This is a genomic window from Pseudoalteromonas sp. T1lg21, from assembly GCF_002964625.1.
In the GTDB taxonomy this organism is placed as follows: domain Bacteria; phylum Pseudomonadota; class Gammaproteobacteria; order Enterobacterales; family Alteromonadaceae; genus Pseudoalteromonas; species Pseudoalteromonas gelatinilytica.
Genome location: NZ_PQBX01000060.1, coordinates 346,547 through 404,217, shown reverse-complemented (window position 1 = coordinate 404,217; position 57,671 = coordinate 346,547). Strand labels below are relative to the sequence as shown.

Genomic DNA, 57,671 nt, shown 5'->3' with positions numbered 1-57,671 from the left:
CTTTATAAAAAGATTTTATAAAAGAATTAAATAGGCCATAGCAACAGGACTTTTTATAACGATTAAATATTTGAAACTTTAGAGCTTTATCTCTAATCTGTAGAAAAGATGAACAGGATTAATTCATCTTTATTTCGTATTTTCCTATTGACTAAAATGAATACAAGTTTAATATTCACAAAGTTTCAATAATTACTGAAACTTCATAACCAATAATTTGTCGTGTCTACCGCACCCGCTAACAAGGAGCTAAACGATGATAGATGAAACATTTGTGGATCTATCGCGATTGCAATTTGCAATCACTGCCCTATTTCACTTCCTATTTGTTCCCCTTACCTTAGGTATGACGTGGATTTTGGTGATCATGGAATCCGTTTACGTGATGACAGGTCGCGAAATTTATCGTGATATGACTAAGTTCTGGGGTAAGTTGTTTGGTATTAACTTTGCGATTGGTGTGGCCACGGGTCTAACCATGGAGTTTGAGTTTGGTACCAACTGGTCTTATTACTCTCACTATGTGGGCGATATTTTTGGCGCACCACTGGCGATTGAAGGCTTAATGGCTTTCTTCTTAGAATCAACTTTTGTGGGTATGTTCTTTTTAGGCTGGGAACGACTGACACGACGCCAACACCTAGCTGCAACCTTCTTAATGGCATTAGGTACTAACTTATCTGCGTTATGGATTTTAGTTGCCAATGGTTGGATGCAAAATCCGGTAGGTGCTGAATTTAATTACCAAACCATGCGTATGGAAATGACTAGCTTTGCTGAACTGGTATTTAACCCGGTTGCACAAGTTAAGTTTATTCACACCGTATCAGCAGGTTATGTTGCAGCATCTATGTTTGTACTTGGTATTAGTAGCTGGTACATCTTAAAAGGCCGCGACCTTGCTTTTGCTAAGCGCTCATTCTCGGTCGCTTCAGGCTTTGGTTTAGCGTCTATTCTGTGTGTGATTTTACTTGGTGATGAATCTGGCTACGAAGTTGGCGAGGTACAAAAAGTAAAACTCGCAACCATTGAAGCTGAGTGGCACACCGAAGAGGCCCCAGCTGCATTTACGCTAGTCGGTATTCCTGACTCTGAAGAGCAAGTTACTCACGCCGCTGTAAAAATCCCCTATGCACTGGGTATCATTGCGACTCGCTCTATTGACGAGCAAGTAACGGGCATTAAAGATCTTGAAGAACAACACGAAGTGCGTATTCGTAATGGCATAATTGCATACGAATATTTAGAAAAACTTCGTGGTGGTGAAGACACCCCAGAAAACATTGCAAAATTTGATACTTTAAAAGCAGACCTTGGCTACGGTTTGCTGCTTAAGCGCTATACCCCTAACGTGGTAGATGCAACAGAAGAAGACATTCAAAAAGCAGTGAAAGACTCATTTCCTCAAGTCGGCCCTATGTTCTGGTCATTTAGAATCATGGTTGGCTGTGGTGTGATTATGCTTGGCGTATTTGTTCTCGCGTTTTATTACAACGCACACCGCATTATTGAGCAAAAGCGCTGGTTATTATGGGCTGCGGTATGGAGTATTCCTCTGCCTTGGATTGCCATTGAATTTGGTTGGATTGTTGCGGAGTACGGCCGCCAACCGTGGGCAATTTCGGAAATTCTACCGACCTTCTTGGCAACCTCGTCACTCACGGTGAATGACTTATTGATTAGTATTACTGGTTTCTTAGTTTTCTATACAGGTCTTGCTGCTGTAGAAGGCTGGCTGATGCTGCGCTTTATTAAACAAGGCCCAAGCTCACTTCATACCGGTAAATATCACCATGAACTTGCTAAAGCGGATTCACTTGCAAGCCAAGGAGCTCAGTCATGATTTTTGATTACGAAACACTCAAACTAATTTGGTGGCTGTTAATTGGTGTCTTACTGATTGGCTTTGCAGTGACCGATGGTATGGACATGGGTGTGGCAATTTTGCTTCGCCTAGTTGGTAAAACCGATGTTGAACGCCGTACAGTTATTAACACCATTGGCGCTCACTGGGATGGTAACCAAGTTTGGTTCATTACCGCTGGGGGCGCACTGTTTGCAGCTTGGCCTATGGTATACGCAGCTGCCTTCTCTGGCTTCTACTTTGCTATGATGCTGGTGTTATTTGCGTTATTTTTCAGACCGCTAGGTTTTGATTATCGCTCAAAAATAGAATCACCACGCTGGCGTAATAACTGGGATTGGGGCCTATTTGCAGGCAGCTTTATTCCGGCTCTGGTATTTGGCGTGGCATTCGGTAACCTATTATTAGGTGTGCCTTATCATATCGACGACCTATTGCGTGTTAGTTATCAAGGTTCATTCTTTGCGTTATTAAACCCGTTTGCCATTGTTGTTGGCCTAGTAAGCGTACTGATGCTGGTTGGTCACGCAGGTATGTGGTTACAACTTCGTACTGATGCAGAAGTCGCTAAACGCTCAGCACAATATGGTCAATATGCACTGATGGCGTTTATTGTGTTGTTTGCCTTAGCCGGTGTGTGGGTATCGCAAATTGACGGTTATAAAATCGTTAGCATGGGTGATACTCAAGGCTTTGCAAACCCGCTTGGTAAAACAGTCACGCAGGCACCAGGCGCATGGCTTGATAACTATACAAAAATGCCATTAACCATACTGTTTCCTGCCCTAGCATTCGTGATGGCGGCACTGGCAATTGTGTTATCTAAATTACAAAAACCAGCAATGGCCCTGATCGCATCAAGCTTAATGCTTGCAGGCGTAATTTTAACTGCTGGTATGTCAATGTTCCCGTTTGTAATGCCTTCGAGCAACAACCCTAATATTAGTTTAACTATGTGGGATGCAGTTTCGAGCCATATGACACTTAACGTGATGTTTATCGCTGCGGTTATTTTTGTACCACTTATTCTTATCTACACAACATGGTGTTATGTGAAGATGTGGCGCAAAGTAACCATCAGTGAAATTGAAAACAACACGCACGGTAGCTATTAAGGAGATTTAAATATGTGGTATTTTGCCTGGATTTTAGGTGTTCTATTAGCCTGTACACTTGGGGTGATCAACGTAATGTGGTACGAATTTCACCAACATAAAGATTCGATTGCTGATGATGAGCTAGAGCTGTACGCGAGACTCAAAAACACTGATGACAACTAAACCCCGACCAAATCGCGCGCAGCAGCAAACGCTGCGCGCTTTTTTAAAGCAGTATAGCCAGTCCGCTTCAGGACTTCTTAAATTAAGCATTAGTCTGGGCACACTCAACGCCCTTTTAATGATTGCCTCTTGTTACCTTCTTGCAAACGCGGCTCATCAAGTCATGTTTGAACAAGCAAACTTGCAAGCCGTAAGCCCATTATTATGGCCGTTGGCAGGGCTAATTATAGTTCGCGCGTTGTTGGTTGCGCTAAGTGAACGGGTGAGTAACCTCGCCGCGTTAAAAATAAAGAACGTGATGCGTAATACACTGCTAGAAAAGCTCAGCAAACTTGGGCCAGCCTACAGTGAACAAAAAGGTCATGGCGCAACACTTAACACCTTACATAATGGGGTTGAAGCACTGCATCAATATTACGCCAACTACATTCCAAGTGTGGCTTACAGTGCGCTCATTCCATTAGCGATATTAGTGGTGATTTTTCCAACCGATTACAAAGCAGGCCTCATATTCCTTTTAACTGCCCCACTGATCCCCTTTTTTATGATTTTAGTGGGCCATAAAGCGGAGCAGTTAAACCAAGACCGCTGGCAACAGCTAGCGGTACTTGGCAATTACTTTTTTGACCGATTACAAGGACTGACTCAACTCAAGCTCTTTAATGCAACCAAGCGTGAGCTAAATAGCATCAGTCAGATTTCTGATGATTACCGTGGTGCAACTATGGGAGTATTGAAAGTCGCCTTTTTATCGTCTTTCGCCCTTGAGTTTTTAGCCACCATTAGTGTGGCACTTGTTGCCGTTATCATTGGCTTTAGATTATTTTTTGGTACGCTCGATTTTGCCACTGGATTTGTGGTGTTACTACTGGCCCCTGAGTTTTACTTACCACTTCGACAAATGGGCACTCATTATCATGCAAAACTCGAAGGGATCAGCGCCGCAGCTGATATGGTCGACATAATCAATCAAAGCGATGTTGATGAACATGTCGGGTCATCTAAACTTAAGTTACCGCTAAAAGACATACAGCTGAATGCACTTACCTTTCACTACCCAGAAACAAACGAGGGGGTAACTGATATCAACTTAAGCCTGCCAAGCACAGGCTTAATTGCCTTTGTGGGTGAAAGTGGCTCGGGTAAAAGTACCTTGTTTGATTGCCTATTGGGCTTTCATCATCAAGCCAACAATGCCATTAGCATTAACGGGCAACCACTGAGTGATACTGCATTAGCTGATTGGCAAGCAAAGCTGGCGTGGATCCCACAACACGCCACGTTATTTTATCGGACCGTTGCAGAGAACCTGCGTTTAGCTAAACCTGATGCAAGCCAAGCTGAACTCGATGAAGCAGCGAGTAAAGCAGGTGCACTTGAATTTATTACAGCCTTACCTGATGGCTTTGATACCTTGCTCGGTGAACAAGGAGAAGGCCTCTCTGGTGGGCAAAAGCAGCGCATAGCCCTTGCCCGTGCATTTTTGAAGAATGCCCCTGTGCTAATGCTAGATGAGCCTACCGCTCACTTAGACAGCCAAACCGAGCATTTAATCAACCAAGCGATCCGCGATTATGCAAAAGACCATTTAGTGCTGGTTATTGCTCACCGACTGAATACGGTTAAACACGCCGACAATATTTACGTTATGCAACAAGGTCACATTGTTGAAGCTGGTCAGTACCAGCAACTCACTAAGCAAGCTGGCCTATTTGCTAAACTGGTGAGCCAAGGTGACGCCAATGAATAACTTTATACGTCTATTAAAACTGTGCAAACCTCATACTGGCATGCTGCTTTTAGGGGCTTTTTTAGCAAGCTTAACGGTACTTGCTAATGTCGGATTGCTTGCAATTTCGGGCTGGTTTCTAGCAGCCATGGCAGCGGCGGGAATCGCTAGTGTGCAAATGAATTACTTTACCCCTGCTGGGGTGATCCGCTTTTTAGCTATCGTGCGCACAGCATCTCGTTACGGTGAGCGGATGATAACTCATAACGCCACCTTCTTATTACTAAGCGAAATTCGCGTAAACATGTTCAGGACTCTAAGCCAGCTAAACAACGTTGACTTAGCAATGACGCGTAGTAGCGATTTATTTAACCGCCTACAGAACGATGTCGATGCGCTGGATAAATTTTACCTCAATGTACTGCTGCCGATTATTGTCGCTCTGATCAGCATTCCTATCGTGATGGCCTTCATGGCTATGTATAATGCTGAGGTTGCATTAGTGTGCTTTACTTCGCTGATGATTATTGGCGTGCTGCTTCCCGCATTGTTAAGCCATAAGCTTCACCAACAAGCGGATACCGAAACCCAGCTCTCCGCAGAGCTAAGAGCTGAACTAGCTGATACACTATCAGGTGCCAGAGAGCTTGCTGTCTATCAAGCACACGCGGCGCAATTAGCGCATTGTGATTCACTCAGTAAACAATACAACAACCAGCTCTATAATCGCCACAAAGCCGTGGCAAATAGTAATGGTTTAAGCACTTTAGTGATCCAACTCACCATGCTGGTCAGTGTATTTATGATAATCCCGCTGGTTGCAATGGGGACCATGAAAAACGTTGAACTGGCGATGCTCGCGTTATTTGTACTAGCAAGTTTTGAAACCGTGCTTACCCTGCCTACTGCATTTATTGAATTGCCGCTTACTTTAAGTGCCGCAAAGCGACTGTTCGATCTTGAAGATAAACACAACAGCTTAGACGAAAAACCAAACAACTTAGACAATCAGTTAGCAAACCAATTAGCGGATCAATCTGGACTTGGCCTTGAGATAAGCGAGGTCAATTACCAATACGCGGGTGCAAAAAGCAAAGCCCTTAGCAATATCAATTTTGCTATTGCGCCCGGCAGTAAAGTTGCTCTAGTCGGTGCCAGTGGTAGTGGCAAAACCACCCTTGTGAATTTACTCACAGGCCTTTGGCCGCTGCAATCAGGCTCATTAAAGCTCGCCACCAAGCAAGAAGGCACCTTTGAACTTGAAAGCTTAAGCACTGCAACACGCTTTAAGCAGCTAACGATAGTTGCCCAGCAGCATCATATTTTTGATGGCACGCTACGTGAAAATCTTCGCTATGCAGCTTTTGATGCGACAGATGAGATGCTTATTGAAGCCTGTGAACACGCTGAACTTGGCTCTTGGCTTAGTAACTTAAAAGATGGGCTAAACACTCGTTTAGGCACCGCAGGCAGAAAGCTTTCTCATGGTCAGTCACGCCGTATTGCCATTGCCCAAGCTCTATTAAGGCAAGGTAATTTAATCATTCTGGATGAACCAACAGAGAGCTTAGATAATCACACTAAGCAAAACTTGCTGACTACAGTTGAGAGAATATGGGCAGATAAAACCATGCTGACCATTACCCACGACCCAGCAATGCTAAGTCGTGTTGATAAGGTTATTTGGTTAGAGCAAGGACAAGTAAGAGCCTTTGCGAGTCATGCTGAATTAGTGGCGAATGAAGCCGACTACGTAGAGCTTATTACCCGCTTTTAATCGAGCCGCTCAACGGTGACGTCAATCACACCTTGCTTTACTGAGGCAATTTGTGAAAACGCCTTTTTTGATAAATCAATAATTCGACCGCGGATAAATGGGCCGCGGTCATTAATAGTCACAATCACACTTTTATTGTTAGCAATATTAGTAACTTTTACTCTGCTACCAAAGCCAAGCGTTTGATGAGCCGCGCTCAATGCCTGTTGATTAAACACTTCACCACTTGCTGTCGTTCGGCCATGATATTTATCAGCGTAATAACTGGCTTTGCCTTTTTCTATCGCTCTTTTAGATACCGAAGGCGCACTACTACAACCACTTAAAATTAAGCTTAACAATGCAAAGACGATGAGTTTATTCATATTACTAGTTCCTTTTTGCCATGAAGATAGCAAGCACTGACTTAGCAAAACCTGAACTATAACAACAAAAAAGCCACCTTAAGGTGGCTTTTAGTATATCGCTTATGATTAGCGAATAATTCCGCGCTCAGAGCTTTTTACAAAGTCTATCATCATCTGAACAGCTGGGTACTTCGCAGCATCTTCACGTAGCTCAGCGATTGCTTCTTCAACACCTAAGCTCTTACGGTATAGCGTTTTATATGCACGGCGTGTTGCCATGATTTCATCGCTTTCAAAGCCACGGCGTTTCATGCCTTCAGTATTGATTGCTACAGGGCCAGCCGGCGTACCAATGGTAGTTACAAATGGCGGTACATCTTTATTAACGCCTGAGTACATACCTACAAAGGCATGTGAACCAATTTTACAGAACTGATGAACACCTGAGTTACCTGCAAGGATCACCCAGTCACCTACGTGTACGTGGCCAGCAACAGAGGCATTGTTAGCAAAAATAACGTTATCGCCCACAACTGCATCATGTGCAACGTGTGTGTAAGCCATAAATAAGTTGTTGCTACCAATTTTTGTTACACCTTGGTCTTGAATCGTACCACGGTGAATTGTCGCACACTCACGGATCACGTTGTTGTCACCAATGATCAGAGTCGTTGGCTCATTCGCGTACTTTTTGTCTTGGCAAGCTTCACCGACCGAAGCAAATTGGAAAATATGGTTACCAGAACCAATCGTCGATGGGCCTTTTACAACCACATGAGATTCGATGATACAGTTATCACCAATAGTTACATCGTTACCGATATAGCTGTAAGGGCCAACTGATACGTTATTTCCAAGTTTTGCACCTGGTTCGATTATCGCCGTAGGATGGATCACTATTAAAACTCTCTTCTCGCACACATGATTTCGGCAGTACACACTACTTTGCCGTCAACTTTTGCTTCTGCTGCAAATTTCCATATATTGCGGCGCTCTTTTACAAACTCTACATGCAAATGCATGGTATCGCCAGGTAATACCGGCTGTTTGAATCGCGCATTGTCGATCGCTGCGAATAAATATAGTTCGTTATCGCTACGATTTTCAACTGTCTTAAAGCCAAGTAAGCCAGTTGCTTGAGCCATTGCTTCTAAAATCAACACACCTGGAAAGATAGGTTGATTAGGAAAATGACCCGTAAAAATAGGTTCGTTCACTGTTACATTTTTAATCGCATGTAACGACTCGCCTGGCGTGTAATCAAGTACACGGTCAACAAGTAGCATCGGGTAACGATGCGGAAGTAAACTCAAGATATCCTGGATATCAAGACTATTTAATTCATTTGCCAAAATAGCATCCTTATTTGTCTTCAATATTGAGTGACTTAGTCAGTGACTCAAGTGCTTTAATGCGGTCTTTCATATCGCCAAGGTTACGGATATGGGCAATACTACGTCGCCATTCTTTGTTGGTTAGATGTGGCAAGCCTGAAGAATAAATTCCAGGTTCTGTGATTGCCTTAGTCACCATACTCATGCCGGTGATTATAGCACCATCGCATACGCTAATGTGACCATTAATTGCTACCATGCCGCCAATCTGACAATTCCTACCGATCACAGTGCTACCTGCAAACACAGAACAGCCAGCAACCGCTGTACCCGAACCGATCTCGACATTATGCGCTATTTGACATTGATTATCGATAATTACATTGCTGTGGATGATAGTATCGTCTAGTGCACCACGGTCAATCGTAGTAGACGCCCCTACCTCAACCTTATCACCGATGATTACTCGGCCAAGTTGTGGTATTTTCACCCATTCGCCACGCTCGTTGGCATAGCCAAAACCATCACTGCCCACAACCGTGTTCGCTTGGAATAAACAATCGCTACCAATTTCTACTTCATGGTAAACGCTTACATTTGCCCAAAGCTTAGTGCCTTGACCAATTTTTGCGTGCTCACCAATAAAACAGCCTGGGCCAATCTGCACATCGTTTGCAATAACAGCGCCTGCTTCAATCACCACATTGGCAGCGATCGCGACATTATCGCCAATAGAGGCTGAATCGTGAATGACTGCACTTGGGTGAATCCCTGTCACAGCTGCACGCGGTGTGGTATCCATAAGCTGGGCAAGCTTGGCGTAACAAACATAAGGGTTAGCAACAATGAGTTTATTACCCGAAAAAAACTCAGCATCTGCCGGTGATAAAATCACCGCACTTGCTTGAGTATCTTCTAATTGCGAGCGATATTTCTTGTTCGCCAAAAATGCAATATGCCCATGTTGGGCATTTGCAAGTGTAGATATTTTTTTAATCTCTGTGGCGCCGTCACCTTGAAGGTCAGCGCCCAGAAGATCCGCTATCTGCGAAAGCGTGTAGTTTTGCATATATGATTTCTATTGCTTACTTACTTTTTCAACAACTTTGCTTGATAAGTCATCGACAGTTTTAGGGTTAACATAAATCGTTGTTTCTTTAACTTTAACTTCATCGAACTTGCCAGCTTTCGCTACTTCTTCGATTGCATCTAAGATTAGCTTTTGAACTTTAGCTAGTTCTTGGTTTTGACGCATTTTGATTTCTTGCTCTAAAGGACGACCTTTTTCTGCAAGTTGCTGCTGCATACCTTGAATCTTAGTACGTAATTCTTCTTTTTGCTTGTCGCTCATTGTTGTCGCTTCACGCTTGAACTTTTCAGCTTCAAAACGAATATCACCTTGAAGTTTTTCTAGCTCTTGACGACGCTCTGAGAATTCAGCTTCTAAAGTTTGCTCTACTTTCGCCATTTGTGGGATTTGCTTGTAGATTTCTTGCATATCAACGATACCTACTTTGTGCGCGAATGCGTTAGTAGATAGACCCATAGATAAAGTAGCAAGTAGTGCAAAAGCTGTTGATTTAATTGATTTATTCACAAAAAACTCCTTTAGAATGTATTACTAATGTTAAAGCTGATGGTCTTCGTATCGTCATCTTCTTCTTTTTGCAATGGATAAGCAAAACTGATCAGCATTGGACCCATCGGAGAGATCCATTGTAGAGAAAGACCGGTTGAAACCCTAAAACGCATCGGATCTGAATAATCATCTAACTTATCACGTTGCGCTGCAGGAAGATCTTGATAACGGTCAATATTAAACTCTGTATCCCATACGTTTGCTGCATCTACGAAGAAGCTAGTACGTACAGAGCTGGTGTTTTCTTCATCTAAGAAAGGTGTTGGAACAATAAGCTCCATCCCTGCTACCGCTTTGGCGTTACCACCAATTCGGCCATATGCTTCTAGTTGATCAAACTCTGATGCGCCACCAATATTCCCTGTACTATTCCCATCATCAGACGGTGTACCAGGAATAGTCTGAGGGGTTCTAGCAACAGCTCGTGGTAGAATCGTATTTCGATCGAAGCCACGTAATTCCATCTCAGTAATTCTAAAGAACTCTTGGAACGGCAGTGTTTGATCAAAGCCATTGGTTGTACCATAGCCATTACCATACGCAAGTGCGGCACGCGTTGAGAATACCCAGCGGTGGTCATTACTGATTGGCCAGTAAAAACGCGAATCATAATTTAGCTTAAAGTACTGTAAATCTGAGTTCGGCGTTGTTGCTGTCAAGTTAAGTGACTGACGTGAACCTGCTGTTGGGAATAAACCTCGGTTTACAGTGATACGAGACCAACCAGCACTTAACTCATATTTAGTGAAGTCGAAGCCCGCATCTGGATTATCTGGATCTAAGAAAGTTTCGCGAAGTACGCGTGTTTGCTCGTACTCAGCTATATCAGATAACTCTTCCTGCACCCAACGAATTCCAAAATTAAGTCGATTCACAGCATCTATTGGAAAACCAAGATTTGTACCAATACCATAACTCTTCGATTTATAGTCGATTAGGCTGAATTTACTCGCATCATAGTTACTGTAGAAAATACTACTACCTTGCGATACACCGTCTGGCGTAAAGTAAGGGTCTGTATAAGATACGCTAACACGCTCTGAACCACGCGAGGTATTAATGTTGAAACCGATTTGGTTACCCGTTCCTAAGAAATTCGATTCACTGACACCGATGTTAAATTGCAGACCTAAGTAAGACCGTAGGCAAGACCTGCGTTAAAGCTACCTGCCGACTGTTCTTTAACTGTAAAATCGACATCTACTTGGTCATCAACACCTGGTACAGGCACCACGTTAAAGTCAACACTTTCCATATAAGGTAAACGCTGAATTTGTAGTTTAGAGCGTTCAAGGCTTTGATTTGATAACCATGCACCTTCAAGCTGCGTCATTTCACGGCGAACTACTTCATCTGAAGTATTTTGGTTACCACCCACAATTATACGACGAACATAAACACGTTTTCCTGGATTAACAGAAAGCGTTAACTGCACTTCTTTAGTTTCGTCATTAATATCAGGGATGGTACGCACTTCAGCATTAGCATAACCAAAACGTGCTAAGTAGCTTTTGATAAACTCTTCAGACGAAGTCACCACTGAGCCATTATAAAGTTCACCAGCTTTTAGCGGTACAACACTTCTGATTAACTCTTCACGTCCTAGCAAGTCACCAATAAAGTCAAAGCCTTTCACTTTGTATTTAACGCCTTCAGTGATATTTGCTGTTACATAAACAGAATCACGCTCTGGGCTTACTGATACTTGTGTCGAATCGATATTAAAACGTAGGTAACCACGGTCTAAGTAGTAGCTACGAATTTTTTCTAAATCGCCTTCGATGGTTTGCTTTTGGTAGCGGTCACTCGACATGAATTTCCACCACGGTAAATCTTGCTGTGATTCAGCTAATTTAAGTAGCTCTTCATCTGAGAAAAGTTCGTTACCAACCAAGTTGATTTGACGAATCGACGCTGCGTCACCTTCATCAAATTCAAATAATAATTTTACACGGTTACGCGGTAACTTAGTAATGCTTACATCCACTTTTGCATTGTACTTACCAATACTGTGGAAAAACTCTGTTAAACCTTTTTCAATATTATCAAGAACAGTTTTATCAAGCGGCTCACCAGTACGGATATCTTGCTGGTCAAGCGACTCGTTAAGCTGCTCGTCTTTGATGTCTTTATTGCCATCAAATTCGATCATGCTGATCGTTGGGCGCTCAGTCACACGGAAGATAACTGTGTTGCCATCACGTAATGCTTTAATATTGTCAAAGTGACCTGAACGATAGAGAGCCTTTATGGTTCTAGAAATTGTATACTCATCAATATTATCGCCCACGTTGATCGGAATATGCGTTAACGCTGCACCTAGTGCAACTCGCTGTAAACCTTCAACTTTTAAATCATTCACAATAAAGGAGTTTTGGCCTAGGGCTGCAAAGCTAGCACCTAATAAACTTGAAACTGCCAAATGTTTTTTTATAGCCATTTTGTTATCTTTATCCTTTACAACTGTATTACCGCTCAACACCTTATAAATTTAACTTTTGCGGTGTTTTACAATCGTGTTCAAATTGGAATTTTTCGCTTATTTGTTATAAACGCGATACATCATTGAACAAAGCGAAACATGTTAAAAACAGAAGCAACAAGGCCCCCACTTTAAAACCAAATTCTTGCGTCTTTTCAGAGACCGGCTTTTTGCGAAAAAGTTCAATTATGTAATACATTAAGTGCCCACCATCTAGCACTGGCAGCGGTAATAAGTTAAATACGCCAAGGTTTACACTAATTAATGCTAAAAAGCTTAAAAATGCAACCAAGCCATAGCTTACGCTAGTTCCCGCGCCAACTGCAATGCCCACCGGGCCACTTAAATTTTTAACCGACACCTGACCGGTAATTAAATTACCAATCATGTCAAAACTAAGGGTAATTAAACGCCATGTTTCTTGTATGCCCAGCACAATACTATCGACTGGGCCATAATGTCTAGTTTCAATATAGTTTTCTGGCCATGGCTCAACCACCGGAGACACACCTAAAAAGCCCTGAGCAAAGCCCGCATCATTGGTTCTGCTTTGTGGCGTCACTGACAGCTCTTTTATACTATCTTGCCTTTGTACACTAAATTGTAAGGATTTGTTAGGTGATTGCTGAATTAGTGAAACTAACTCGCTCCAACTGCTGATATTTTCGCCATTTACGGCAATAATTTTATCTGTAACTTGCAAGCCCGCAGCCTCTGCCGCAGAGCCTTTACTGATCATAGCCACTTCTAGAAGTGCTTTCGGGCGAAATGGCACAATACCAATAGAGGTTAATGGTGGAACATCTTGTTGATCCAACTTCCAACCATCTAAATTAAGAGTACGCACATGCTTTTGATAATTCTGATCACGAAGCGTTATGACAACACTTTGCTCACCTAAGCGACTCATTAACGAGAATGTGGCATCTTGCCAAGTGTTAATGTCGTCTTCACCAATTTTAATAATTTGCTGGTTTGGCTCAATATTGGCCGCAGCAGCACGGCTGCCTTGAGTCACTTCACCCACCACAGGTTTTAATGACTGAACGCCCACCATATACATTACAGCAAGGGCAAAAATAGCAAATAAGAAGTTTGCCATCGGGCCTGCAGCCACAATCGCAATACGTGCTTTTACTGATTTAGCATTAAATGATAAATGACGCTGCTCTGGCGGCACTTCATCTACACGCTCATCAAGCATTTTCACATAACCACCAAGTGGTATAGCTGCAATCACATATTCGGTTTGTTGTTTGTCGTACCATTTGACTAATGGCTTACCAAAGCCAATTGAAAAACGCAGCACTTTCACACCCGCTTTGCGCGCAACCCAGAAATGACCATATTCATGCACAGTCACTAAAATACCCAGGGCAAGAATGAATGAACCAAGATTCCAGAAAAAATCAAACATGCTAGTTGATGCCTCTTTTGACAAACTCAGTTGCTTTTAAACGTGCTGCTTGGTCGCAAGCTAAAATCTCATCAAGCGTTTGCACATTAATGTTTTGTGTTGCATTGAGCGTTTCAGCGTTAACGCGATAAATATCTGTGAAGCCGATTTGCCCACCTAAAAAGGCGGCAACGGCTATTTCATTCGCCGCATTGACCGTCGTTGTTGCACCTTGCCCCATTTCACACGCATCAATGGCAAGTTTTAAATTAGGGTAACGAGCGTAATCTGGCTTAGTGAAGGTAAAGTCAGCCATTTGTGAAAAATCGAGCGGTTTGACACCGGCATCAACACGTTCCGGAAAGGCTAATGCGTGAGCTATTGGTGTGCGCATGTCAGGGTTGCCCATTTGCGCAAGCACTGAGCCATCTTTATATTGCACCATTGAATGGATAATACTTTGTGGATGGATCACTACTTCAATGTCGCTGGCATGACAGTTAAAGAGCCACTTGGCTTCAATAAACTCAAGGCCTTTATTCATCATAGTGGCTGAGTCGACAGATATTTTTTGTCCCATCGACCAATTAGGGTGTGCCACCGCTTCTGCTACAGTCACGGATGGTAATGTCGCTAAATCACGCGTTAAGAAAGGACCACCAGAACCAGTAAGCAAAATTTTGCTCACACCATGATCGGCAAGTAAACCCGATGCAGTTTGTAGCGATGCAGGCATACACTGGAAAATAGCATTATGTTCGCTATCAATTGGCAATAAGGTGGCGCCATGTTGTTTAACTTTATCAATAAACAACTGACCCGACATAACGAGTGATTCTTTATTTGCAAGCAGTACTTTTTTGCCGGCTTCAACCGCACTTAACGTCGGCAGTAGACCCGCAGCACCCACTATCGCCGACATCACAGCATCAACTTCAACGTGAGCAGCAAGTTCGCTCATCGCTTCAATACCCGCTAGCACCTCAGTTTTACACGCACTGTTCGCGAGTAAGTGTTGAAGGGCTTTGGCAGCGTGTTGGTCAGCCATAACAGCAAATTTAGGCTGATGTGCGATACACAGTTCAGCCATTTTTTCTGCATTTTTACCCGCTGCTAATGCAAAAATCGCAAAGCGCTCTGGGTTTCTAGAAACAACATCTAAGGTGCTTAAACCGATTGAACCAGTTGCGCCTAATACGACAAGTTGCTCTACTTTGCTCATAAACTTAATGTCCATGCATAGCAAAGTACAAAGATTGGCGCAGCTGCGGTTAAGCTATCAATACGGTCTAAAATACCGCCGTGCCCAGGTAAACATGAACCGCTGTCTTTCAAGCCGACTTCACGTTTAAACATACTTTCTAGTAAATCGCCCACTGCTGAGAATAACGCGATAAATGCAGTCATAACGGCATAAATTGGCCACACAGTCATATCAACATTGGTGAAGTGACAAAATACGAGTACAAAAATAATTGAGGCAACCACACCACCTAATAAACCTTCGATGGTTTTATTCGGGCTCACTTTAGGCATTAACTTGTGTTTACCTAGGTTTTTACCGGTAAAGTATGCACCAATATCTGCACTCCAAACGATACCAAGTACAACCAAGATAAGCATTGAGCCAAAGTGAGTTGATTCGCCATAACCTGCGCTGCGTAGCGTATTTAATGCAAGCCACAGTGGCACTAAGGTTAAAAAGCCTGCAATAGCACGCATGACAATGCCTTCATTCCATGCTTTAGCCATTGCTGGGTAGCGCCAAACTAAGTAAGTCGCCACAATCCACCATGCAAATGACAGCGTAAATAAATAGTTTGCATCACCCACTAATTGGCCATTTTGCCAAAGTGATTCAATCGGCCAATGCCAGTTGAGTAGTGCCAAAAACGCAGCCGTTGCTGCAACAAATCCAAAACGCTTAACTTTATCGCACAGGCCCATAAACGCAGACCATTCCCATGCACCAAGTAAAACAATACCGGCGGCGATATAACTAAATAGTGTTAATGGGGTAAAAAAAACCAAAATAAGTGCAAGTGGTGCCAACACGAGCGAGGTTAAAATTCGTTGTTTTAGCAATGTGTGTACCTTCAACTAGTAATTAGGTCTCGGCGAGTAATTGTTTTATTTGTTCGCCTGTACAACCAAATCGTCGCTCTCTGGCAACGTAACATGCGATAGCGTCAGCAAATGCAGCTTCATTGAAGTCTGGCCAAAGCGTATCGGTAAAGTAAAGCTCAGCATAAGCCGCTTGCCATAAAAGGAAATTACTGATGCGTAAATCTCCGCCAGTGCGGATCATTAAGTCAAGTTCACCTTGATCGGCCATACTCATTTGTTCGGCCATTAGCTCTTCAGTAATGTCTTCTGCAGCCATTTCACCGGCTGCGACTTTTTTCGCAAGCGTTGTTGCGGCGTTAGTGATATCCCAACGACCACCATAATTAGCTGCTACGTTTAACTGTAGACCCGTATTATTACGGGTTAATTCATGGGCTGCATCAACTTTATTGCGCAAACCTTCTGAAAAGCGTGATAAATCACCAATTATGTTCAGCTTTACATTATTTTTATGAAGTTTTTTAACTTCTTTGCCCAAAACGAATAAAAATAGCTCCATAAGCGTATTTACTTCGTCCTCTGGACGTCGCCAATTTTCGCTACTAAATGCGAACAGTGTTAACGACTGTATACCTAAGCGAGTACAAAATTGCACTGATTGACGAACCGCATCAACGCCCTTTTTGTGCCCATAAACACGTGGGCGATTTTTCGCTTGCGCCCAACGTCCGTTGCCATCCATGATTATAGCGACATGCTTAGGCAAACTTTGCTGGGAAATTTTATCAGCGTTAAGAACCATAAATATCGAGTATTCCATAAAAAAACGCCGTCTAGTATACCCTAGACGGCGTTTCAAAACTAATAAATTTAGTTGCTGCTGTTCGCTTTCAGTATCAATGTCTGAAAGATAAACAGCGACAATTAGATTTCCATTAGCTCAGCTTCTTTCGCTGTTAACTGTGCATCCATCTCTTTGATGAATTTGTCAGTAAGCTTTTGGATCTCGTCTTCAGCTTGACGTGCTTCATCTTCAGAAATGTCTTTTTCTTTCAATAAGCTCTTGATATCGCCATTCGCGTCACGACGGATGTTACGTACCGCAACACGGCCACCTTCAACTTCACCACGTACGATTTTGATAAGGTCTTTACGACGCTCTTCTGTAAGTGGAGGAAGTGGAACACGAATAACAGTACCTGCAGACATCGGGTTTAAACCTAAGTCTGAAGCCATGATCGCTTTTTCTACTGCTTGCGCTAGTGACTTATCGAACACGCTGATTGCAAGTGTACGAGAGTCTTCAATTGTTACGTTAGCAACTTGGTTTAATGGTGTATCAGCGCCATAGTAAGACACTTGAATACCGTCAAGTAATGCTGGATGTGCACGGCCTGTGCGAATTTTAGATAATTGACTGCCTAGTGCCGCAACACTTTTTTGCATACGTTCTGACGCATCTTTTTTGATATCGTTAATCACGGTTCAATCCTAATCTATTTGCTAGTTTCATCTGAGGCTTGTGAAGAGATAAGCGTTCCTTCATCTTCGCCCATAATAACACGCTTAAGCGCGCCTGATTTATTCATGTTAAATACGCTTAGTGGCATGTTGTGGTCACGCGCCAGCGTAAATGCAGCTAAATCCATAACCTTAAGCTCTTTTTCAATGATTTCATTGTAGCTTAAGTGGCGATATAGTGTAGCTTCTGGGTTTTTCACTGGGTCATCAGAGTAAACGCCGTCAACTTTAGTCGCTTTGATTACAGTATCTGCTTCAATTTCAATACCACGTAAACACGCTGCAGAATCAGTCGTGAAGAATGGGTTACCTGTACCTGCTGAGAAAATAACAACACGGCCAGATTTTAATAGGCTGATAGCTTCTGCCCAGTTGTAAGCATCACACACACCGTTAAGCGGGATAGCTGACATTAAACGGCAATTTACAAATGCACGGTGTAGTGCATCACGCATTGCCAAACCATTCATTACAGTGGCAAGCATACCCATGTGGTCACCCACAACGCGGTTCATACCCGCTTCTGCCAATGAACCACCACGCAAGAAGTTACCGCCACCGATAACTAAACCTACTTCTACGTCGAGCTCTACAAGTTCTTTAATTTCTTGAGCCATACGGTCAAGTACTTTCGGGTCGATGCCGAAGCCTTCGTCTCCCATTAATGCTTCACCGCTAAGTTTAAGAAGAACACGTCTAAAAATAGGTTTACGATTGATAGTCATAATATTTGGGCCAGCCTTAGTAATGAGATAAAAAATAACCGCGCTATGGTTACACATAAAACGCGGTTATTTTAAAGAATTTTCATCAGTGACGCAAAAGCTAATAGCAGATTAATTTCATCTAATTGCCCTACGTCACTAACTTAGAAAATTACTCGCCTTTTGCAGCAGCGATTTGAGCAGCTACTTCAGCAGCGAAGTCTTCTTCTTTACGCTCGATACCTTCACCAACTTCTAAACGTACGAAGTTAGTAACAGTTGCGCCTTTCTCTTTAAGAATTTCGCCAACAGTTTTCTTAGGTTCCATGATGAAAGCTTGACCAGTAAGAGAGATCTCACCAGTGAATTTCTTCATACGACCAACAACCATTTTCTCAGCGATTTCAGCAGGTTTGCCTTCGTTCATCGCGATGTCGATTTGAACTGCTTTTTCTTTTTCAACAACGTCAGCTGGTACGTCTTCTGGGTTTACGAACTCAGGCTTAGACGCAGCTACGTGCATAGCAACTTGCTTAAGAGTTTCTTCGTCAGCGTCACCAACTACAACAACACCGATACGGTCGCCGTGGCGGTAAGAAGAAAGTTTGTCACCGTCGATGTACTCAACGCGACGAACGTTGATGTTTTCACCGATTTTAGCAACTAGAGCAACACGAGTTTCTTCGAACTGTGCTTTAAGTGCTTCGATGTCAGCTTTAGATTCTGCAGCAGCGTCAAGAACTTGGTTAGCGAAACCAAGGAAGTTAGCGTCTTTAGCAACGAAGTCAGTTTGACAGTTAACTTCAAGAAGTGCAGCGAAACCGTTACCTTCTTTGATTAAGATTGTACCTTCAGCAGCGATGTTACCAGCTTTTTTAGCAGCCTTTGCAGCACCGCTCTTACGCATGTTTTCGATCGCTAACTCGATGTCACCGTTAGTTTCAGTTAACGCTTTTTTACAATCCATCATGCCAGCGCCTGTGCGCTCGCGTAATTCTTTAACTAGGGCAGCAGTTACAGCCATTAGAATATCCTCAATTGAATTCTGTTATAGGGAAGCGGTATAGGCCGCTTAACAAGAATAACAAGTCTTCACCTCAAATAGATGAAGACTTGATGACAGCTAATTACTCAGCTTCTACGAAGTCGTCTTTCTCAGCTTGAGCAACGATGTTGTTCTCACGACCTTCAGTGATCGCAGCTGATACAGCGCCAGTGTAAAGTTGGATAGCACGGATCGCATCGTCGTTACCAGGAACGATGTAATCAACACCGTCTGGGTTAGAGTTTGTATCAACGATAGCAACAACAGGAATACCTAGGTTGTTAGCTTCACGGATAGCGATGTGCTCGTGGTCTGCATCGATAACGAAAAGCGCGTCTGGAAGACCGCCCATGTCTTTGATACCACCAAGGCTCTTTTCAAGCTTTTCCATTTCACGAGTAAGCATTAACGCTTCTTTCTTAGTTAATTTCTCGAAAGTACCGTCTTGGCTTTGCGCTTCAAGGTCTTTAAGACGCTTGATTGATTGACGAACTGTTTTCCAGTTAGTCAACATACCACCTAACCAACGGTGGTTTACGTAGAACTGCTCGCTTTGAAGAGCTGCTTCTTTAACTGCTTCGCTTGCTGCGCGCTTAGTACCAACGAAAAGTACTTTACCTTTGTTTGAAGCTGCGTTCGATAAGAACTTAAGTGCTTCGTTGAACATTGGTACAGTTTGCTCTAGGTTGATGATATGAACACGGTTACGAGCGCCGAAGATGAAAGGCTTCATCTTAGGGTTCCAGTAACGTGCCTGGTGACCAAAGTGAACACCAGCTTGAAGCATATCGCGCATTGAAACGTTTGCCATTTGTATAATCCTCTATAATTTAGGGTTAGGCCTCCACATATCCCATAGCACCAACACCGTAGTTAATTTGTAACTTAAGTGCACCCAAGTGTATGTGACGATACGTGTGTGTGTTAAAATAAAATTGTGTTTGCCTTAAATACAAAAAATCAGTTAAGAATTTATTTGTAAAAAGACGGCGCGCTTTATACCATATTAAAATTGAAAACTCAACGTCTAGTGCAAAATTTGTGCACTGAAAACTGACCTGAAAAACAACTTTGGAGCCTCAATGAGTGCTGTGATCAAGACCCCTGAAGAAATCGAAAAAATGCGTGTTGCCGGGCGCTTAGCCGCCGAGGTACTTGAAATGATAGAACCGCATGTGGTGCCAGGTGTAACCACAGATGAACTAAATACAATTTGTCACGATTATATCGTTAATGTTCAAGATGCTATTCCAGCACCGCTTAATTATCACGGTTTCCCAAAATCAATCTGCACCTCAGTGAACCATGTTATCTGTCACGGTATTCCTAACGACAAACCACTTAAAGAAGGTGACAGCGTAAATATTGATATTACGGTGATCAAAGATGGCTATCACGGCGACACATCTAAAATGTTCCATGTGGGCACACCTAATATCCAAGGCAAACGCCTTGCTGATATCACACAAGAAAGCCTTTACCTTGCAATTAAAATGGTAAAACCAGGCGTTCGCCTAGGTGATATTGGCGCTGCAATTCAAAAATACGCAGAAAGCTTTAACTATTCAATCGTACGCGAATACTGTGGTCACGGTATTGGTGCTGAGTTCCACGAAGAACCACAAGTCATGCACTATGGTAAAGCTGGAACTGGCGAAGTGCTAAAAGCGGGTATGTGCTTAACAATCGAGCCAATGGTTAATGCTGGTAAGCGCCAATGTAAGTTACTTAAAGATAACTGGACAGTTGTAACAAAAGACCGTTCATTGTCTGCACAGTGGGAACACACCCTGTTAGTGACTGAAAATGGTGTTGAAATTTTAACGCTCCGATCAGATGATACTATCGACAGGATCATCGAACACTAGGAGCCAGCCCCTGTGGCATTACCCAATAAAGTAAAAAAGTTGCTCAGCCAAGCTGAGCAACTTAGCGATTATCGCGACTGTTCTAGTTATTTTTATAAATGGCTACAGAACGAATTCTCAAAACAACCCGTTAGCAACTTAATTAATGCCCGCGCTGAGTTTATCGACCGCCTATTAATTAAATTGTTTCACGATTACGACCTTGCTCACGAAAGTGACTTAGCCCTAATTGCTGTGGGCGGCTATGGTCGTGGCGAACTGCATCCCTACTCCGATATCGACTTTATGCTACTGGTGAGTGAACAGCCAAGCGAAGCCGTGTGTGAGAAAATTGGCCAGTTCGTCACCATGCTTTGGGATCTTAATTTAGAAATTGGTCACAGCGTTCGCACCATAGAACAAGCATTAGAACAAAAACGCGAAGATGTGACATTTGCTACCAGTTTACTTGAGAGCCGATTAATTTTCGGTAATCACATCGAATTCGAAAAATTAAAAAATCATTTAATTGATTCGCCAATTTGGCGCTCAGACGAATTCTTTTTGGCGAAAGTACAAGAACAAAATCTACGCCATAGAAAATGCCATGGTACGGCTTATAACCTTGAGCCAAATATCAAAGAGAACCCAGGTGGCCTGCGCGACTTACAAACTATTATTTGGGTTGCTAAAAAGCACTTTAGAGCCGAAACATTACAAGAGCTGATCAATCACGGCTACCTCACCCATGAAGAATATCAAGAACTACTAGAGTGTTTAGAAAACCTCTGGAATATTCGTTTTGCACTGCACCTAGCTGCGGGGCGCTCTGAAAACCGTTTGCTGTTCGATCACCAACCTCACGCGGCAGAAATTCTCGGCTTTGGTAGTGATGGTAAAGCTTCGGTTGAGCGCATGATGAAACGCTTATTCAGGATCATGAGTCGCGTACGTGAGCTTAACCAAATGCTGCTGTCATATTTCGAGCAAAGCATTTTACCGGGTGCCGGTGAGCTACCTGTGATTGAACTTGATCGTAACTTTGAGCGCATTGGCCATCAAATTCGTGTAAAAAATCCGTCGGTGTTCTTTCGCCGGGATCAGCTATTTGTGTTGTTCGAGCATATTGCTGATAACCCTGAGATCACCCATATTTACCCAAGTACCATACGTACAATGCGCCAAGTGCGTCGTCGTTTACTGGGTGATTTACAAGACTACGCCGCCTGTCGCGAAGCATTTTTACGCTTAATAAAACACCCTAACGGTATGGGCCGTGCATTTACGCTAATGCACAAGCACGGCATTATTGCCGCCTACTTACCACAATGGCGAAACATCTTCGGGCAAATGCAGTTTGATTTATTTCATGCCTATACCGTGGATGAGCACACCCATAAGCTTATTAACAATATTTATAAGTATTTTGATAAGTCAAAAGTGAGCGAGTTTCCACTTTGTAGTGAAATCGTCACCCGCATGGATAAACCTGAGTTACTTTATTTAGCCGGTATATTTCATGATATCGCCAAAGGGCGCGGCGGCGATCACTCAGAGCTAGGCTCAGTTGATGCGATTGCGTTTGCTAAATTGCACCGCTTCCCATCATCAGACGGTAAGCTCATCTCTTGGTTAGTAGCTAATCACTTACTTATGTCGGTCACAGCGCAACGTAAAGATATTAATGACCCTGATGTGATTAAAGACTTTGCAAGCAAAGTAAAAAATGAGCGTCAGCTCGATTACTTATACTGCTTAACGTTGGCCGATATTCGCGCGACCAACGATAATCTGTGGAACGATTGGAAAAACACCCTACTCCGTGAGCTGTATTTGCATACCCAGCGAGCACTGCGCTTAGGGCTTGAAAATCCAATGGACCAACGTGACCAAATTCGAGATAAAAAGCAGCAAGCTAAACAACGCTTATTGAACCACGGCTGTAACGAAGATCAGATCGACTTAATTTGGAGCCGCTTTAAAGCCAATTACTTTACCGCTTTTAGTGAACAACAAATTTCGTGGCACACAGAACACTTATTAAATTGTGAAGATTTAAGCCTACCAAGCGTGACCGTGTCTGACACCGCAATGCATGGTGGTACGCAAGTGTTTGCCTACAGCCCTTACTCGGGAAGTTTATTCTCCCGTCTTGTGAGCGTTATTGGTTCGAAAAAAGCGCAAATTCAACATGCACAAGTGTTAACCACCAAAGATGGCTACGTGCTGTTTAGCTTTGTTATTTTAGAGGTTAATGGTGACCCAATTGCAAGTAACCGAGCACAAGGTATTAAACGCGCTTTAGAACTGGCGATTAGCGATCCGAAAAAGAAAATTCGCATCAAAAAGAACCGCTCACAGCGCTTCAAAGATTTTAATATCAAACCAAAAATTGTGCTTAGACCGCATGCGCGTAAAGATCGCAGCTTAATTGAAATTCAAGCGGTGGATATTCCGGGTCTATTAACGAAAATTGCGGAAGTATTTCAAGCACACTTATTACATATTCATGCCGCGCGGATCACCACTGTTGGTGAGCGTGCAGAAGATTTCTTCGTGGTATCAAATAACGAATACCAAGCATTAACAGACGAAGAACAGGCTAAAATTCATCAAGCATTGCGTAAAAAACTCAACGCAGAAACCGAATAAGAGGATCTTATGTCAGATTTAAAAACCATGATCGAAAACGCCTGGGACAATCGCGATAGCATCAGCCCAAGCACAGTATCAAGTGAAGTTAAACAAGCAATTATCGACGCGCTTGAATTACTTGATAGCGGTGCTGCGCGTGTTGCTGAAAAAATCAGTGGTGAGTGGGTTGTACATCAATGGTTAAAAAAAGCGGTGCTACTGTCTTTCCGTATTCGTGATAACCAACCAATGAGCGATGGTGTTAATCAGTTTTACGACAAAGTACCCCTTAAGTTTAGCGACTATACACCAGAGCAATTCCAACAAGGCGGCATGCGTGTTGTGCCAAATGCTGTGGCACGTAAAGGCAGCTTCGTAGGTAAAAACGTGGTGCTAATGCCATCTTATGTCAACATTGGCGCCTACGTTGATGAAGGTACGATGGTTGATACATGGGCAACGGTTGGCTCGTGTGCACAAATTGGTAAAAACGTTCACTTGTCGGGCGGTGTAGGCATTGGTGGTGTGCTTGAGCCACTGCAAGCAAACCCAACTATTATCGAAGATAACTGTTTTATCGGCGCACGCTCTGAAATTGTTGAGGGCGTTGTGGTCGAAGAAGGTGCGGTTATTTCAATGGGTGTTTACATCAGCCAAAGCACACGTATCTATGACCGTGAAACTGGCGAAACTCATTACGGTCGAGTGCCAGCAGGTGCGGTTGTTGTTCCAGGCTCTCTACCGTCAAAAGATGGTTCGCACAGCCTATACGCTGCCATCATCGTGAAAAAAGTTGATCAACAAACTCGCGAAAAAGTAGGTATTAATGCCCTACTTCGCTCGATTGATGAATAATAAAGCGGAGCTTTAAGCCGTCAGCTGTCAGCCGTCAGCCGTCAGCCGTCAGCCGTCAGCTTAAGTTTGAGATAAGAAGCGCGATGCTAACTAGTTTCGCGCTTTTTTATTATCTGTAATGCAATGATTTTTAGCTAGTTTGTTGAGATATACTCACAAATATGTTTTAGTATAAAAAACAAACAAAAAATAATAGTGAAAATGTTCAAGTCTTTTCGGAGTTTTACCCACACGGAATTATTTTATTACACAGGACTATTCTATCTTGTGGCAATCATACTGTTTGCATCACGTAGCTACCTATACGATTTTTTTGTCACCGACACAAATTCACATCGCACTGAGGTCAAAGAGCTTGAAGTTGCTTTAACATCGCACGTTAATAAAGATTATGTTTTTGAAGCATTGCAAACGACCTTAGATGGCCTTACAACACCCGATCGAGTTGCAGTTAAAATCCAGTGTTATACAGCTTTCTGTGATGTTAGTTTCACGAATCCGTTTATCACCATTAACGACCACAATCACTACAGTGCAGAAGTAAAGCGTGTGTTTGAGCAAAATGTGGCTGCACTTAGCCGAAAAGATACGACTCACTAGTTTCAGACTCTAAAACTTAAGGCTTAAAACTTAAAGCTCCTCGGCTAAATTGTTACATCTTATTTCAAATACACACTTTATCGCTTAATTACGGCTATTCAGCGTTACTTCTGACATACATTTCATTTACCTCACTGGCACTTTTTTTACATCGCACTACAATGCAGACAAACTGATTTTGGAACACACACAATGAACCTGACACGTAGTTCGCTGAAAAACCCTGCGAGTGTTATTGTCATCTTGGTGTTGATTATGTTGTTTGGCATGTTGAGTATTTTTAAGCTGCCAATTCAGCTCACACCAGATATTGAGCAACCGCAGATCACTATTTTCTCTGGCTGGCGTCAAGCTGCACCTGAAGAGATTGAATCGGTGATCATTGAGCCGCTCGAGAACGCGGTAAAAAACACCCCGGGTGCGCTAGAGGTTAATACTTACATTAACCGTGGCAATGGCTCTATCACGTTGACTTTTGCTGTTGGACAAAACATGCAACAGGCCATGCTTGATGTGTTAACAAGCCTTAACCAAGCGCCGCCCCTGCCGTTAGATGCATTTGATCCTGTGGTTTTTGCTGGCGGTAATAATGGAGAAGCCGCAGCAACGTTACTGGTCACCCCGAAAGATTTTAATAGCGACAGCCTTGATTTAGACATGGCGCAGTTCCAAAAACAAATCGATGAATTTGTTGAGCCCCGTTTGGCACGTATCCCTGGTGTTGCCCGCGTTGACTTAGCCAGTGAACGACCAAAAGAATTACGTATTACCTTTGACCCTCACAAAGCCGCTGCACTTGGCGTCAGCCTTGACCAAATTAGTAACGTATTAGCCAGCTCTCGCGATACCTCTGGTGGCCTTGCCAATGTTGGCCGTCGTCAATATACCGTACGTTTTACTGGGCAATATGATTTATCGAGCATGGCACAAATGCGTGTTGGTTATTCAGGCGATAGACCCATTTACCTTGGTGATATTGCAAGTGTAGAGCGCACTTTCTCTGACCGTTTAGGGATGAGTGGTCGAAATGGTAAACCCGCGTATTACATTCGTATTTCGCGCGCTAACGAAGCCAATACCGTTGCCCTACTCGACGACATTAACCTTGCCATTAAAGAGCTAAACGAAGGGCCGCTGGCTGAGAATGGCTTATCGATTGAATTAAGTTTTGATGCCTCAGTGCATATTCGTAATGCCTTGTCGTTAGTTAAAAGTAACTTAGGCTTGGGTGTTCTGCTGTCGTGTTTGATCTTATGGCTGTTCTTTAGAGGCTTAAAGGCCACGTTTGTCATTGCAGCGACAATTCCTGTCTCTTTGTTAGTTGCGTTTTTAACATTGAATATTTTTGACCGTAGCTTAAATGTTATTTCATTGGCGGGCCTTGCCTTTGCTGTTGGCTTAGTACTTGATGCCGCCATCATAGTGCAAGAAAACATCGCAAGGCTCAGAAGCGAAGGCTTTGATAGTAAAAAAGCCGCGCTAAAAGGTGCAGCTCAAGTAACAGGCGCTTTATTTGCCTCAACCACCACCAGCGTTGCTATCTTCTTGCCAATTTTATTTATGGCAGGTATTGAGGGGCAATTATTCTCTGACTTGGCGCTCACCTTATCCATTGCTGTAATTGCCTCTATGATTTGCGCAATTACACTTATTCCGTTGGCTAACCATTTTTGGCCAGACAAAGAGCTCAAAGCGGATCCTTATCGTGAATATTGGCAGAAGCTAACTAACTTCATCATGGCGCTAACCAATACCCGCGTTAAACAAATAGTATGGATAGTGTCGTTATTGGGTGGCTCAGTCGTCGCGACCATGACCATGCTCCCGAAAACTGATTTTATGCCGCGCGCACCAACCGATGGCTTTTTCTTTAACTTGAATACCCCGCCAGGCGGCAATGTACAGTTTATGGAAGAAGAGCTGCTGATGCGTATTAAAAAGCGCTTAATGCCTTATTACACAGGTGAAAAAGAGCCGGGGATAAAAGATTTTAACTTTTATGCTTTTGGTTCGAATGCTGGCGGCTTTATTTATTCTGCTGATCCGCAACGTGTTGAAGAATTAATGAAGGTAGCCCGAGAAGAAATCTTCATCGATTTACCCGACACCCAAGTATTCTTCTTTAGAGGGTCGATGATCCAAGTTGCTAATGGCGGTGATGGTCGTAATATCAATATCGATTTAACGGGTCCGAATATGGACGAGCTAATCGCCGGTGCTAATGTGGCGCTGCAAGCTGTCACCGACGCAATGCCGAATGCCACTGCAAGGCCACAACCACGACTCGATATGGCAGAGCCAGAACTTAGGCTCACACCCAATGACCGTCGTATAACCCAAGCTGGGCTAACTCGTCGTGATGTATCTCAAGCAGTGCAAGCCTACACAGGTGGGTTATTTGTTAATGAATACTTTGATGGCAACGAACGCATGAACGTGATTTTGCGTGGCATACCGTGGCAAACTCCAGAGGAGCTTAAAGCCCTTCCCATTGTGACCCCACAATCAGGTATTCAAACCTTAGGCGAACTTGCCAATATTGAGCGCACCGTGGGGCCAACCCAGCTTAGACGTGTTAATGGCCGCCGTACCGTGAGTATTGTTGTCACGCCACCAGCGGACATGAGCTTGCAACAAGCGCAAACTATTCTCTCAGAGCAAGTTATGCCAAAAGTTCGTGCAAGCTTGCCTGACAGCTCTGGCGCGATTTTGGCGGGTAACGCACAAAAGATGAATTCGGCCATGCAAGAAATGACAATCAACTTTATCTTGGCTCTGTTTATTTTATTCTTGCTAATGACCGCATTGTTTAAGTCAGCCAAAGACAGCGCGTTAGTTTTACTGGTCATGCCATTGGCAATTGCAGGCGGTGTACTGGCCCTATTCGTACTTAACTTATTTACCTTCCAATCGCTCGACTTACTGACCATGATTGGCTTTATTATCTTGCTGGGTCTGGTGGTAAATAATGCCATTTTGTTGGTTGACCAAACCCGTGTCGCAATGGCCGCTGGGCTCAGTCGAGAAGACGCCGTTCGCCAAGCAGTGCTGCTGCGCGCAAGACCCGTTTACTTAAGTACCTTAACCAGCTTATTTGGCATGCTGCCACTGATGCTAATGCCGGGGGTAGGATCAGAAATTTACCGTGGTCTTGCCACTGTGATTGTCGGCGGCATGGCCATTAGTGCCCTATTTACCCTGATATTAATGCCAAGTTTATTGCAACTTGGCAGACAGCTGCCGCCCGTTAATAACAAACAGCAACCAGAAAAAACGCCTTTAAGCTTGGTATCGAATCAATGAGTATTAAAACAATGAACACACCTTTTCGTAAATTAACCGCTCGCTTTTGTGCGCTATTCAGTCTTATCGCATTTAACGCCTTTGCAGTCGTACCTGTTACGGTAGAAACCGTCACACAAGCTCCGCTGACAAGCGAAATTGAAGTTAGTGGCACTTTGTATGGCAAAGATGATGTAACCTTAACAGCAGGCGTTAGCGGGCGTTTATTATATGTTGTTGAGCCAGGTACTCTGGTTAAAAGTGGCGACACCCTAGTTCGTATGGACACCTTACCGCTTGAACTTGAAAAAGCACGCCAGCAAGAAATGCTCAATCGCGCCAAAATAAACCTACGCTTATATCAACAAGAGCTCGCTCGTTTACAAAAACTCGCCAAAGCCAGTAGTGCTGCAGCAAGCCAAGTCGATGATATGCAAAATAAGCATGACCTTGCGTTATCTGATATCACACTGGCTAAGGTTGAATTAAAAGTGATAGACGATCAGCTTTCCCGTGCAACCGTTCGCGCCCCATTTGATGGCGTGATCAGCGAGCGTTTTAAACGCGCTGGTCGCGAAATAAATCGCGCAGATGAACTGGTCACCCTGCTTGATATTAATAACTTAGAAGTGCGTTTGTACGTGCCTGTTAAATACTTAAAGTTTTTGCACAAAGGCATAGAGTTACCAATTCAAGCCGGCGACTTATCAGCCCCAGATATGACAACAGCCACTGTAACAGCGGTGATCCCATCAACCGATCCGCGTTCACAAACCGTAGAAGTACGTGCCTTACTACCAAATGATGCCGAGCAAACATGGGCAATTGGCCAACTGGTTGATGTAGCCGTGCCACTAAAAAGCAAAGGGGATGTACTACTGGTGAATCGCGATGCGCTGATCTTACGCAAAAAAGGCACCCATATCGTCAAAATCGACAACGACAACAAGGCCCTGCAAATTCCCGTAAAAGTCGGTAATGGCAAAGATAAACTGGTTGAAGTCACCCCGACTTCTAACATCACTTTAAATGCGGGCGATAAAGTGGCAGTACGCGGCGCCGAGCAACTGCAAACCGGACAAGAAGTCGAAGTTCAGGTAAAGCAATAACTGCTAGGCTTGAGATGACTGCCAGCTATTTAATATTTTAAGAGCTGGCAGTTATGATAAAGGGTAGTAATGATTATTAAGAGTTGCGCTTGTTTTTTGACATTTCGTTATTTATATTGTCATTCTAGCTTGAATTGGGGACCTGTTTTATGTAGTTGAGTCGAGTCCAAAATGAACTCTTTCTTTTCACCGACTTTGAATTTGATGATTTTTTCTCTAGTAACTTTCTTCACTTTTGAATCGTTTAATTCCACAGATAAATAATAAAAGCCAAGTAAGTTAAAAGAGTATCTTACAATTACTTCTGCATCACTGAATGAATATGAGACCCTATATACCCATAGAAGTGCGCAAAATAAAATGGCTCCAACAACCCACTCTATCCCATAAAAATTAACAGCAGTTACAAATATTGCAATTATTACAATCTGAGGAACCAAGAGTATGAATTTCAACCAGTTGTATAGATTTCTTTTTTTAAGAACTGTATAGCCCATTTCTACTTCCTAGTTTGCAGTTCGTCTTTTTCCGAAGATATAAGTACATTTGTCGTCTCAGCGATAGCAGCATTTGCGTTACCCTAAAATTTCATTGCCTGAGCACCTTTACCAACAGAACCATTAGCACTCCCAATTTAAGATTGCAGATGCAGCTCCACTTGTCGCCACGGTTATTCCTCCAGCCACAATGTGCATAAACTTGCCACTAGGATCGACCATATTTACCGGATCATTCCTCACATCAGCATAAAGATTCATCTGTTCTTCATAACCTACAGGGTCAGTCTGGAGGAAACGCCCTAGCTTTGGATGATAAAGCCGTGCTTTATAGTATAAAGCCCAGTACCTAATTAAGATTTGACCTGTATAAGGAAAACGCGATGAGCTTGTATTAACCGGCTCACCAAATGAGTCAAGATTATGTGTTGCTATTCTTGAACCTGAGCCATTCGTTTTCACTGATAAGTTGCCACTTCAGACTTACCAAGGGCAAAAAGCAAGACCTGACTCTACTAGCTTGGGTGAAATTAGCTCCCTGTGACTCCAAGGAAGTCGCTTCTCTAATCCTTCCTGAGCAGCGCGATTTGAATATAAGCCCCAGTCTGGATCTAAACCTTTATCCACGACCAACCTAACTGTAATAACAGTTTCAGCGCCTACTTGAGGCTCATCATAGAATTCCTTAGTAGTAAGGTTGTAAGAACGGAGAAAACTGCCATAGCGCTCAATGCTAAGAAGTTCATCACTTAAGTGCCCTAAAGTGACAAAGATTTCAATTGGGTTATCAATCTTGGAGTTATGGAAGTCAGCATCTGTAAAACTAATATTGCGCCTTGCTCCTAGGCATAAGTCAATCGCATCAAGTATTGAAGATTTTCCTAAGTCACCAGGGCCAATGATGCAATTTACACCTTCCGTTGGATACCAATCCAGAGACTGAATTCCTCTGAAATTACGTATAGCGATGTGACGAATAATCGACATAATACTCCTTAATTCAACTTCCTTATTAATTACAGCAACATAACGAACTTACCACAAAAAAGCAAAGCCCCGACTAGCGAGGCTTTTGATTCAACGAACACATTAATCTCGCATACTTACTAGAAAGTTAATCATATTTTGACTTTCCATGTCTTCACCATAACAATCGTCAGGTAGCTCATTATCTTCATTCAAAATGTTAATATCCGCCCCATTTGATACTAAAAGCTTCACTTTTTCCAAAGTTTCCGATAAATGCAAAGGAGTATCACCATACATATTTAACGCATTAACGTTTGCACCATTGTCGATCAACAGTTGAACAATTTTAGAATCATTTTGTATATGAAGTGGAGTCTGTCCATCATCCCTTGAAGCATTGACATCAGCTCCTCTATCAATAAGAAGTTTCAAGACTTTATAATTTTCATTAAAGTGCAGCGGTGTAATACCCCCTTGCGCTTTAATGTCTGCACTTACTTCTTCATTTAAGAAGTTAGTTGCCTCAACAACAGATGCCGTTTTATGCAGTATTGATAATGTATTCACAAACTTTTCATTCATTTTAGTTTCTCATTTTAACTTTCCATTTCCCTTTTTTGTTCACCACAACATTTGGTAGTTTTGAAGCCGCATTTCTTGTTTTCTGATCTGTGATAGTACTTTGTACATGACCGTGATAAGTCTCATTATTGCCACTTTGCTCATGTCTATCTAAAACTACTACCTCACCAATTACCTACATACGCATACATATTCATCCCATCTTTATATCCAATGGGAACAGTCTGCATAAAACGCCCTAATTCAGGGTGGTAAACCCGTGCTTTGTAGTGATAAAGTAAGACTTACCAAGGGCAAAAAGCAAGACTTGACCCCTTCATTTTTTCAGATGAGATTTTTCCAACTTCTTCGACACGGATTCAGTCCTGAGCAAATCACCCAATTGAATTTGGCACCAAACGACCGTTTTCATTGAACCAAAAAAAACAAAACCAGATTCTGCTGGCTTTGGATTGAGAGCAAGTATTGCTAGTTTGGTTGAATCCTAGCTCCGACTAGCGAGGCTAGGATTCAAAATCATTTTTCTAAACTTAACTAATCCGAGTAAAAGTCAAAGGTAATTGTTAAACCAGCTTTTAGTAACTTGCCGTATAAATTCGAATCTAAAGTAAAACTACCTTGCCCATTATCTGAGCTAACCATGCAAAATATATCAATGGTGGTTTTAGCTTTTATATTAGTGCTTAAATCTCGTTCCAAATAAAAACACAAAAGTTGATCAATAGATTCTTGCATCAAAGAGGATTCATCTTCAATCGTTAGCGTCCACTGAGTATACGGTCTCTTCTTTTTTGCCTTACCAAACTCTTGCCCTATGGAAAAACCTTTCGTTGGCTCTCCTAGGTCCTTGATTATTTCTTCTAACGACAGGGAATCTGACTTAACTCTTAAAGAAGCTTTACATTCAAGCATTTCTAATAACCCTTATTTCGTCTTCAATATTACCGATGCTATCACCTAAGCCACCATCTTCAGTTTGCGGGAATACCTCTCACAATCATTACATACCACTACATCGGGGTTGTTTGGCAAATTAGCATTTCCTTTTACACCGTGTATAGCATCTTTGACTTCCTTGGGTTTTAAACCATGGGCTTTACCGATTTTTCCGGGTTTGTTTGAGGTATCACCACCACAACTTGGGCAGTCGCTCACTTCAGGTTTAGTTTGACCTTTATTTTCACTAGATTCGTTGTAAGCATTCAGCGCTTCAGAACCCGCGTAACCTGCAAGAGCAGCACTACCTACAAAGAAAGCAGCCTTTCCTAATGCTACGATTTCAGGGACAAAAAGCAACACAACAGCGAACTCGCCTGTAGGATCAACCATATTAATCGGATCATTTCCAACATAGGCATACAGGTTCATCTGATTTTGAACTAAAGATCAAAAAAACACAGCTGCCTGCTTGGCCGGAGTTTTCTGATGGGTGACCCTTTTTGAGCGGCAAACGAACCAAGATTATTTATAGTCACTTTCGAGTTCAAGGTCAGATACTATTAGCTTTCTTAAGCTTTCTAAAACCAGCAAATACATGGCGTACTCATGGTACTTTAGATGATATTTTGAGAACCAAGATTTAAAATCAGTATTTTCAAATAATGTTAACTTTTGTAGTTTAAGTAACTTTTCAGAGCGTCCGGAAATAGTCAGTTTAGAGTATTTATAGGCTACACCTTCGATAACTTCAGAATAGAATAGGACTTCGTCATATATTGAAAATTGATCTTCTTCTAATGCAAAACACTCAACCCCGATAGCTTTAATATCTTTCTTTGCCTTTTCAAATTGCTTAAAACCTAAGTTCAACAAATTTTGAACTTGTTGTTCTGAATCGCTTAAATTCATAACTCTAATTTTTTCCGTATGTTAAAGTTTTCCCGTTCAACTCTATTTTGAATTCTCCATCTTTTCTAGTAAATATCGTTGAACCATCAATATGGTGCTTTTCCTAGTTCTTTTTTTATTGAATTACTGTTATGAAGGTCAAGTCTTGTTTTTTGCCTTATGAAAGGAAAAAACAAGTTCAGGGCCCTTTGGCTTCCTTGCTATCCAGAGTACCTACCTTAATTCCGATGACAGTACTAACAATCGCAAAGGCTATACTCAGAGGCACTTCGACAAACCATAAAGGTGGGATAAATAACGTTTGTAATAGTATCGATACAATTATTGTTCCCACTATAAAGCTCAGTAAGTATACACTTAGGGCATAATTCCAAGCTTTTACAACATTGCGCTTAGCCATAACGGTGTAGATACCTGCGCTCAATAAATAAGATGGTAATAACTGGTATGTAAAGTATTTGCCGAATGAGAGTGAAGCTAAGTTATCACTACCAATTATTAGAGTGATAAAGGTACTTAATACGGTATTCAAAGCCAGCATGGCTAAAGTGTATTTTACTATCCTTAAACTGTTCAATTTGTCTCCATGTGTCATGTCACAATCATGATTTAAAAATGGCTGATAATGGCTTCTGCAGAGCATGTATTCAGAAAACCACTTATAATCGCAGCCTCCTTTCACAAGGCCAACACCTCTCACTGCAAACAGCCAAACCCTTTTAATGAAATTTCTTGAGTATTCGCGCCACTTTGGTTTTTATGTTGAATGATCAAACGCGAATCTTGGCTAGTAAAGGTAAAGGTTCCGAGCCAAGGTAGCTGGGCAATTGGTTGCATGTGGTAAAAACCGTTGGCATCAAAGCATATAAATGAGAACTCATGATGTACCGGAGCAAATACGCCATAATCAGCGGTAAATACAGCAATGTTGTCTTGCAGCATAAAATGTTTCGCTTGCGTGCCCGCTACTAAATACCAAAAGCATATTGCTGTCATTATCACCACTTGCAAGCCGCCGAGTAAAAATACTGAAAATTTAAGAATACGAGTCGATTTACTGGCTTCCATATAAAGGCGCTTTGCTTTGAGTAATAACCCAAGCCCAATGGCAACCATAGTGAGCTTTATAATCATCAGCGCCACGCCTACTTGATACATCAGCTTAGGGCTATGCCATTGAATGCCAAATGTTTGCGGGATAAACAAACTATCAATTAGGGGCAGTAAAATGAGTAGGAATGGCAAAATAAGCGCTTTGTTTTTCATTATTTACTTTTCTAGTGTTCTCGCAAAGATAAGAGTTCAATGTTAATTCTTGGACTCTAAAAAAGCAAAAAGGCGGAACCTGAGGTTACGCCTTTTATCGTTCTGGGCAGAACTTAAAATTTACAGTGCAGCGAATACATCGTCTGTTTTAGCAGCACAGATAAAATCATTTTTGTGTAACCCTTTGATAGAGTGGCTCCACCAAGTAACGGTTACTTTGCCCCACTCGGTTAACAGACCTGGGTGGTGACCTTCTTCTTCAGCCATATCGCCCACTTTATTAGTGAACTCAAGTGCTTGCTTGAAGTTTTTAAACTTGTAAACACGCTCTAATTGCATAATGCCGTCGCGCACTTCAGGAACCCAATCTGGGATCATTTTGATCAATTCTGCTAATTCAGCATCAGATACTTTAGGCGCATCAGCACGACACGCTTCACACTTTTGTGTGCTTAATGAAGACATTATAAATCCTTAACTTGCTAATTTTTCTTTAGGAGGAAACTTTGGCTCATGTAGCCCTAATTCTTTTGCTTTACTCACCAGCGACATGATATCCATTTGTGAAATATCAAATAAGTCATTGATTGAGTTAATGGTGTAGTACACAGGCTGCATAATATCAATACGATAAGGTGTACGTAATACATCAAGCACGTTCATCGCATTGATTTCTGGCTTATCTGAGTACACATACTGTGTTTCGCCTGGGCTTGATAAAATACCACCACCATAAATACGCAGACCTTGTTCGGTTTGCATTAAACCAAACTCAACGGTAAACCAGTAAAGGCGTGCTAAATAAACACGATCTTTCTTTTCAGCGGCATAACCTAACTGACCATATTTGTGTGTAAACTCAGCAAATGCTGGGTTGGTAAGCATCGCACAATGACCAAAAATCTCGTGGAAGATATCTGGCTCTTGTAAGTAGTCAAACTCTTCACGGCTGCGAATAAAAGTCGCTACTGGGAACTGCTTGTTTGCTAATAATCGAAAGAACTCATCAAAATCGATCAGTGCCGGAACAGGCGCAACTTGCCAGCCCGTTGTTTCGAGTAACACTTCGTTGAGTTCACTAAGTTGTGGAATACGATCTGTTGGTAAATTAATTTTCTTAAGACCTGCTAAATATTCATCACAGGCTTTACCTTCTATGCAAGCGAGTTGGCGAGCAACGAGCTCAGACCATATTTTATTTTCTTCTTCGCTCCAATGGATAACCCCATTTTCATCAGGTTGCTTGGAGGTGTAATTACTTGCTTTAGCCATAATAACCTTCTTCGTTAAATCTTGATCAGCATTGATCAGAATCTCATTAACTTGTTAAGCCGATACTATGTAAAAGTAAGCGAAATTTTAATAGTTAAGGCTGTTTCTAAGGTTTGCAGAAACAGCCTTAACGTAAAGTTAAAATTACACCAAAAGATCGAAAAGTTTACACGCTACATTTTTAAAGGGATAAAAGTAAGCACAACCGTAAACTTAAAATTACAACCTAACCAATGAATGTAAATGCCGTTTTAAGATCGTTAATAATGTCGTTAACATCCTCAAGACCAACTGATAATCGAATTAAGCCATCACTGATCCCTGCAGCTGCTCTTTCTTCGGGTGTATAAGGCGAATGTGTCATCGATGCAGGATGTTGAATGAGGGTTTCAGCATCCCCTAAACTGACAGCAAGCGTGCAAAGCTGGGTGTTATTTATAAATGTTTCGCCATCTTCAAGGCTGCCTTTTATTTCAAAGGCAATAACACCACCAGCGGCTTTCATCTGTGAGCCAATAAATTGATGACCCGGGTGTGATTTAAGCCCTGGGTAATAAACTTGGCTTACCAATGGGTGCTGCTCTAAATATTCAGCAACCACTTGGGCACTCGCACAGTGGCGCTCCATACGTACAGCAAGGGTTTTTAAACCGCGATTAATTAACCATGCATCATGAGGGCTAATCGTTGCGCCAATATCTTTTAGCACCGTCATTTTTATCAGGTTGATGTGCTCCTCTGTGCCGCACACGACTCCTGCTACCACATCACCATGGCCATTTAGGTATTTAGTTGCGCTGTGTACCACAATATCAATACCAAACGAGGTAGGTTGCTGTAGCAGAGGCGTTAAGAAGGTATTGTCGATAACGCTTATCAGCTGATGCTGCTTGGCAACATCAGCAATTAAACTTAGATCAAGCACTGCCATGGTCGGATTAATTGGCGTTTCTGCAAAAATCATTTTTGAATTGGCTTTAACCGCGCCGCGAAGTTCAGCTTCGTTAGTCATATCAACAAAAGTAACTTCGATACCAAAGCGCGGCAACATGTGAGCAAAAAATGCAAAGGTGCAACCGTATAACGCACTTGATGCGACTAGGTGGTCACCTTGTTGTAAAAAGCTAAGCACAGACGCAGACACGGCTCCCATACCGGTCGCTGTGGCAGCCGCTGCTTCACAGTTTTCTAACTGAGCCACTTTTTGTTCTAGCTCTTGCGTTGTCGGATTACCTAAACGGGTATAAATAAAGCCCTGCTCTTCACCAGCAAATCGGGCTGCACCTTGGGCTGCATTAGCAAATGCGAAGGTAGAGGTTTGGTAAAGCGGCGCACTCAGTGCGCCATGTGGGTCATTTGGTTTTTCTGGACCATGAATACATTGTGTATGTAAGTGATGCTTAGTCATTGTGTGTTCTCGTTTTTATTATCAGTACTTCATACTCATAAATAAAACGTAGATACCCACGATGCACAAGCATGCCGGATGCTCAGATGGCTAAATATCACTCAGCTGTTTTTATTAACTGTACACAAAAGTTGTCATTTTGTATTTTCGCTCTCTTTGTCGCTCGTACGTGAGGCAATTTTACGGGCAATACTATTAGCGGTTTCTTTCAGCAAGCTACGCTTATGCTCTAAGCGAGGTAACGGGCGACTAAGCTCCATCGCTTTATACCCTATACGTGCGGTAAAAATACCGGCACTTAGCCCTTGCGCTGCACGACCCGACAACTTCCCCAGTAATTCAGCGCTTAATGCCGTCGCTGCTAAATCTGAGACTAACTCTGCACTACCAACAAAAAGCACTTGTTTCACTAATAAGCGATACAATTTAATACGGCTTGCATAACCAAAACCAATACCGTAAATACGGCCAATTTGTTCAATGAGCTTAGTGCCACGCCATAGCACCGCCATCATATCAACTAAAGCCAGAGGGCTTAGCGCAACCAATAAACCAGACTCAGTAGCAAAACGGTTAATCAGTTTTTTCGCTTGCTGATCTTGGCTGACCAATAAGCTATCGGCGTATAAGGTCATGATTTCTTTATCAGTATGGTGACTTGCTATTTGCTGCTTAAACTCTTCAAACCCAATAAGCGTTTGATGTTTATTAAGCTTTTCTAGCCATGGTAATGCTTCACCTACTTGCTCGCTATTGAGTAAGCGGTCGGCCTCTGTGCGATGCAATTGATTACGCTTCAAACTTCTTAGCATGCGGTACTCGCGCCAAATAACACGGGCAATCAGTAGCACACCACTTAGAACAGCCGTTAAATACACCGAACCTAAAATAATTGATTGCTGAAACGTCACAAACAATGACATCGCAAACTCAAGTAACACTAACGCTAAAAAGCTAACAACAAACACCCCTTTTAGGGTTTGCCATTTCGACTTTTTATACACAGGCTCAAGCTCAATGCTATCTTGCTGATCTTCTTCAGTGTCGATAAATTCGGCGTTTTCTATCACTTTAGCAACAGTTAACTCCTCTGTAGGAGCTTCGTTACTTGCAGAGCTTGAAATACGGCGACCAGCCTGAAAGTTCATCTCCTTTGTTTGCTCACTCATGTTAGTTTATCTCCTATCAGATACTGCATGACATGATCTAAACGAATATGCTTTAACCGTTTATCAGGGCATGGCAGTGGCGAAAACGATAAGAACTCAAAGCCCTGTTTTGGCCACTCTTGTTTGTTGAGCAGGCGTGACGGCGGCTGCGGCGGTAAATACGTCAGCCATTCTTGCTCGCCTAAAGGCTTGCCATAAATACAAGCTAACTGCTGGCCTTTCTCAGCCACTTGGCGTGGCTCTGTAGCGCAGATAGATGACATTGCCATGGTTTCGATTTGCACACCTTCGAACTTTAAATGATTCGTTTGGTCATGCACGATTGAATCAAGCAATAGCGCTAAATCTTTATGATATTGCGCACTAATATGATCTGACTTATTGGCCGCAAACAGTAGCTTGTCGATATTTGGTTTAAACAAACGCTTAAAGAAACTTGCTTCACCATAATTAAAGTGCGCCAACAATTGGTTAATAACACGGCTTTGCTCATGCAGCGTTTCGCTGCCTTCATTCAAGGCGCTGAGCACATCCACCAGCACAATTTGTCGGTCAAAATGACGAAAATGCTGCTCGTAAAAAGGTTTTACAACCTCTTTTACATAGGCTTTATAGCGCTTTTTAAGATGCGCTAAATTCGACCCTTCGGTTATATCGTCAGGCACATTCGCAACTGGGAAAAACTGCAGTAGCGGCGCTCCTTTAAGCTCCCCTGGCATCAGCATGCGACCAGGTTGCAGCATGGCAAGTTTGGTGTCTTTTTTAAGGCCGACTAATAACTGTTGATAAAGCGCAGCAACATCAGCAAGTTTGCTCTCATCAACACTGGCTGATAAATCAAGTTCAGCAAGGGCGGTTAAAAATGGCTTCGCTTTTTCGTTGCGTGCTGTTTGCTGCAAGAGTGAGTATTGTGACTCACACCAATCAGTAAATGATTGCTCTAGCATTGGCAAATCAAGTAGCCATTCACCTGGGTAATCAATAATGTCTAAATAGAGTGTTGATTGCGGTGCGAAGTGACCACGCAGCCCCGAGTTACTTTGGTACTTAATTGCTAAACGTAGCGTATTTATACGCTCGGTAGAGGCAGGCCATGTTGGCTCACCTTCAACAGGTAACAACGCCGATAATGCATTGGTATATTCAAATGTCGGAATTGTCAGTGCTTGCTGCGGCACTATTTTTGTGGCGATATGACGCTTTTCGCGCATCACATCAAAAAAAGGTAAGTTTTTATCGTCAGCTTGGCTGGTTAAGTGTTTAACCAAGGCGGTAATAAAAGCGGTTTTGCCGCTGCCACTTAAGCCTGTGACGGCTAACTTCACGTGTTGGTCTAAACTACGATGAAGGGCTTTTTCCGCTTTATTTTTTAACGAATTAAAGGTGTTCTTTGCGAATGATTGGCTCATAAAGTGTCTAGCACCTTATTTGCGCTGGGTATCACGATGCAAACAAGGTGCGTATATGTCCTTTAAAGTTTGTTGATTTCACGGCTAATCGTAAATTCTGTTGATGTGACATAGCGTTCCATCTCTTGTAAACGACCATCAACTCGAGCAAGACGATCTTTTAAATCTTGCAATGCACGGCGAGGTGGTTCCCCTTTTTGCCATACTTTAAATTTTACTTCAAGCGGGTCTTGGTGAATGCTGTCTGCGCTTTTATCTGCTTTTTCAGTCGGTTTTTTGTCTAAAATAAACCAAGCAGCAATGTAAGCAACAACAATAAACGGGCCGCCTGATAATAGTACTGCTGTCACCACTAAAATGCGTACCAGCCAAAGCTCCATGTTAAAGTAATCGCTGATACCTGCGCATACGCCAGCTATTTTACCGCGCTCTGCGTCTCTAAATAATTCGCGTTTGGTACTCATACTTTACGTCTCCACTGCGGAGCCTCTTGATCAAGTAAGGCTTCTAATGTTTCAACACGCTCTGCCATTTTATCCGCTTTTTGTGCAAGCTCTAATAATTGGCGGTGCTCGTGTTCACTTAAACCTTGGCTCACTTGTTTTTTACTACGGTAATGTAAAATTAGCCAAAGTGGGGCAACAACCACCATAAAAACAATAATCGGTGCCATCAAAACTTCTGCGTCGAACATGGTACTCTCCTGTCAATCCGTTATGTGTTTAAGCATTGGGGGACTCGCCCCCATTTATTATTTTTTATCTGCTAGTTTTTTCTTAAGCTCAGCTAGCTCATCATCAATCTTTTCGTCTTGCTGAAGACCAGCAATTTCGTCAGCTAATGATTTTTTACCAAGATCATAAGACTCTATTTGTGATTCTAGACCATCGATCTTACTTTCGTAACGTTCGAAGCGGTTTAAAGCGTCTTCAACTTTAGAGCTGTCGAGTGCTTTTTTAACTTCAAGACGCGACTCTGCAGAGCGTTGGCGTAAGATGATTGCTTTTTGACGCGCTTTTGCATCAGCAAGCTTCTCTTGTAACGTGCTCACTTCTTGCTGTAATTTCTCGATGTGAGACTCTACATGCTCAAGCTCAGATTCAACAGCGGCGACTGCATCTGCTGACTTTTGCTTTTCAATCAGTGCTGCACGTGCTAAATCATCACGGTCTTTACTTAGTGCTAATTCAGCTTTTTCTTGCCAGTCTGCAACTTGAACTTTTAAAGTGTCAACGCGACGTACTAGCTCTTTTTTCTCAGCAAGTGTTTTAGCTGATGTAGAGCGAACTTCTACTAATGTATCTTCCATCTCTTGGATGATCAGGCGAACCATTTTTTCTGGGTCTTCTGCTTTATCTAAGATGGCATTGATATTAGAATTAACGATGTCTGCAAAACGTGAAAAAATTCCCATAACATTTACCTCTTTGGTGTTTTAACTTAATCAGTTGGTATATCTAGTATCAATATGCTTGCCAACTTTTATAAACTTAGAATAACCCAATACATTCAAACAGTTAAACTAAATTTATAAATTTCTTTAGTTCTCCAAGATAATGAAATACACTAGATCTTAGTAAAAATGACTAAGAGTTAGGGAATATGAGCCAATTTCGCCAACAGGATAATTTACTCGGCCAATCTGACAGTTTTTTAAGTGTGCTTGATCAAGTTTCGCAACTAGCAAGTTTAGAAAAGCCAGTTCTTATTATTGGTGAGCGCGGTACAGGTAAAGAACTTATTGCAGCCCGTTTGCACTTCTTATCTAAGCGTTGGGATCAAAACTATATAAAGCTTAACTGTGCAGCGCTTAACGAAAACCTGCTCGAAAGCGAATTGTTTGGTCATGAAAGTGGGGCATTTACCGGTGCCAGTAAACGCCACGAAGGCCGCTTTGAGCGTGCCAATGGCGGTACACTATTCCTTGATGAATTAGCCAACACCTCTGCGATGGTGCAAGAAAAACTGCTACGCGTTATTGAATACGGCGAGTTTGAACGCGTCGGTGGTAAGCAAACTGTTAAAGTCGATACCCGTTTAGTGTGTGCAACCAATGAAGACCTACCAACGCTTGCTGAGCAAGGCGAATTTAGAAGCGACTTACTCGACCGTCTCGCGTTTGATGTTATTACCTTACCTCCATTGCGTGAACGCCAAGAAGATATCATGTTACTGGCAGAACAATTTGCTATTAACATGGCCCGCGACCTTGAGTGGGAGCTATTTAGTGGCTTTACTCGAAGCGCCATCGAAACGCTTCAATCTTATGATTGGCCGGGTAATATTCGTGAATTAAAGAATGTGGTTGAACGTAGCCTGTATCGCCATGGTAACGAACATATTCCCGTTCACCAGATTATTTTAGACCCATTTGCGAGTAAATTTAGACCGAAACAGCGTGTAAAAGCAGCCGTGAGCAGTGCCCCCGTTACAAACGTTGAAGCAGCGCCTATTGCCACTACACAAAATCAAGATGTTGTGACACTCAATAAGCCCGACATTCAATTTCCTTGTAATTTAAAGCAGCTGTCTAACGACTTTGAAATTGATGTCATTAAAAAAGCGCTTGAACATAGCCAATTTAACCAAAAGAAAACTGCAGAACACTTAGAATTAACGTATCATCAATTACGTGGCTATTTGAAAAAATACAATTTATTAGATCAGCAGCAATAGTTAGAGGCTAATCAGGTGTTTAAACCGTTACTTGCTTTGTCTTTGGTGTGCTTAGTAGGCTGCCTAGATAACGAAGAAAAAACCACAGAACAAAAAAACCAGGGCTTGGTCTATTGCGCTGAAGCAAACCCTGTGTCGTTTAATCCGCAAGTGACAACGACGGGGTCAACTATCGATATTATCGCCAATCAGCTTTATGACCGACTACTGAGTATTGATCCAGTGTCTGCCGAATTTCAGGCAGAATTAGCAACCGATTGGAAAATTAGCCCAGATGGTAAAGCAATCACCTTTACCCTACGTAAAGGGGTTAAATTTCATACCACAAAATATTTTACCCCAACCCGTGACTTTAACGCAGATGATGTCATTTTCACCTTTAGCCGCTTATTCGACGTCTACAACCCCTATCACTTCGTTGGCGATGCCAGTTACCCCTATTTTCAAAGTGTGGGTATTGATCAGCTTATTCGCCGTATTGTGCGTGTTTCTGATTACCAAGTACGGTTTGAACTTTATAATGCTGAAAGCAGCTTTTTAGCAAACCTAGCAACCGACTTTGCCGTGGTGTTATCCGAAGAATACGCCATGCAGCTTAAAGCTCGAAATCAAGAAAACTTATTTGACCAATACCCGGTTGGTACGGGCCCATATGTATATAAAGAATACCGCCGCGACCGTTTAATTCGCTATTACCGCAATCCAGACTACTGGAAACATCCGGTTGTGCTTGAGCAACTGGTGTATGACATTACGCCAAACGGCACCACACGCGTTGCAAAAATGCTCACTAAAGAATGTGATGTGACTGCGCATCCAAGCAGCGCGCAGCTGAGTATTTTATCGCAACGCGAAGACATTAAAGTTCAAAAAGAGCAAAACTTAAATATTGGTTACTGGGCTTTTAACACTGAGCGCCCACCTTTTGATGATGTGCGTGTACGCCAAGCACTCGCGAGCGCCATTGATATCGATAAAATTATGCAAGCGGTGTATTACGGTAATGGGATTAAAGCGCAGTCTTTACTGCCTCCTGCTTCGTGGGCATTTGAAGCGCAAAAAGCGATGCCAGAATTTAACCCTGCACTTGCCAAAACTTTACTTGCCGAAGCGGGCTACAAAGATGGCTTTGATATGAATATTTGGGCCATGCCGGTAAGCCGAATTTATAATCCCAATGCCCGTAAAATGGCTGAGCTAATGCAAAGTGATTTACGTAAGATTGGCGTTAACGTCAATATCGTAGAATACGAGTGGAACCCTTTTTACAACGCGTTGGTGAGCATAGACACGATAGCGTATTACTTGGCTGGGCTGCGGATACGCCCGACCCAGATAACTTTATGAGTCCGTTATTAAGCTGCACCGCTACCTTCAGCGGTAAAAACCCGGCTAATTGGTGTGATCCTGAGTTTGACTTATTACTGACTCAAGCGCTTGACACCACCGACATAGAAAAACGTAAACAATATTACAATCAAGCCCAACGCATTATTGTTCAAGAGCTGCCTATTTTACCGATTGCTCATGGCATGCGCTTTCAAGCCGCAAGTAGTGATGTAAAAGGCATCAGCTTGAGTCCATTTGGCGGTATCTCGCTTGCTAATGCGAGGAAAGAATAATGATACTTGATTATATTCTTCGCCGCTTCGCCTTGTTAATGTTTATGATGCTGACGCTGAGTATCTTTACCTTTTCATTAAGCTTTTTGTTTCCGGGTGATGCGCTCACTAACTTAAGTGGTATTACGAACAGCACCTTCTCACAAACCAGTGCGCTTGAAGATAAGTTCCATTTTACTGACAACTATGTGGTGCAATACTTTGCCTTTTTAGACCGTATTTTACACGGTGATTGGGGTGTCTCTTTTGCATCAGGCGAAAGTGTATTTCAACATATCAAAGACTTATTTCCTGCAACACTAGAGTTAAGTGTTTATGCATTGTTTGTCTCTGTTGCTGTTGGCGTACCTGCGGGTATTTTGGCGTCTGCCTATTACAAACGTTGGCCAGACAAATTTATAAACTCAGGCACGCTGATTGGTTACTCAATGCCCGTATTTTGGTTAGCACTGTTGTTGATCATGGTGTTTTCACTGCAGTTAGGCTGGTTTCCGATGTCTGGCCGCATGGGTTTACTTTATGAAATTGAACCAGTGACTGGCTTTATTCTCATTGATATTATTGTTGATGACTTTCCTTACCACGGCATGGCATTTTTAGATGCATTGCATCATTTAACTTTGCCAACCATAGTACTGGCTATGTATCCAACCACAGTATTAGTGCGTTTTACCCGTGATTCAATGTTGAAAGTGTTAGACCAAAGCTATATTAAAACAGCGCGAGCAAAAGGCTTAAACCGTGCTCAGCTGATTATTCACCACGCACTGCGTAATGCGCTGCTACCGGTTATCAAGCAAATAGGTTTACAGTTTAGTACCTTGATCACCCTTGCGATGATCACCGAAGTTATTTTCTCATGGCCAGGCATTGGTCGTTGGCTAATCGATAGTATTTATCAGCGTGACTACCCTGCCATTCAAGGTGGCTTACTCGCTGTTTCTATGTTCGTTATTTTAGCTACGATTATTGCTGAGCTCACTTATACCTTATTCGACCCATTATCGCGGAACCAAGCTCATGGCAAAGTTTAATTTATTCTCTGAAGAGTCGAATAAATCGCCACTGGCGCGATTTTGGAAGAAATTTAAAACCAATCACCCTGCCCTTGTGGGTTTATGGTTATTTATCGCTTTAGTGTTACTGGCTGTATCTGCTCCCCTTCTTGCCCCTTATGGCGTTAACCAGCAACACAGTGATGCACTGCTGTTACCGCCATCTTGGCATGATGCTGGAGATGTACGCTTTCTATTAGGCACCGACGATTTAGGCCGTGATGTGCTCTCACGCTTAATGAATGGCGCGACCTACACGTTTGGTTTATCGGTTGTCGCGGCTTTGATCACCACAGTGATTGGCGTATTAGTGGGTACTTTTGCTGGGATCAGCCGTGGTATTCGTTCAAGTTTTTTAAATCACTTGCTCGATATTACCTTATCGATACCTTCACTGTTGCTTGCCATCATTATTATCGCGATCCTTGGTCCAGGCCTGATGAATACAGTATGGGCAATTATTCTAGCCTTGCTGCCTCAGTTTATTCACTCTGTACGTAACTTGATTGTTGAAGAGCTAAACAAGGATTACATCACGGCATTTAAACTGGATGGTGCGTCAAATTGGCATATTCTCGCCCGTGGTATCTTTCCGAATATTTACGAGCATATTGTGGTTATTTTTACCATGGCGCTTTCTACGGCTATTTTGGATATCTCAGCGCTTGGCTTTTTAAAACTCGGTGCACAACCGCCCACCACAGAATGGGGTGCCATTTTGGCTGAGAATCTGGGTTTAATTTACCTTGCCCCTTGGACTGTTGGCTTACCGGGCGTATTATTATTTTTAGCAGTACTGTCTACCAATTTAGTAGGTGACGGTTTACGCCAAGTGCTTAAAGAACGTAAGGCCGACTAATTATGCAATTACTCGATATTCGCAACCTCACGATAGAGTTACGTACCTCAGATACCGTTATTCGTGCGGTAGATAGAGTGAGCATGACCTTAAAAGAAGGTGAAGTACATGCATTGGTTGGTGAGTCAGGCTCAGGTAAAAGCTTGATTGCAAAAGCTATTGTTGGGGTTTTGAACAAGCGCTGGCATATTACCGCAGACCGCATGCATTGGCGTGGTGTTGATTTAATGCGCTTATCTAACGAACAGCGCCGTAAATTGGTTGGTCAAGACATTGCCATGATCTACCAAGATCCTAGCCGCTGCCTCGACCCAACAGCCAAGATATTTGACCAAATTGCCGAGACCTTACCCGCACAAGAAACCAGTGGTTTTTTCTTAAAACGTAATAGACAACGAAAAGATCGTGTTAAAGCGTTAATCCATAAAGTGGGTATTAAAGATCATAAAAAGGTGCTCGACAGTTATCCTCATGAGCTCTCAGAAGGTATTTGTCAAAAGGTGATGATTGCCATGGCAATTGCGCGTACACCCAAACTACTGATTGCCGATGAACCAACGACAGCCCTTGAAAGCACCACTCGTGCGCAAGTCTTTAGGCTATTAAAGAGCTTGAACCAGCTAAAAAACATGTCGATTTTGATGATTTCTCACGAGCTTGAAGAAATTGTCGAGTGGTCACACGGTATGCATGTATTGTACTGCGGACAAATGGTTGAAGCAGGTCCAACAAATCGTATCTTTAGCCAGCCGCACCACCCGTATACTCAAGCACTGTTAAAAAGTTTACCTGATTATGAGCAAGGGCTTGCTCATAAAGAGCCTTTTTATGCGCTAAAGGGCACCATTCCAACCTTACAGCATCTACCGATAGGTTGCCGTTTGGGGCCGCGTTGCCCACAAGCACAAAAAGAATGTGTGGTAACACCGAAATTGACCAAGCATCACAGCCACAGTTATGCCTGCCATTTCCCATTAATTAAGGCGATGAAATAATGCAACCGCTGTTAAAAGTTCAAGCGTTATCAAAGAGTTTTAACCTACGTGCAGGCTTGTTTTCGCGTAAACGATTCTCTGTTCTAAAAGATATTTCGTTTTGCTTAGGACAAGGCGAGACGATAGCCATTATTGGCGAAACTGGCTCAGGTAAAAGTACCTTGGCAAAATTACTGGCTGGAGCCGATAACGCCGATAAAGGGCAAATTCTACTCGATGGCAATATCATCGAAAATGATGGCTTACGTGATAACGACTGTCGCCACATTCGGATGATCTTCCAAGACTCTGAAGCGTCGTTAAACCCGGGTTTGACGATAGGCGACATGCTGAATGACTGTTTACAGTACAACACTGATTTAAACAAAGAAGCCCGTGAAGAAAAAATAAAACAAACTCTCGCAAAAGTGGGTTTGCTATTAGACCACCAACACTATTACCCACACATGTTTAGTAGCGGCCAATTGCAACGTATAGCGCTTGCAAGAGCTTTAATCTTAGATCCTAAGGTTGTGGTGCTCGATGAAGCGTTATCGTCTCTAGACCCATCTGTGCGCGCACAAACGGTAAACTTATTACTGCGTCTACAAAAAGATACCGGCCTTAGCTATGTGCTTATTACGCATCACCTAAGTTTAGTGCGTCATATTAGCGACCAACTTGTGGTACTTGATCACGGTGAAATTGTTGAATACGGCCAAACTGAAGCGATTTTCCAAGATCCACAGTCGGTGGTGACGCAGAAATTGTTGAACTGCTGATAGTGAGCTGCCAGCTATCAGCCGTTAGCTGTCAGTTTAATTCGGCGTTAAAACGCCTCCTACGCGAGTAAGCAGATACCCCAATTAACTTTACTCTTTCCCCTCGAAACTTTACTCTTTCCCCTCGAAACTTTACTCTTTCCCCTTGCAACTTTACTCTTATCAAAACTTTTTATACATCCCTTGGCTTTGTGGTGCGACAAACTTGTAGCCAAGCTTTTCGTAAAAGCCGGGTTTGTCGGCGACCATAGTGACGTAACTACCTTCATAAGCGGCAGATTCGATGTAGCGGTCAACATGTTCCATAATCACACGCCCTAACCCTTGCCCTTGATATTCAGGTGATACAGCAATATCAACCACTTCAAAATTACAACCACCATCACCAATAACACGACCCATGCCAATCAACTCATTGTTTTTGCGAATACAAATAGCATAGAGAGAGTTTGGCAATCCCGCCTTCGCTGCTGCTAATGAACGAGCGGATAAGCCAGCCTTAAGGCGCATTGCACAGTATTCTTCTGCACTTGGTAACTGCTCTATTAGGCGATACTCCATAAATACTCCTTGTAGTTGCGAGTGCGATTAGCTTCAACGGTAACAAAAAAGGCGCCATAAGGCGCCTTTTATTTAAGTCATTTTGCTACTTATTCAGCAGCTTGCACAACTTTTGGTACTTTTACATCTGCTTGTGCTTTAAGTGCAGCGATGAATACCATGTAGTTTTTATTCACTTGAGCCATAGTGATGTTTTGCTTTTGTTGCTCGTTAATTTCAGCGTTAGCCGCTGGATTAACTGCTTTTAGTGCAACGATAGCCGCATCACCATTGTTTAAGTCAACAACATCAACCACTGGTGCACCTTGAGGGTGAGCCATTTTGAAAGCTTGTTGAACAATCGCAGGTGAAACTGTGTAAGCTTGGCGAGCAAGTGCAGCTTCTTGACGCACTGTTAAGCCTTCAGCTTGTGCAACATCATTTAAGCTCTTACCTGCTTCGATGTCAGCATACAGTGTGCGTGCTTTTTCTTTAGCAAGTTCAGATGCTTTTTGTGCAACTAACGTCGCTTTGATTTGCTCAGAAACATCTGCAAGCACTTTCGTTGTCGCCGCTTTGTGATCGTTTACACGAACAACAACGGCATGCTCATCACCCACTTCAATCACTTCTGAATTCATGCGATCTTCTAACACTTCAGGAGAGAAAATAGCAGCAATCACTTGTGGATTGTTTAGTGGTTCAGGTAACGAGTTACGTGTCACTAGTTCAGTTTTTTGTACTTCAACACCAGCAGCTTCAGCGGCATCCGTTAAAGTATCTGAAATTTCAAACGCCAGCTCACCCATTTGAGTTTGCTTTTCATAAAACGCATTTACTTTCTTAGTACGTTCAAGTTCAGCACGAAGCTCATCTTTTACGTCAGCATATGGCTTAACTTGTTGTGTTTGAATGTCAGTAAGTTTGATGATGTGGTAACCAAATTCTGATTCTACAACGTCTGAAATGTCGCCTTTATTTTCAAGAGCATAAGTTGCATCTTCAAACGCAGGGTCCATCATGTCACGTTCAATCCAATCTAAGTCACCGCCCATTTCAGCGCTCACAACATCATCTGAAGACGATTCAGCTAACTCGGCAAAATCAGCACCATTTTGTAATTGTGCTAGTAACTCTTCTGCTTTCGCTTTTGCTGCATCATCATCTTCGCTGTTATCAATTAAGATGTGCGATACACGACGCTTTTCTGGTTCAACGTACTGGGCACTGTTTTGCTCGTAATACGCTTTAATGTCGTCTTCTGAAACACTTGAATCTAGCGTTAGGTTTGCTGCATTTAAATCAATGTAACTAACTGATACTTGCTCAGGAGCCAAGAATTGCGGTTGATTTAATTCATAGTAATCAGCAATTTCTTGCTCACTCACCGCTACACCCGCTTGTAATGATTCTTTTGTCACAACAAGGTAATCAATACTACGCGTTTGCTGTTGTAGCGCTACGTTGTTGTTTAATTCGTTTTCTAGGATGAAATCAGTACCAGCAACTGCACCAACCAACTGGCTGCGTGTCATGTCTTCACGTAAATACTCACGGAAAGCGTCTGGTTGGAAATTCATTTGACGAATAACTTGTAAGTAACGGTCGTTGCTAAACTGGCCGCCAACTTGGAAGTAAGGCATTTCTAAAATAGCTTTACGAACACTTTCATCACTTACACGAAGACCTAATTCTGCCGCTAGTTGAGTTTGCAATTCTTGTTGTACTAAACGGTCAATTACGCCTTGGCGGATTTGTGCCATGTAATTTGGATCAGCAGCGATTTGTGCGAAGTATTCACCAAATTGTTGTTCTAAACGGTTACGTTCGTTTTGGTATGCACGGCTGAACTCGGTTTGGCTAATTTTAACTCCATTTACTTCTGCAACGGGTTGCTCTGTGGTTTGTCCTAAATAACCACCGATCCCAGCTAAAGCAAAAGATAAAATCACCGCGCCTAAAATAATTTTGGCTGCAGGTCCCTGCGAACCTTCTCTGATTTTCTCAAGCATTTATCTATCTCTATTCTGATCAGGTACAAATTATACCAATTAGCGAATTAAAAATTATTGCGGATTGGTATCAACCCTGCTCATGTAAAAAAAGCGTATCTTACCAGATACGCTTTTTCACTTGAAGTAACTGGTGATAAGTTACCTAAATTCATTTAAGTGTGCTTAGGTATCCCTCACCAACTAATCTTTATTGATTAGTTTACTGCGTCTTTCAGCGCTTTACCTGCTTTGAAAGAAGGAATGTTTGCTGCAGCAATCTGGATAGTCTCACCAGTTTGCGGGTTACGACCTGAACGTGCTGCACGCTCACGTACTGAGAAAGTACCAAAGCCTACTAGCGCTACTGAATCGCCATCTTTAAGAGCGCCTGAAACAGCCTCGATGAATGAATCTAGTGCACGACCTGCAGCCGCTTTAGAAATGTCAGCGTCAGCTGCGATTTGATCGATTAATTGAGATTTATTCACAATATCATCCTCTTTCATTGTTATTATCAAGAGCGATTGTTTTTATAAAAAATAACATCACTGTTTTGAAAATTTATGAGCAAATTAAGTTTATGCTCAGTTTATTATATTTTTCTCAACCCTAGGCCACATAAGGCCTAGGCTTGAAAACTAGTGCTTAACTTATCATACCCTTTGTATTTGAAAAGCCCCTAATTGCACTTTTTTGCGGTTTTTTACTGGTTTTTTTCAGTTTCGACAGAAAAACTCTCAACTGGATGCTTCAAAGCCAGTTTTAAAACGTCATCAATCCATGTAACTGGGTGAATTTCAAGGCCCTCTAATACGTTGTCTGGGATCTCTTTTAGGTCACGTTCGTTAATTTTTGGAATAATAACGGTCTTAATTCCACCACGATGTGCGGCTAGAAGCTTTTCTTTTAAGCCACCAATTGGTAATACTTCACCACGTAACGTGATTTCACCCGTCATCGCAACATCTGAGCGTACCGGGTTACCCGTTAAGCTTGATACCAAACCAGTTACCATCGCAATACCAGCACTTGGGCCATCTTTTGGTGTCGCACCTTCAGGCACGTGCACATGAATGTCACGTTTTTCGTAGAAGTCGCTATTAATGCGTAATTTTTCAGCACGATTACGAACGACTGTCATTGCAGCCTGAATTGACTCTTGCATCACATCGCCAAGTGAACCGGTGTAAGTTAGCTTGCCTTTACCTGGTACGGCTGCTGATTCAATCGTCAGTAAATCACCACCTACTTCAGTCCATGCAAGGCCAGTTACTTGACCAATGCGGTCGCCGTCTTCAGCTTTGCCATAGTCAAAGCGCTGCACACCTAAGAACTCTTCAAGATTGCTATCGTCGATAACAACTTTCTTAGTGTCTTTATCTAGTAAGATGTTCTTAACCGCTTTACGGCATAGTTTTGACACTTCACGCTCTAAATTACGAACACCCGCTTCACGAGTGTAGTAGCGGATAATGCCAATAATTGCGCTGTCAGCAATCTCAACTTCGTCATCTTTTAAGCCATTACGCTTAACTTGTTTAGGAATTAAGTGTTGCTTAGCAATGTTTAGCTTCTCGTCTTCGGTGTAACCCGAAAGGCGAATAACTTCCATACGGTCTAATAATGGACCTGGGATATTAAAGCTATTTGACGTTGCCACGAACATCACGTCTGATAAGTCGTAATCAACTTCTAAGTAGTGATCAGCAAAATGGCTATTTTGCTCAGGATCAAGTACTTCAAGTAATGCTGATGCTGGGTCGCCACGCATATCTGATGACATCTTATCGATTTCATCCAATAAGAATAATGGGTTCTTCACACCAACTTTAGTCATATTCTGGATTAACTTACCTGGCATTGAACCAATGTAAGTACGACGGTGACCACGAATTTCTGCTTCATCACGTACACCACCTAATGCCATACGCACATATTTACGACCGGTAGAACGCGCAATTGACTGACCTAATGAGGTTTTACCCACACCAGGAGGGCCCACTAAACATAAAATTGGACCTTTTAGCTTATTAGTGCGCTGTTGCACCGCTAGGTACTCAATAATGCGTTCTTTAACTTTATCTAGGCCGTAATGGTCGCTATCTAAAATCTTTTGTGCGCCAGCTAAGTCTTTTTTCACTTTAGAGCGTTTTTTCCAAGGCACATTGATAAGCGTATCAATGTACGAGCGCACTACAGTTGCTTCCGCCGACATAGGCGACATCATTTTTAACTTGGCAAGCTCAGCATTGGCTTTTTCTTGCGCTTCTTTAGGCATGCCAGACTCTTCGATACGCTTTTTAATCGCTTCGAATTCATCAGGTACATCATCAAGTTCGCCCAGCTCTTTTTGAATCGCTTTCATTTGCTCGTTGAGGTAGTACTCACGCTGCGATTTTTCCATCTGCTTTTTAACGCGTGTACGGATTTTTTTCTCAACTTGCAGTAAATCGATCTCACCTTCCATAAGTGCCATTAAGTATTCAAGGCGCTCAGTGACATCGGCAATCTCAAGTACTTTTTGCTTCTCAGGAACCTTCAGTGGCATGTGCGCTGCCATAGTATCGGCAAGGCGTGCAGCTTCATCAATACCTGATACTGAAGTAAGTACTTCAGGTGGGATCTTCTTATTAAGCTTTACATAACCTTCAAACTGGCTCACAGCACTACGAATGAAGATATCTTGTTCTTGTTCGTCGATATGGCCTGATTCAATAAACTGTGCTTCTGCAACAAAGAAATCATCGTTATCTAAAAACTTTTCAACGCTTGCACGTTGCGTGCCTTCAACTAGCACTTTTACAGTGCCATCAGGCAGCTTTAATAACTGAAGTACTGTGGCAATGGTGCCAACACGGTAGATATCATCTTGCTGTGGATCATCAACAGAGGCGTCTTTTTGCGCCACTAGGAAAATTTGTTTGTCCTTGTCCATCGCCGCTTCTAGGCATTTTATTGATTTTTCACGACCAACAAATAGCGGGATCACCATGTGTGGATACACCACTACATCGCGCAGTGCCAACACGGGGATTTCGACTCGATCAGTTCTCTCAAGCGTCATTATATTCTCTTCGCACTTCATTTATTTTAAAGATTACTCAAGTATATGGGGATATGTAAGGGAAAGTTCAACATATTTATAAAAAAAGGAGCCTTTGGCTCCTTTTTCGTGTTCAACTGCTTAACTTTTAAACTATTACAGTTTTATTCTGATGCAGCTTTGTCTTGGTTACCGCTTTGGTAAATCAAAATTGGATCTGATTCGCCTTTAATAACGGTTTCATCGATAACCACTTTGCTCACATCATCCATCGAAGGTAATTCATACATAGTATCAAGTAGTACACCTTCAACGATTGAACGTAAGCCACGGGCACCTGTTTTACGCTCCATTGCCTTGTGAGCAATCGCACTCAATGCATCTTCGCGGAACTCAAGCTCAACATCTTCCATCGCAAATAATGCAGAGAACTGTTTAGTTAATGCATTTTTTGGTTCACTTAAGATTTGAATAAGCGCTGCTTCATCTAGTTCTGTTAGTGTTGCAACAACCGGAAGACGACCAATAAACTCTGGGATTAAACCATATTTAACTAGATCTTCTGGCTCAACATCTTTAAATGTTTCGCTAAGGCTGCGACTACCTGATGATTGCTTAACTTCAGCGCCAAAACCAATGCCGGTATTTTTATGACTGCGTTGTTCAATCACTTTATCAAGGCCAGCAAATGCACCGCCACAGATAAATAGAATTTTCGATGTATCTACTTGCAAGAACTCTTGCTGTGGATGTTTACGACCGCCTTGTGGTGGCACAGACGCAACCGTCCCTTCTATTAGTTTAAGTAAGGCTTGTTGTACACCTTCACCTGATACGTCACGGGTAATCGATGGATTATCAGACTTGCGAGAAATCTTGTCGATTTCATCAATGTAGACAATACCACGTTGCGCTTTTTCAACGTCGTAATCACATTTTTGCAGTAGCTTTTGAATAATGTTCTCAACGTCTTCACCTACATAACCCGCTTCAGTTAGTGTCGTTGCATCAGCCATCGTGAATGGCACATCAAGTAAACGAGCCATGGTTTCAGCAAGTAATGTTTTACCACTACCTGTAGGGCCAATTAATAGGATATTACTCTTACCAAGCTCTATATCCGCATTGATTGTTTGATTACGTAAACGTTTATAGTGATTGTATACCGCAACCGACAGCACTTTTTTCGCGTGGTCTTGGCCAATCACGTAATCATCTAAGTGATTACGAATTTCTTTCGGCACAGGCAGTTTATCAGACGCATTATGCTTCGGCGCAATGTCTTTGATTTCTTCCCTGATAATATCGTTACACAGCTCAACACATTCATCACAAATATATACTGAAGGGCCAGCAATTAATTTGCGAACTTCGTGCTGGCTTTTGCCGCAAAAAGAGCAGTATAACAATTTATTACTTTTGTCGCCGTCTGTAGGAGTGTCAGACATTCAGCTACCTCATTTATTACGTTGGCAGCAGCGCGAGGCTACTGCTAATTCACTATGTTTAACTATATCAAAGATTATTAGTTTTCGCATAGTAAAGGGTGATAGCTAACAATACGATATTATTAGCTATTCAGATTACTTCGAATCGCGGCTTGAAAATACTGAGTCAACTAGGCCATATTCAACAGCTTCGCTTGCGCTCATAAAGTTGTCGCGATCGGTATCACGAGATACAACTTCTAGCGGCTGACCAGTATGTTCAGCCATTAAACGGTTTAGCTTATCTTTAATTGATAAGATTTCACGGGCGTGAATTTCAAAGTCAGACGCCTGACCTTGGAAACCACCTAATGGTTGGTGGATCATCACACGTGAATTCGGTAAACAGAAACGCTTACCTTTAGCACCACCTGATAATAAAAACGCACCCATGCTTGCCGCTTGGCCAACACAAATTGTGCTTACGTCAGGTTTGATAAAATTCATGGTATCGTAAATTGCCATACCAGCAGTCACTGAACCACCAGGCGAATTGATATAAAGGTAAATATCTTTCTCTGGGTTCTCTGATTCTAAGAAAAGCATTTGTGCAAGAATCAAATTAGCCATGTTATCTTCAACTTGGCCTGTTAAGAAAATAATGCGCTCTTTTAAAAGACGTGAGTAAATATCATATGAGCGCTCACCTTTCGCTGTTTGTTCAACAACCATAGGGACTAATGCGTTTAGAGGGTCTATCATACCGCTATTCATTCTTATTTAATTCCTTATCCGCTGCGACTCATCCTTACTATAAGGAAAGCACATTTATACTAATGTTAATTAAGCTGTCTGTTCAATCTTTATAAGTATATAGGAACTTATCAGAACAAATTCAATCCTCGTCGAAAAAAGTTCTGAATTAACATCAGTTTTGTTGTTTTTTGAGAAACTACTTAGCACAAACTAAAATGGCCCGAGTACACTGTATAAATACAGGGTAACACGAGCCATTTAATCGTTAGCGAGAGCTTAAGTCAATGACTTATTAAGCACCTTGCTGTGGATTCATGATGTCGTCGAATGCTTTTTCAACGTCAGTCACGTTTGCTTTAGCTAGGATAGCTTCAACTGCTTGCTCTTCCATAGCAACGTTGCGCATTTGCTGCATAAGTTGATCATTTGCTTTGTAGTACTCTACTACTTCAGTTGGATCTTCGTATGCAGAAGCTACAGTTGCGATTAACTCTTCAACTTTAGCGTCGTCAACTTTAAGCTCGTTCGCTTTAATTACTTCACCTAGTAATAGGCCAGTTTTAACGCGAGTAACAGCTTGCTCGTGGAATAATTCAGCTGGAAGCTCAGGCATGTTTTGAGCGTTGCCACCGAAACGTTGTGCAGCTTGCTGACGTAGTGCATCAATTTCTTGATCAACTAGCGCTTTAGGCACTTCGATTTCGTTGTTAGCTAAAAGACCTTTGATTGCTTGGTCTTTAACGTTAGCTTTAACCGCTTGGTCAAGCTCACGTGTCATGTTCTTTTTAACTTCTTCTTTAAGAGCATCAACACCGCCTTCAGCTACACCGAATTTAGCTGCGAACTCATCGTTAAGCTCTGGAAGCTCTTGCGCTTCAACTTTTTTCACAGTGATTGCGAAAGAAGCAGCTTTACCTTTAAGGTTTTCAGCGTGGTATTCTTCAGGGAATGTTACTTCAGCAACAACTTCTTCGCCTGCTTTTTTACCAACGATGTTGTCTTCGAAACCTGGGATCATACGACCTTGGCCAAGTTCTAGAGGGAAGTCTTCAGCTTTACCGCCTTCGAACTCTTCACCGTCGATAGAACCAACGAAGTCGATAGTTACACGGTCTTTCTCGCCTGCAGCTGCGTCAACTTCAGCCCAAGTAGCGTGTTGCTTACGTAAAGTTTCTAGCATGTTAGCTAGATCTTCGTCAGTTACAGATACAGCTGGTTTTTCAACAGCGATTTTATCTAAACCTTGGATTTCAACTTCAGGGTAAACTTCGAAAGTTGCATCGAATTCTAAATCTTTACCAGCTTCTAACGCTTTAGGAGCGAAAGTAGGTGCACCTGCTGGGTTAATTTTTTCTGAAACGATTGCTTCAATGTAGTTGCGTTGCATTAATTCGCCAGCAACTTCTTGACGTACTGCAGCACCATAACGCTTGTTGATGATAGACGCTGGAACTTTACCAGGGCGGAAACCATCGATACGCTGGGTTTTAGACAGTTGTTGTAAGCGTTTTTTAACTTCAGTCTCAACGTTCTCTGCAGGAACGGTGATGGTCAGACGGCGCTCAAGGCCTTGAGTCGTCTCAACAGAAACTTGCATGATTTACCTCAATCTTCAATTTTGGCGACTGTTCGCCTTCCTTACAAACAAGGTGATCTCCATGAGTGATAGCAAGTTTTAATGCTGAAAAATTCAACTTAAAACGGCGCATTGTAACCATGAGATACCATTGCTGCTTTGCCTCTATGGGCACTATGTTAAACAATAGACGCGGCATTATAACCTAATATTTATGATAGTCGAGTCTAGGGGGCAATTATTTGGCGTATATAGCAGCATTCAGCGTTTAAGTGCGTAAAAAACGAACGCAATAAATTAACAAAGGAGAATTAAGCTTGCTTAGAGGTATTGAAAAGAATTAACTGGCTTCGAATAGAGGGAATGAAGCATAAATTTTAAAAGTAGTCGGCGATGCAGGATTTGAACCTGCGACTGAATTGGACATACCCAAAC

At 42.4% G+C, this 57,671-nt stretch carries 52 protein-coding genes and 3 pseudogenes; 17 read left to right on the top strand and 38 right to left on the bottom strand.

Going from position 1 to position 57,671, the window contains the following annotated elements; translation table 11 throughout:
* Positions 1-256 precede the first annotated feature (256 nt).
* The 5 genes from C2M25_RS15825 to cydC are packed head-to-tail and all read left to right on the top strand — an operon-like array spanning position 257 to position 6,650.
* A complete protein-coding gene (locus C2M25_RS15825) occupies positions 257-1,843 on the top strand; it encodes a cytochrome ubiquinol oxidase subunit I (protein WP_063706869.1) in 1,587 nt (528 codons plus the stop codon).
* Positions 1,840-2,979: a cytochrome d ubiquinol oxidase subunit II gene (gene cydB, locus C2M25_RS15820; protein WP_105181529.1), complete on the top strand. Its 1,140-nt coding sequence runs from the start codon at positions 1,840-1,842 to the stop codon at positions 2,977-2,979. Before C2M25_RS15825 ends, cydB begins: the two co-directional genes overlap by 4 nt.
* A gap of 12 nt (positions 2,980-2,991) precedes the next feature.
* Entirely contained in the window at positions 2,992-3,144 is a 153-nt protein-coding gene (gene cydX, locus C2M25_RS15815; RefSeq protein ID WP_054553108.1) for a cytochrome bd-I oxidase subunit CydX, read from the top strand.
* Positions 3,134-4,894: a thiol reductant ABC exporter subunit CydD gene (gene cydD / locus C2M25_RS15810; protein ID WP_105181528.1), complete on the top strand. Its 1,761-nt coding sequence runs from the start codon at positions 3,134-3,136 to the stop codon at positions 4,892-4,894. The genes cydX and cydD overlap by 11 nt, the downstream gene beginning before the upstream one ends.
* The gene (gene cydC, locus C2M25_RS15805) at positions 4,887-6,650 is read left to right on the top strand and encodes a thiol reductant ABC exporter subunit CydC (RefSeq protein ID WP_105181527.1); all 1,764 of its coding nucleotides are present in this window, start codon (positions 4,887-4,889) and stop codon (positions 6,648-6,650) included. The genes cydD and cydC overlap by 8 nt, the downstream gene beginning before the upstream one ends.
* Here cydC and C2M25_RS15800 read toward each other — a convergent pair.
* The 14 genes and pseudogenes from C2M25_RS15800 to rpsB form a co-directional block, all read right to left on the bottom strand.
* On the bottom strand, positions 6,647-7,015 hold the full coding sequence (locus tag C2M25_RS15800) for a septal ring lytic transglycosylase RlpA family protein (RefSeq protein ID WP_105181526.1): 369 nt from the start codon (positions 7,013-7,015) through the stop codon (positions 6,647-6,649). The two genes, cydC and C2M25_RS15800, sit on opposite strands and share 4 nt — an antisense overlap.
* Before the next feature lie 108 nt (positions 7,016-7,123).
* The gene (lpxA, locus tag C2M25_RS15795; RefSeq protein WP_105181525.1) at positions 7,124-7,894 is read right to left on the bottom strand and encodes an acyl-ACP--UDP-N-acetylglucosamine O-acyltransferase; all 771 of its coding nucleotides are present in this window, start codon (positions 7,892-7,894) and stop codon (positions 7,124-7,126) included.
* Positions 7,895-7,896: 2 nt separating this feature from the next.
* A complete protein-coding gene (fabZ, locus tag C2M25_RS15790; RefSeq protein ID WP_054562040.1) occupies positions 7,897-8,349 on the bottom strand; it encodes a 3-hydroxyacyl-ACP dehydratase FabZ in 453 nt (150 codons plus the stop codon).
* A gap of 10 nt (positions 8,350-8,359) precedes the next feature.
* Positions 8,360-9,400, bottom strand: a complete 1,041-nt coding sequence (gene lpxD, locus C2M25_RS15785) for a UDP-3-O-(3-hydroxymyristoyl)glucosamine N-acyltransferase (RefSeq protein WP_063706857.1) — start codon at positions 9,398-9,400, stop codon at positions 8,360-8,362.
* A 9-nt stretch (positions 9,401-9,409) separates the two neighbouring features.
* Positions 9,410-9,928 (bottom strand): OmpH family outer membrane protein, encoded by a 519-nt coding sequence (locus tag C2M25_RS15780; RefSeq protein WP_054553115.1) that lies wholly within the window; start codon positions 9,926-9,928, stop codon positions 9,410-9,412.
* Positions 9,929-9,939: 11 nt separating this feature from the next.
* Positions 9,940-12,410, bottom strand: a pseudogene (gene bamA, locus C2M25_RS15775) (outer membrane protein assembly factor BamA).
* Between the two features lie 106 nt (positions 12,411-12,516).
* The gene (gene rseP / locus C2M25_RS15770) at positions 12,517-13,869 is read right to left on the bottom strand and encodes a sigma E protease regulator RseP (protein WP_105181524.1); all 1,353 of its coding nucleotides are present in this window, start codon (positions 13,867-13,869) and stop codon (positions 12,517-12,519) included.
* Position 13,870: 1 nt separating this feature from the next.
* Positions 13,871-15,070, bottom strand: coding sequence for a 1-deoxy-D-xylulose-5-phosphate reductoisomerase (gene ispC, locus C2M25_RS15765; protein WP_105181523.1), 1,200 nt, complete (start codon positions 15,068-15,070; stop codon positions 13,871-13,873).
* Positions 15,067-15,933, bottom strand: coding sequence for a phosphatidate cytidylyltransferase (locus C2M25_RS15760; RefSeq protein WP_105181522.1), 867 nt, complete (start codon positions 15,931-15,933; stop codon positions 15,067-15,069). The genes ispC and C2M25_RS15760 overlap by 4 nt, the downstream gene beginning before the upstream one ends.
* 22 nt (positions 15,934-15,955) lie before the next feature.
* Positions 15,956-16,735 carry an isoprenyl transferase gene (locus tag C2M25_RS15755; protein WP_054553120.1) on the bottom strand — a complete coding sequence of 260 codons (780 nt, stop codon included), beginning with the start codon at positions 16,733-16,735 and terminating at the stop codon, positions 15,956-15,958.
* A 104-nt stretch (positions 16,736-16,839) separates the two neighbouring features.
* A complete protein-coding gene (gene frr, locus C2M25_RS15750; protein ID WP_063706848.1) occupies positions 16,840-17,397 on the bottom strand; it encodes a ribosome recycling factor in 558 nt (185 codons plus the stop codon).
* 14 nt (positions 17,398-17,411) lie between these two features.
* Positions 17,412-18,161 (bottom strand): UMP kinase, encoded by a 750-nt coding sequence (pyrH, locus tag C2M25_RS15745; protein ID WP_063707209.1) that lies wholly within the window; start codon positions 18,159-18,161, stop codon positions 17,412-17,414.
* A 151-nt stretch (positions 18,162-18,312) separates the two neighbouring features.
* Positions 18,313-19,164 carry a translation elongation factor Ts gene (gene tsf / locus C2M25_RS15740; RefSeq protein ID WP_105181521.1) on the bottom strand — a complete coding sequence of 284 codons (852 nt, stop codon included), beginning with the start codon at positions 19,162-19,164 and terminating at the stop codon, positions 18,313-18,315.
* A 103-nt stretch (positions 19,165-19,267) separates the two neighbouring features.
* On the bottom strand, positions 19,268-19,996 hold the full coding sequence (gene rpsB, locus C2M25_RS15735) for a 30S ribosomal protein S2 (protein ID WP_054553123.1): 729 nt from the start codon (positions 19,994-19,996) through the stop codon (positions 19,268-19,270).
* A gap of 247 nt (positions 19,997-20,243) precedes the next feature.
* On the opposite strand from rpsB, the gene map reads away from it, so the two are divergent.
* The 6 genes from map (at position 20,244) to C2M25_RS15705 (ending at position 29,512) form a co-directional block, all read left to right on the top strand.
* Complete coding sequence (gene map, locus C2M25_RS15730) at positions 20,244-21,053, top strand: type I methionyl aminopeptidase (protein WP_267894590.1); 810 nt, start codon at positions 20,244-20,246, stop codon at positions 21,051-21,053.
* Between the two features lie 12 nt (positions 21,054-21,065).
* Positions 21,066-23,684 carry a [protein-PII] uridylyltransferase gene (glnD, locus tag C2M25_RS15725; RefSeq protein ID WP_105181520.1) on the top strand — a complete coding sequence of 873 codons (2,619 nt, stop codon included), beginning with the start codon at positions 21,066-21,068 and terminating at the stop codon, positions 23,682-23,684.
* 9 nt (positions 23,685-23,693) lie between these two features.
* Positions 23,694-24,521: a 2,3,4,5-tetrahydropyridine-2,6-dicarboxylate N-succinyltransferase gene (gene dapD, locus C2M25_RS15720; RefSeq protein WP_063706839.1), complete on the top strand. Its 828-nt coding sequence runs from the start codon at positions 23,694-23,696 to the stop codon at positions 24,519-24,521.
* 267 nt (positions 24,522-24,788) lie between these two features.
* On the top strand, positions 24,789-25,121 hold the full coding sequence (locus tag C2M25_RS15715; protein WP_105181519.1) for a hypothetical protein: 333 nt from the start codon (positions 24,789-24,791) through the stop codon (positions 25,119-25,121).
* Positions 25,122-25,313: 192 nt separating this feature from the next.
* Positions 25,314-28,424 (top strand): efflux RND transporter permease subunit, encoded by a 3,111-nt coding sequence (locus C2M25_RS15710; protein ID WP_105181518.1) that lies wholly within the window; start codon positions 25,314-25,316, stop codon positions 28,422-28,424.
* Complete coding sequence (locus tag C2M25_RS15705; RefSeq protein WP_442793022.1) at positions 28,421-29,512, top strand: efflux RND transporter periplasmic adaptor subunit; 1,092 nt, start codon at positions 28,421-28,423, stop codon at positions 29,510-29,512. Before C2M25_RS15710 ends, C2M25_RS15705 begins: the two co-directional genes overlap by 4 nt.
* 119 nt (positions 29,513-29,631) lie before the next feature.
* On the opposite strand, the gene C2M25_RS15700 is transcribed toward C2M25_RS15705, so the two are convergent.
* The 17 genes and pseudogenes from C2M25_RS15700 to pspA all read right to left on the bottom strand — a co-directional run bounded on the left by C2M25_RS15700 (position 29,632) and on the right by pspA (position 41,346).
* Positions 29,632-30,009, bottom strand: a complete 378-nt coding sequence (locus C2M25_RS15700; RefSeq protein ID WP_105181517.1) for a hypothetical protein — start codon at positions 30,007-30,009, stop codon at positions 29,632-29,634.
* A 123-nt stretch (positions 30,010-30,132) separates the two neighbouring features.
* Positions 30,133-30,471: an RHS repeat-associated core domain-containing protein gene (locus C2M25_RS15695; RefSeq protein WP_105181516.1), complete on the bottom strand. Its 339-nt coding sequence runs from the start codon at positions 30,469-30,471 to the stop codon at positions 30,133-30,135.
* Positions 30,472-30,492: 21 nt separating this feature from the next.
* Complete coding sequence (locus tag C2M25_RS15690; RefSeq protein ID WP_105181515.1) at positions 30,493-30,996, bottom strand: ATP-dependent nuclease; 504 nt, start codon at positions 30,994-30,996, stop codon at positions 30,493-30,495.
* 102 nt (positions 30,997-31,098) lie between these two features.
* Complete coding sequence (locus C2M25_RS15685; protein WP_105181514.1) at positions 31,099-31,560, bottom strand: ankyrin repeat domain-containing protein; 462 nt, start codon at positions 31,558-31,560, stop codon at positions 31,099-31,101.
* Positions 31,561-31,724: 164 nt separating this feature from the next.
* Positions 31,725-31,826 (bottom strand): annotated as a pseudogene (locus C2M25_RS22315) (RHS repeat-associated core domain-containing protein); the annotation flags it as partial.
* A gap of 268 nt (positions 31,827-32,094) precedes the next feature.
* Positions 32,095-32,472: a hypothetical protein gene (locus C2M25_RS15675; RefSeq protein ID WP_105181513.1), complete on the bottom strand. Its 378-nt coding sequence runs from the start codon at positions 32,470-32,472 to the stop codon at positions 32,095-32,097.
* 45 nt (positions 32,473-32,517) lie between these two features.
* The gene (locus C2M25_RS15670) at positions 32,518-32,928 is read right to left on the bottom strand and encodes a hypothetical protein (RefSeq protein WP_105181512.1); all 411 of its coding nucleotides are present in this window, start codon (positions 32,926-32,928) and stop codon (positions 32,518-32,520) included.
* A gap of 93 nt (positions 32,929-33,021) precedes the next feature.
* Positions 33,022-33,408, bottom strand: coding sequence for a hypothetical protein (locus C2M25_RS15665; protein ID WP_105181511.1), 387 nt, complete (start codon positions 33,406-33,408; stop codon positions 33,022-33,024).
* 696 nt (positions 33,409-34,104) lie between these two features.
* Entirely contained in the window at positions 34,105-34,674 is a 570-nt protein-coding gene (locus C2M25_RS15655) for a hypothetical protein (RefSeq protein ID WP_105181509.1), read from the bottom strand.
* 120 nt (positions 34,675-34,794) lie between these two features.
* Positions 34,795-35,139 (bottom strand): 4a-hydroxytetrahydrobiopterin dehydratase, encoded by a 345-nt coding sequence (locus C2M25_RS15650; RefSeq protein WP_036969771.1) that lies wholly within the window; start codon positions 35,137-35,139, stop codon positions 34,795-34,797.
* A 9-nt stretch (positions 35,140-35,148) separates the two neighbouring features.
* Positions 35,149-35,946, bottom strand: coding sequence for a phenylalanine 4-monooxygenase (gene phhA / locus C2M25_RS15645; protein ID WP_054553132.1), 798 nt, complete (start codon positions 35,944-35,946; stop codon positions 35,149-35,151).
* A 226-nt stretch (positions 35,947-36,172) separates the two neighbouring features.
* A complete protein-coding gene (gene megL / locus C2M25_RS15640; RefSeq protein WP_105181508.1) occupies positions 36,173-37,354 on the bottom strand; it encodes a methionine gamma-lyase in 1,182 nt (393 codons plus the stop codon).
* A 134-nt stretch (positions 37,355-37,488) separates the two neighbouring features.
* On the bottom strand, positions 37,489-38,523 hold the full coding sequence (locus C2M25_RS15635) for a TIGR01620 family protein (RefSeq protein ID WP_105181507.1): 1,035 nt from the start codon (positions 38,521-38,523) through the stop codon (positions 37,489-37,491).
* Positions 38,520-39,932 carry a YcjX family protein gene (locus C2M25_RS15630; RefSeq protein ID WP_105181506.1) on the bottom strand — a complete coding sequence of 471 codons (1,413 nt, stop codon included), beginning with the start codon at positions 39,930-39,932 and terminating at the stop codon, positions 38,520-38,522. Before C2M25_RS15630 ends, C2M25_RS15635 begins: the two co-directional genes overlap by 4 nt.
* Before the next feature lie 62 nt (positions 39,933-39,994).
* Positions 39,995-40,396, bottom strand: a complete 402-nt coding sequence (pspC, locus tag C2M25_RS15625; protein WP_105181505.1) for an envelope stress response membrane protein PspC — start codon at positions 40,394-40,396, stop codon at positions 39,995-39,997.
* A complete protein-coding gene (pspB, locus tag C2M25_RS15620; RefSeq protein WP_036969793.1) occupies positions 40,393-40,626 on the bottom strand; it encodes an envelope stress response membrane protein PspB in 234 nt (77 codons plus the stop codon). The genes pspC and pspB overlap by 4 nt, the downstream gene beginning before the upstream one ends.
* 57 nt (positions 40,627-40,683) lie before the next feature.
* Positions 40,684-41,346, bottom strand: coding sequence for a phage shock protein PspA (gene pspA / locus C2M25_RS15615; RefSeq protein ID WP_063706823.1), 663 nt, complete (start codon positions 41,344-41,346; stop codon positions 40,684-40,686).
* Positions 41,347-41,534: 188 nt separating this feature from the next.
* Here pspA and pspF point away from each other — a divergent pair, with 188 nt between their 5' ends.
* The 6 genes and pseudogenes from pspF (at position 41,535) to C2M25_RS15585 (ending at position 47,900) form a co-directional block, all read left to right on the top strand.
* Positions 41,535-42,608: a phage shock protein operon transcriptional activator gene (gene pspF, locus C2M25_RS15610; RefSeq protein WP_063706822.1), complete on the top strand. Its 1,074-nt coding sequence runs from the start codon at positions 41,535-41,537 to the stop codon at positions 42,606-42,608.
* 15 nt (positions 42,609-42,623) lie between these two features.
* Positions 42,624-44,230 (top strand): annotated as a pseudogene (locus tag C2M25_RS15605) (ABC transporter substrate-binding protein).
* Positions 44,230-45,264 carry an ABC transporter permease gene (locus C2M25_RS15600; RefSeq protein WP_063706820.1) on the top strand — a complete coding sequence of 345 codons (1,035 nt, stop codon included), beginning with the start codon at positions 44,230-44,232 and terminating at the stop codon, positions 45,262-45,264. Before C2M25_RS15605 ends, C2M25_RS15600 begins: the two are co-directional and overlap by 1 nt.
* Positions 45,251-46,144 (top strand): ABC transporter permease subunit, encoded by an 894-nt coding sequence (locus tag C2M25_RS15595; RefSeq protein WP_054562068.1) that lies wholly within the window; start codon positions 45,251-45,253, stop codon positions 46,142-46,144. The genes C2M25_RS15600 and C2M25_RS15595 overlap by 14 nt, the downstream gene beginning before the upstream one ends.
* A gap of 2 nt (positions 46,145-46,146) precedes the next feature.
* Positions 46,147-47,139 (top strand): peptide ABC transporter ATP-binding protein, encoded by a 993-nt coding sequence (locus C2M25_RS15590; RefSeq protein ID WP_063706819.1) that lies wholly within the window; start codon positions 46,147-46,149, stop codon positions 47,137-47,139.
* A complete protein-coding gene (locus C2M25_RS15585) occupies positions 47,139-47,900 on the top strand; it encodes an ATP-binding cassette domain-containing protein (RefSeq protein WP_063706818.1) in 762 nt (253 codons plus the stop codon). Before C2M25_RS15590 ends, C2M25_RS15585 begins: the two co-directional genes overlap by 1 nt.
* A gap of 162 nt (positions 47,901-48,062) precedes the next feature.
* Here C2M25_RS15585 and C2M25_RS15580 read toward each other — a convergent pair whose 3' ends face one another.
* The 7 genes from C2M25_RS15580 to tig form a co-directional block, all read right to left on the bottom strand.
* A complete protein-coding gene (locus C2M25_RS15580) occupies positions 48,063-48,461 on the bottom strand; it encodes a GNAT family N-acetyltransferase (RefSeq protein WP_063706817.1) in 399 nt (132 codons plus the stop codon).
* 89 nt (positions 48,462-48,550) lie between these two features.
* Positions 48,551-50,452, bottom strand: coding sequence for a peptidylprolyl isomerase (gene ppiD, locus C2M25_RS15575; protein WP_105181504.1), 1,902 nt, complete (start codon positions 50,450-50,452; stop codon positions 48,551-48,553).
* Between the two features lie 197 nt (positions 50,453-50,649).
* Positions 50,650-50,940, bottom strand: a complete 291-nt coding sequence (locus tag C2M25_RS15570) for an HU family DNA-binding protein (RefSeq protein ID WP_175580427.1) — start codon at positions 50,938-50,940, stop codon at positions 50,650-50,652.
* Positions 50,941-51,137: 197 nt separating this feature from the next.
* Positions 51,138-53,498 (bottom strand): endopeptidase La, encoded by a 2,361-nt coding sequence (gene lon, locus C2M25_RS15565; protein WP_063706815.1) that lies wholly within the window; start codon positions 53,496-53,498, stop codon positions 51,138-51,140.
* A gap of 143 nt (positions 53,499-53,641) precedes the next feature.
* A complete protein-coding gene (clpX, locus tag C2M25_RS15560) occupies positions 53,642-54,925 on the bottom strand; it encodes an ATP-dependent protease ATP-binding subunit ClpX (RefSeq protein WP_054553147.1) in 1,284 nt (427 codons plus the stop codon).
* Positions 54,926-55,060: 135 nt separating this feature from the next.
* Entirely contained in the window at positions 55,061-55,678 is a 618-nt protein-coding gene (gene clpP / locus C2M25_RS15555) for an ATP-dependent Clp endopeptidase proteolytic subunit ClpP (protein WP_063706814.1), read from the bottom strand.
* Between the two features lie 274 nt (positions 55,679-55,952).
* Positions 55,953-57,257, bottom strand: a complete 1,305-nt coding sequence (gene tig, locus C2M25_RS15550) for a trigger factor (RefSeq protein WP_063706813.1) — start codon at positions 57,255-57,257, stop codon at positions 55,953-55,955.
* Between the last annotated feature and the right edge of the window lie 414 nt (positions 57,258-57,671).

Excerpts from the sequence above, each read along its gene's own strand:
- C2M25_RS15825 (WP_063706869.1), top strand. The coding sequence starts at position 257 with ATGATAGATGAAACATTTGTGGATCTATCGCGATTGCAATTTGCAATC.
- cydB (WP_105181529.1), top strand. The coding sequence starts at position 1,840 with ATGATTTTTGATTACGAAACACTCAAACTAATTTGGTGGCTGTTAATT.
- cydX (WP_054553108.1), top strand. The coding sequence starts at position 2,992 with ATGTGGTATTTTGCCTGGATTTTAGGTGTTCTATTAGCCTGTACACTT.
- cydD (WP_105181528.1), top strand. The coding sequence starts at position 3,134 with ATGACAACTAAACCCCGACCAAATCGCGCGCAGCAGCAAACGCTGCGC.
- cydC (WP_105181527.1), top strand. The coding sequence starts at position 4,887 with ATGAATAACTTTATACGTCTATTAAAACTGTGCAAACCTCATACTGGC.
- C2M25_RS15800 (WP_105181526.1), bottom strand. The coding sequence starts at position 7,015 with ATGAATAAACTCATCGTCTTTGCATTGTTAAGCTTAATTTTAAGTGGT.
- lpxD (WP_063706857.1), bottom strand. The coding sequence starts at position 9,400 with ATGCAAAACTACACGCTTTCGCAGATAGCGGATCTTCTGGGCGCTGAC.
- rseP (WP_105181524.1), bottom strand. The coding sequence starts at position 13,869 with ATGTTTGATTTTTTCTGGAATCTTGGTTCATTCATTCTTGCCCTGGGT.
- ispC (WP_105181523.1), bottom strand. The coding sequence starts at position 15,070 with ATGAGCAAAGTAGAGCAACTTGTCGTATTAGGCGCAACTGGTTCAATC.
- C2M25_RS15755 (WP_054553120.1), bottom strand. The coding sequence starts at position 16,735 with ATGGAATACTCGATATTTATGGTTCTTAACGCTGATAAAATTTCCCAG.
- pyrH (WP_063707209.1), bottom strand. The coding sequence starts at position 18,161 with ATGACTATCAATCGTAAACCTATTTTTAGACGTGTTCTTCTTAAACTT.
- tsf (WP_105181521.1), bottom strand. The coding sequence starts at position 19,164 with ATGGCTGTAACTGCTGCCCTAGTTAAAGAATTACGCGAGCGCACAGGC.
- rpsB (WP_054553123.1), bottom strand. The coding sequence starts at position 19,996 with ATGGCAAACGTTTCAATGCGCGATATGCTTCAAGCTGGTGTTCACTTT.
- dapD (WP_063706839.1), top strand. The coding sequence starts at position 23,694 with ATGTCAGATTTAAAAACCATGATCGAAAACGCCTGGGACAATCGCGAT.
- C2M25_RS15710 (WP_105181518.1), top strand. The coding sequence starts at position 25,314 with ATGAACCTGACACGTAGTTCGCTGAAAAACCCTGCGAGTGTTATTGTC.
- C2M25_RS15705 (WP_442793022.1), top strand. The coding sequence starts at position 28,421 with ATGAGTATTAAAACAATGAACACACCTTTTCGTAAATTAACCGCTCGC.
- C2M25_RS15700 (WP_105181517.1), bottom strand. The coding sequence starts at position 30,009 with ATGGGCTATACAGTTCTTAAAAAAAGAAATCTATACAACTGGTTGAAA.
- C2M25_RS15690 (WP_105181515.1), bottom strand. The coding sequence starts at position 30,996 with ATGTCGATTATTCGTCACATCGCTATACGTAATTTCAGAGGAATTCAG.
- C2M25_RS15685 (WP_105181514.1), bottom strand. The coding sequence starts at position 31,560 with ATGAATGAAAAGTTTGTGAATACATTATCAATACTGCATAAAACGGCA.
- C2M25_RS15675 (WP_105181513.1), bottom strand. The coding sequence starts at position 32,472 with ATGCTTGAATGTAAAGCTTCTTTAAGAGTTAAGTCAGATTCCCTGTCG.
- C2M25_RS15670 (WP_105181512.1), bottom strand. The coding sequence starts at position 32,928 with ATGAACCTGTATGCCTATGTTGGAAATGATCCGATTAATATGGTTGAT.
- C2M25_RS15665 (WP_105181511.1), bottom strand. The coding sequence starts at position 33,408 with ATGAATTTAAGCGATTCAGAACAACAAGTTCAAAATTTGTTGAACTTA.
- C2M25_RS15655 (WP_105181509.1), bottom strand. The coding sequence starts at position 34,674 with ATGAAAAACAAAGCGCTTATTTTGCCATTCCTACTCATTTTACTGCCC.
- C2M25_RS15650 (WP_036969771.1), bottom strand. The coding sequence starts at position 35,139 with ATGTCTTCATTAAGCACACAAAAGTGTGAAGCGTGTCGTGCTGATGCG.
- phhA (WP_054553132.1), bottom strand. The coding sequence starts at position 35,946 with ATGGCTAAAGCAAGTAATTACACCTCCAAGCAACCTGATGAAAATGGG.
- megL (WP_105181508.1), bottom strand. The coding sequence starts at position 37,354 with ATGACTAAGCATCACTTACATACACAATGTATTCATGGTCCAGAAAAA.
- C2M25_RS15635 (WP_105181507.1), bottom strand. The coding sequence starts at position 38,523 with ATGAGTGAGCAAACAAAGGAGATGAACTTTCAGGCTGGTCGCCGTATT.
- C2M25_RS15630 (WP_105181506.1), bottom strand. The coding sequence starts at position 39,932 with ATGAGCCAATCATTCGCAAAGAACACCTTTAATTCGTTAAAAAATAAA.
- pspC (WP_105181505.1), bottom strand. The coding sequence starts at position 40,396 with ATGAGTACCAAACGCGAATTATTTAGAGACGCAGAGCGCGGTAAAATA.
- pspB (WP_036969793.1), bottom strand. The coding sequence starts at position 40,626 with ATGTTCGACGCAGAAGTTTTGATGGCACCGATTATTGTTTTTATGGTG.
- pspA (WP_063706823.1), bottom strand. The coding sequence starts at position 41,346 with ATGGGAATTTTTTCACGTTTTGCAGACATCGTTAATTCTAATATCAAT.
- pspF (WP_063706822.1), top strand. The coding sequence starts at position 41,535 with ATGAGCCAATTTCGCCAACAGGATAATTTACTCGGCCAATCTGACAGT.
- C2M25_RS15600 (WP_063706820.1), top strand. The coding sequence starts at position 44,230 with ATGATACTTGATTATATTCTTCGCCGCTTCGCCTTGTTAATGTTTATG.
- C2M25_RS15595 (WP_054562068.1), top strand. The coding sequence starts at position 45,251 with ATGGCAAAGTTTAATTTATTCTCTGAAGAGTCGAATAAATCGCCACTG.
- C2M25_RS15590 (WP_063706819.1), top strand. The coding sequence starts at position 46,147 with ATGCAATTACTCGATATTCGCAACCTCACGATAGAGTTACGTACCTCA.
- C2M25_RS15585 (WP_063706818.1), top strand. The coding sequence starts at position 47,139 with ATGCAACCGCTGTTAAAAGTTCAAGCGTTATCAAAGAGTTTTAACCTA.
- C2M25_RS15580 (WP_063706817.1), bottom strand. The coding sequence starts at position 48,461 with ATGGAGTATCGCCTAATAGAGCAGTTACCAAGTGCAGAAGAATACTGT.
- ppiD (WP_105181504.1), bottom strand. The coding sequence starts at position 50,452 with ATGCTTGAGAAAATCAGAGAAGGTTCGCAGGGACCTGCAGCCAAAATT.
- C2M25_RS15570 (WP_175580427.1), bottom strand. The coding sequence starts at position 50,940 with ATGAAAGAGGATGATATTGTGAATAAATCTCAATTAATCGATCAAATC.
- lon (WP_063706815.1), bottom strand. The coding sequence starts at position 53,498 with ATGACGCTTGAGAGAACTGATCGAGTCGAAATCCCCGTGTTGGCACTG.
- clpX (WP_054553147.1), bottom strand. The coding sequence starts at position 54,925 with ATGTCTGACACTCCTACAGACGGCGACAAAAGTAATAAATTGTTATAC.
- clpP (WP_063706814.1), bottom strand. The coding sequence starts at position 55,678 with ATGAATAGCGGTATGATAGACCCTCTAAACGCATTAGTCCCTATGGTT.
- tig (WP_063706813.1), bottom strand. The coding sequence starts at position 57,257 with ATGCAAGTTTCTGTTGAGACGACTCAAGGCCTTGAGCGCCGTCTGACC.